General features: G+C 45.1%; 57 protein-coding genes, 1 pseudogene and 1 riboswitch (1 of these 59 running past the window's edge). Of the genes and pseudogenes, 22 read left to right on the plus strand and 36 right to left on the minus strand.

Translation table 11 applies throughout. From position 1 onward, the window contains the following. Positions 1–17 carry the end of a hypothetical protein gene (locus tag OCV11_RS09040; RefSeq protein WP_261892393.1) on the plus strand. 175 nt of this gene lie to the left of the window's left edge, so 17 of the gene's 192 nt are visible here — the last part of the coding sequence; the start codon falls outside the window, past its left edge; its stop codon occupies positions 15–17. Between the two features lie 88 nt (positions 18–105). Here the strand turns inward: OCV11_RS09040 and OCV11_RS09045 are convergent, their stop codons facing one another. The 13 genes from OCV11_RS09045 to OCV11_RS09105 form a co-directional block, all read right to left on the minus strand. Beyond that, complete coding sequence (locus tag OCV11_RS09045) at positions 106–615, minus strand: GNAT family N-acetyltransferase (RefSeq protein WP_261892395.1); 510 nt, start codon at positions 613–615, stop codon at positions 106–108. Positions 616–683: 68 nt separating this feature from the next. Then, positions 684–1,181, minus strand: coding sequence for a GNAT family N-acetyltransferase (locus OCV11_RS09050; RefSeq protein ID WP_261892396.1), 498 nt, complete (start codon positions 1,179–1,181; stop codon positions 684–686). 263 nt (positions 1,182–1,444) lie between these two features. Beyond that, the gene (gene copI, locus OCV11_RS09055) at positions 1,445–1,990 is read right to left on the minus strand and encodes a copper-resistant cuproprotein CopI (RefSeq protein WP_261892397.1); all 546 of its coding nucleotides are present in this window, start codon (positions 1,988–1,990) and stop codon (positions 1,445–1,447) included. A gap of 2 nt (positions 1,991–1,992) precedes the next feature. After that, on the minus strand, positions 1,993–5,226 hold the full coding sequence (locus OCV11_RS09060) for an efflux RND transporter permease subunit (RefSeq protein ID WP_261892399.1): 3,234 nt from the start codon (positions 5,224–5,226) through the stop codon (positions 1,993–1,995). After that, a complete protein-coding gene (locus OCV11_RS09065; RefSeq protein ID WP_261892402.1) occupies positions 5,219–6,928 on the minus strand; it encodes an efflux RND transporter periplasmic adaptor subunit in 1,710 nt (569 codons plus the stop codon). Before OCV11_RS09065 ends, OCV11_RS09060 begins: the two co-directional genes overlap by 8 nt. A 16-nt stretch (positions 6,929–6,944) precedes the next feature. Then, a complete protein-coding gene (locus tag OCV11_RS09070) occupies positions 6,945–8,378 on the minus strand; it encodes a TolC family protein (RefSeq protein WP_261892403.1) in 1,434 nt (477 codons plus the stop codon). 64 nt (positions 8,379–8,442) lie between these two features. After that, positions 8,443–8,916: a hypothetical protein gene (locus tag OCV11_RS09075; RefSeq protein ID WP_261892405.1), complete on the minus strand. Its 474-nt coding sequence runs from the start codon at positions 8,914–8,916 to the stop codon at positions 8,443–8,445. Positions 8,917–9,087: 171 nt separating this feature from the next. Further along, entirely contained in the window at positions 9,088–9,549 is a 462-nt protein-coding gene (gene tnpA, locus OCV11_RS09080) for an IS200/IS605 family transposase (RefSeq protein WP_225252330.1), read from the minus strand. A gap of 204 nt (positions 9,550–9,753) precedes the next feature. Beyond that, entirely contained in the window at positions 9,754–11,223 is a 1,470-nt protein-coding gene (locus OCV11_RS09085; protein WP_261892408.1) for a glycoside hydrolase family 1 protein, read from the minus strand. A 60-nt stretch (positions 11,224–11,283) separates the two neighbouring features. After that, on the minus strand, positions 11,284–13,218 hold the full coding sequence (locus OCV11_RS09090; RefSeq protein ID WP_261892410.1) for a beta-glucoside-specific PTS transporter subunit IIABC: 1,935 nt from the start codon (positions 13,216–13,218) through the stop codon (positions 11,284–11,286). A 192-nt stretch (positions 13,219–13,410) separates the two neighbouring features. Next, positions 13,411–14,283 carry a BglG family transcription antiterminator LicT gene (gene licT, locus OCV11_RS09095; protein WP_261892412.1) on the minus strand — a complete coding sequence of 291 codons (873 nt, stop codon included), beginning with the start codon at positions 14,281–14,283 and terminating at the stop codon, positions 13,411–13,413. Positions 14,284–14,524: 241 nt separating this feature from the next. Beyond that, positions 14,525–14,716, minus strand: coding sequence for a hypothetical protein (locus tag OCV11_RS09100; RefSeq protein WP_261892414.1), 192 nt, complete (start codon positions 14,714–14,716; stop codon positions 14,525–14,527). 217 nt (positions 14,717–14,933) lie between these two features. Beyond that, the gene (locus OCV11_RS09105; RefSeq protein ID WP_261892416.1) at positions 14,934–15,473 is read right to left on the minus strand and encodes a GNAT family N-acetyltransferase; all 540 of its coding nucleotides are present in this window, start codon (positions 15,471–15,473) and stop codon (positions 14,934–14,936) included. Between the two features lie 291 nt (positions 15,474–15,764). Here OCV11_RS09105 and OCV11_RS09110 point away from each other — a divergent pair, with 291 nt between their 5' ends. Beyond that, the gene (locus OCV11_RS09110; protein WP_261892418.1) at positions 15,765–17,900 is read left to right on the plus strand and encodes a hypothetical protein; all 2,136 of its coding nucleotides are present in this window, start codon (positions 15,765–15,767) and stop codon (positions 17,898–17,900) included. A gap of 82 nt (positions 17,901–17,982) precedes the next feature. Here OCV11_RS09110 and OCV11_RS09115 read toward each other — a convergent pair whose 3' ends face one another. The 3 genes from OCV11_RS09115 to OCV11_RS09125 all read right to left on the minus strand — a co-directional run bounded on the left by OCV11_RS09115 (position 17,983) and on the right by OCV11_RS09125 (position 19,849). After that, entirely contained in the window at positions 17,983–18,405 is a 423-nt protein-coding gene (locus tag OCV11_RS09115) for a GNAT family N-acetyltransferase (RefSeq protein ID WP_261892420.1), read from the minus strand. A 158-nt stretch (positions 18,406–18,563) separates the two neighbouring features. Beyond that, complete coding sequence (locus tag OCV11_RS09120; protein ID WP_261892422.1) at positions 18,564–19,115, minus strand: GNAT family N-acetyltransferase; 552 nt, start codon at positions 19,113–19,115, stop codon at positions 18,564–18,566. A 2-nt stretch (positions 19,116–19,117) separates the two neighbouring features. Next, on the minus strand, positions 19,118–19,849 hold the full coding sequence (locus OCV11_RS09125) for a riboflavin synthase (RefSeq protein WP_261892424.1): 732 nt from the start codon (positions 19,847–19,849) through the stop codon (positions 19,118–19,120). Positions 19,850–20,248: 399 nt separating this feature from the next. Continuing rightward, positions 20,249–20,347, plus strand: a riboswitch (purine riboswitch). Positions 20,348–20,372: 25 nt separating this feature from the next. Between OCV11_RS09125 and add the strand changes: the two genes are divergently transcribed. After that, entirely contained in the window at positions 20,373–21,365 is a 993-nt protein-coding gene (add, locus tag OCV11_RS09130) for an adenosine deaminase (RefSeq protein WP_261892426.1), read from the plus strand. A gap of 542 nt (positions 21,366–21,907) precedes the next feature. Then, entirely contained in the window at positions 21,908–23,788 is a 1,881-nt protein-coding gene (locus OCV11_RS09135) for a putative bifunctional diguanylate cyclase/phosphodiesterase (protein WP_261892428.1), read from the plus strand. Positions 23,789–23,838: 50 nt separating this feature from the next. Here the strand turns inward: OCV11_RS09135 and OCV11_RS09140 are convergent, their stop codons facing one another. The 11 genes from OCV11_RS09140 to OCV11_RS09190 all read right to left on the minus strand — a co-directional run bounded on the left by OCV11_RS09140 (position 23,839) and on the right by OCV11_RS09190 (position 32,253). Then, a complete protein-coding gene (locus tag OCV11_RS09140; protein ID WP_261892430.1) occupies positions 23,839–24,153 on the minus strand; it encodes a cupin domain-containing protein in 315 nt (104 codons plus the stop codon). A gap of 270 nt (positions 24,154–24,423) precedes the next feature. Then, positions 24,424–24,849 (minus strand): gamma-glutamylcyclotransferase family protein, encoded by a 426-nt coding sequence (locus tag OCV11_RS09145; protein WP_261892431.1) that lies wholly within the window; start codon positions 24,847–24,849, stop codon positions 24,424–24,426. Positions 24,850–24,908: 59 nt separating this feature from the next. After that, positions 24,909–25,259, minus strand: a complete 351-nt coding sequence (locus OCV11_RS09150) for a GlpM family protein (RefSeq protein WP_261892433.1) — start codon at positions 25,257–25,259, stop codon at positions 24,909–24,911. Between the two features lie 472 nt (positions 25,260–25,731). Beyond that, a complete protein-coding gene (locus tag OCV11_RS09155; protein ID WP_261892435.1) occupies positions 25,732–26,151 on the minus strand; it encodes a hypothetical protein in 420 nt (139 codons plus the stop codon). 164 nt (positions 26,152–26,315) lie between these two features. After that, positions 26,316–26,714, minus strand: coding sequence for an NUDIX domain-containing protein (locus OCV11_RS09160; protein WP_261892436.1), 399 nt, complete (start codon positions 26,712–26,714; stop codon positions 26,316–26,318). A 42-nt stretch (positions 26,715–26,756) separates the two neighbouring features. After that, on the minus strand, positions 26,757–26,915 hold the full coding sequence (locus OCV11_RS09165; RefSeq protein WP_261892437.1) for a hypothetical protein: 159 nt from the start codon (positions 26,913–26,915) through the stop codon (positions 26,757–26,759). A 468-nt stretch (positions 26,916–27,383) separates the two neighbouring features. Next, a complete protein-coding gene (locus tag OCV11_RS09170) occupies positions 27,384–28,820 on the minus strand; it encodes a TrkH family potassium uptake protein (protein ID WP_261892438.1) in 1,437 nt (478 codons plus the stop codon). Positions 28,821–28,879: 59 nt separating this feature from the next. Next, positions 28,880–29,578 carry a response regulator transcription factor gene (locus tag OCV11_RS09175; protein ID WP_261892440.1) on the minus strand — a complete coding sequence of 233 codons (699 nt, stop codon included), beginning with the start codon at positions 29,576–29,578 and terminating at the stop codon, positions 28,880–28,882. After that, positions 29,568–30,629, minus strand: a complete 1,062-nt coding sequence (locus OCV11_RS09180; RefSeq protein ID WP_373332784.1) for a sensor histidine kinase — start codon at positions 30,627–30,629, stop codon at positions 29,568–29,570. Before OCV11_RS09180 ends, OCV11_RS09175 begins: the two co-directional genes overlap by 11 nt. A 114-nt stretch (positions 30,630–30,743) precedes the next feature. Beyond that, positions 30,744–31,286: a sugar O-acetyltransferase gene (locus OCV11_RS09185; RefSeq protein ID WP_261896266.1), complete on the minus strand. Its 543-nt coding sequence runs from the start codon at positions 31,284–31,286 to the stop codon at positions 30,744–30,746. Between the two features lie 148 nt (positions 31,287–31,434). Further along, complete coding sequence (locus tag OCV11_RS09190; RefSeq protein WP_261892442.1) at positions 31,435–32,253, minus strand: LysR family transcriptional regulator; 819 nt, start codon at positions 32,251–32,253, stop codon at positions 31,435–31,437. A 172-nt stretch (positions 32,254–32,425) separates the two neighbouring features. Between OCV11_RS09190 and amaB the strand changes: the two genes are divergently transcribed. Then, entirely contained in the window at positions 32,426–33,970 is a 1,545-nt protein-coding gene (gene amaB, locus OCV11_RS09195) for an L-piperidine-6-carboxylate dehydrogenase (protein ID WP_261892444.1), read from the plus strand. Between the two features lie 138 nt (positions 33,971–34,108). On the opposite strand, the gene OCV11_RS09200 is transcribed toward amaB, so the two are convergent. Then, positions 34,109–34,891: an IclR family transcriptional regulator gene (locus tag OCV11_RS09200; protein ID WP_261892446.1), complete on the minus strand. Its 783-nt coding sequence runs from the start codon at positions 34,889–34,891 to the stop codon at positions 34,109–34,111. A 310-nt stretch (positions 34,892–35,201) separates the two neighbouring features. Between OCV11_RS09200 and OCV11_RS09205 the strand changes: the two genes are divergently transcribed. From OCV11_RS09205 to OCV11_RS09240, 8 genes are all read left to right on the plus strand, one after another. Next, positions 35,202–36,290 carry an ABC transporter ATP-binding protein gene (locus tag OCV11_RS09205; protein WP_261892448.1) on the plus strand — a complete coding sequence of 363 codons (1,089 nt, stop codon included), beginning with the start codon at positions 35,202–35,204 and terminating at the stop codon, positions 36,288–36,290. Then, the gene (locus tag OCV11_RS09210) at positions 36,287–37,192 is read left to right on the plus strand and encodes an ABC transporter permease (RefSeq protein WP_261892450.1); all 906 of its coding nucleotides are present in this window, start codon (positions 36,287–36,289) and stop codon (positions 37,190–37,192) included. Before OCV11_RS09205 ends, OCV11_RS09210 begins: the two co-directional genes overlap by 4 nt. 2 nt (positions 37,193–37,194) lie before the next feature. Continuing rightward, positions 37,195–37,989 (plus strand): ABC transporter permease, encoded by a 795-nt coding sequence (locus tag OCV11_RS09215; RefSeq protein WP_261892452.1) that lies wholly within the window; start codon positions 37,195–37,197, stop codon positions 37,987–37,989. A 9-nt stretch (positions 37,990–37,998) separates the two neighbouring features. Then, positions 37,999–38,340, plus strand: a complete 342-nt coding sequence (locus OCV11_RS09220; RefSeq protein ID WP_261892454.1) for a (2Fe-2S)-binding protein — start codon at positions 37,999–38,001, stop codon at positions 38,338–38,340. Beyond that, a complete protein-coding gene (locus OCV11_RS09225) occupies positions 38,330–39,718 on the plus strand; it encodes an FAD/NAD(P)-dependent oxidoreductase (protein WP_261892456.1) in 1,389 nt (462 codons plus the stop codon). Before OCV11_RS09220 ends, OCV11_RS09225 begins: the two co-directional genes overlap by 11 nt. Beyond that, on the plus strand, positions 39,705–40,805 hold the full coding sequence (locus OCV11_RS09230; RefSeq protein ID WP_261892458.1) for an NAD(P)/FAD-dependent oxidoreductase: 1,101 nt from the start codon (positions 39,705–39,707) through the stop codon (positions 40,803–40,805). The genes OCV11_RS09225 and OCV11_RS09230 overlap by 14 nt, the downstream gene beginning before the upstream one ends. Before the next feature lie 39 nt (positions 40,806–40,844). After that, positions 40,845–41,918: an extracellular solute-binding protein gene (locus OCV11_RS09235; RefSeq protein ID WP_261892460.1), complete on the plus strand. Its 1,074-nt coding sequence runs from the start codon at positions 40,845–40,847 to the stop codon at positions 41,916–41,918. Between the two features lie 149 nt (positions 41,919–42,067). Further along, complete coding sequence (locus OCV11_RS09240; RefSeq protein ID WP_261892462.1) at positions 42,068–42,685, plus strand: 3'-5' exonuclease; 618 nt, start codon at positions 42,068–42,070, stop codon at positions 42,683–42,685. A gap of 157 nt (positions 42,686–42,842) precedes the next feature. Here the strand turns inward: OCV11_RS09240 and OCV11_RS09245 are convergent, their stop codons facing one another. Beyond that, positions 42,843–43,487 carry a TetR/AcrR family transcriptional regulator gene (locus OCV11_RS09245; protein WP_261892464.1) on the minus strand — a complete coding sequence of 215 codons (645 nt, stop codon included), beginning with the start codon at positions 43,485–43,487 and terminating at the stop codon, positions 42,843–42,845. A 176-nt stretch (positions 43,488–43,663) separates the two neighbouring features. On the opposite strand from OCV11_RS09245, the gene OCV11_RS09250 reads away from it, so the two are divergent. After that, positions 43,664–44,323 (plus strand): O-methyltransferase, encoded by a 660-nt coding sequence (locus OCV11_RS09250; protein WP_261892466.1) that lies wholly within the window; start codon positions 43,664–43,666, stop codon positions 44,321–44,323. Between the two features lie 4 nt (positions 44,324–44,327). On the opposite strand, the gene OCV11_RS09255 is transcribed toward OCV11_RS09250, so the two are convergent. Further along, positions 44,328–44,957: a LysE family translocator gene (locus OCV11_RS09255; protein ID WP_261892468.1), complete on the minus strand. Its 630-nt coding sequence runs from the start codon at positions 44,955–44,957 to the stop codon at positions 44,328–44,330. 84 nt (positions 44,958–45,041) lie between these two features. After that, positions 45,042–46,010, minus strand: a complete 969-nt coding sequence (locus tag OCV11_RS09260; RefSeq protein ID WP_261892470.1) for an AraC family transcriptional regulator — start codon at positions 46,008–46,010, stop codon at positions 45,042–45,044. Positions 46,011–46,486: 476 nt separating this feature from the next. Between OCV11_RS09260 and OCV11_RS09265 the strand changes: the two genes are divergently transcribed. From OCV11_RS09265 to OCV11_RS09275, 3 genes are all read left to right on the plus strand, one after another. Continuing rightward, a complete protein-coding gene (locus OCV11_RS09265; protein WP_261892472.1) occupies positions 46,487–47,410 on the plus strand; it encodes a DMT family transporter in 924 nt (307 codons plus the stop codon). A gap of 81 nt (positions 47,411–47,491) precedes the next feature. Then, positions 47,492–48,154, plus strand: a complete 663-nt coding sequence (locus tag OCV11_RS09270) for a cyclase family protein (protein WP_261892475.1) — start codon at positions 47,492–47,494, stop codon at positions 48,152–48,154. 333 nt (positions 48,155–48,487) lie between these two features. After that, entirely contained in the window at positions 48,488–49,417 is a 930-nt protein-coding gene (locus OCV11_RS09275; RefSeq protein ID WP_261892477.1) for a helix-turn-helix domain-containing protein, read from the plus strand. Positions 49,418–49,490: 73 nt separating this feature from the next. Here the strand turns inward: OCV11_RS09275 and OCV11_RS09280 are convergent, their stop codons facing one another. Together OCV11_RS09280 and OCV11_RS09285 are read right to left on the minus strand one after the other, a co-directional pair. After that, positions 49,491–49,679 carry a DUF1289 domain-containing protein gene (locus tag OCV11_RS09280; protein WP_261892479.1) on the minus strand — a complete coding sequence of 63 codons (189 nt, stop codon included), beginning with the start codon at positions 49,677–49,679 and terminating at the stop codon, positions 49,491–49,493. 36 nt (positions 49,680–49,715) lie between these two features. Continuing rightward, complete coding sequence (locus tag OCV11_RS09285; RefSeq protein ID WP_261892480.1) at positions 49,716–50,153, minus strand: hypothetical protein; 438 nt, start codon at positions 50,151–50,153, stop codon at positions 49,716–49,718. Positions 50,154–50,575: 422 nt separating this feature from the next. Here OCV11_RS09285 and OCV11_RS09290 point away from each other — a divergent pair, with 422 nt between their 5' ends. Next, complete coding sequence (locus tag OCV11_RS09290; protein ID WP_261892484.1) at positions 50,576–51,019, plus strand: TM2 domain-containing protein; 444 nt, start codon at positions 50,576–50,578, stop codon at positions 51,017–51,019. A 345-nt stretch (positions 51,020–51,364) separates the two neighbouring features. Further along, positions 51,365–51,997: an HAD hydrolase-like protein gene (locus tag OCV11_RS09295; RefSeq protein WP_261892486.1), complete on the plus strand. Its 633-nt coding sequence runs from the start codon at positions 51,365–51,367 to the stop codon at positions 51,995–51,997. 147 nt (positions 51,998–52,144) lie between these two features. On the opposite strand, the gene OCV11_RS09300 is transcribed toward OCV11_RS09295, so the two are convergent. From OCV11_RS09300 to OCV11_RS09310, 3 genes are all read right to left on the minus strand, one after another. After that, positions 52,145–52,777: a flavin reductase family protein gene (locus OCV11_RS09300; RefSeq protein WP_261892488.1), complete on the minus strand. Its 633-nt coding sequence runs from the start codon at positions 52,775–52,777 to the stop codon at positions 52,145–52,147. A 256-nt stretch (positions 52,778–53,033) separates the two neighbouring features. Beyond that, complete coding sequence (locus OCV11_RS09305) at positions 53,034–53,918, minus strand: arginase family protein (protein ID WP_261892490.1); 885 nt, start codon at positions 53,916–53,918, stop codon at positions 53,034–53,036. A 145-nt stretch (positions 53,919–54,063) separates the two neighbouring features. Then, the gene (locus OCV11_RS09310; protein ID WP_261892492.1) at positions 54,064–54,993 is read right to left on the minus strand and encodes a helix-turn-helix domain-containing protein; all 930 of its coding nucleotides are present in this window, start codon (positions 54,991–54,993) and stop codon (positions 54,064–54,066) included. A 229-nt stretch (positions 54,994–55,222) separates the two neighbouring features. Between OCV11_RS09310 and zigA the strand changes: the two genes are divergently transcribed. From zigA to OCV11_RS09325, 3 genes and pseudogenes are all read left to right on the plus strand, one after another. Further along, positions 55,223–56,428, plus strand: a complete 1,206-nt coding sequence (gene zigA, locus OCV11_RS09315) for a zinc metallochaperone GTPase ZigA (protein WP_261892495.1) — start codon at positions 55,223–55,225, stop codon at positions 56,426–56,428. 2 nt (positions 56,429–56,430) lie between these two features. Further along, positions 56,431–57,057 (plus strand): annotated as a pseudogene (locus OCV11_RS09320) (DUF1826 domain-containing protein). Positions 57,058–57,117: 60 nt separating this feature from the next. Then, positions 57,118–57,600 (plus strand): Fur family transcriptional regulator, encoded by a 483-nt coding sequence (locus OCV11_RS09325; protein WP_261892497.1) that lies wholly within the window; start codon positions 57,118–57,120, stop codon positions 57,598–57,600. Positions 57,601–57,671: the final 71 nt, after the last annotated feature.

A 57,671-nucleotide genomic window follows, 5' to 3' on the forward strand; every position in this document is an offset into this window, starting at 1 on the left:
ACGACTCTATCGCATAACGGGTTTAACATAGACCTAGCTAGGCTTAGCCGCATTTAAACTGGCCAGCGGTGTACGACACAAACCGCTAATAAAACCAGTTAGTTATCAAACTAACTGTTTATAGAAATAGACCGTCGCGGTCAGCTCTCCTTGCGAACTCATCGCATAGTTTGGGATCTGACCTGCCTCGATATAGCCAACTTTACGATACAAAAGAGACGCTACGTCACCAACCCGGGTATCAAGCACTAACAAGCTCTGCTCACGACGTATGGCTTCTTGTTCCAACGCATTCAGTAACTGGGTGGCGATACCTTTTCCTCTTGCATTGCGATGCACCATCAGTTTTTCGACTTCGCCACGATGTCGACCGTTGGCTTTGGCGCACAGGGCAAGTTGCACGCTGCCTAATACTTCGTCCTCATCTAATGCAACAAACATGACTCGCTCTTGATCCGCTATTGCCTGCGCCACATTTTGCCAATAGCTGTTCACTTCGTTATCGCTCACAGGGTCAATAAATCCGACCGATGCGCCACTTGCTACACAATCTTTTAATAACTCAGCAAGTGAATCATTGATATCTGACAGGTCGTGAATCATGGTTATTTGCATGTGTTTTCCTTGCAGTAAATCGCCTTTTCAATAAGGCTTTAAAAGTGATTGGTGATGACTGTCTCACGCTAAGCGCTTGGCAGCACCAGTTGATAATTGGCAACCGACAGCCAGCGCCCATGTTTGAAACCAACTTGGTCAAAGATGCCCACTTGACGAAAACCCAGTGCTTCGTGAAGTCTACAACTTGCCTCATTGGGATAGGTAATCACGCCAATCACGTTACGCATCCCCATCTGTTGTAATAACTTAAGCAGCGCGGAATAGACCTGCTTACCGTAGCCCAACCCCGTATGCGTGGGTGCAAAATAGATCGATGGTTCGACTGAAAAGCGATAGGCAGAACGTTCGCGCCATAAGTGTGCGTAGGCGTACCCAACCACCTGCTGATCCTCTTCTACCACAAGCCACGGGAACTTGGCTGACACCACGGCGTCAATACGACCTTGCATCACCTGTTGTGAAATGCACTCTTCTTCGAAGGTGATTTCTGTGTTTGCTATGTAGTGATTATAAATTTGCGTAATGGCTGCAGCATCGTCACTGCGTACTGGCCGAATAACCATGTCAACTCCCTCGTGTATTACCTTCGCGTCCTGCGAACCAAACTGTCTGCATCGATTAAAAATAGCTGTGCGTGTGTTGCTACCTTGGCCGATGTAAAAGTGTTCGTCAATAACTAACAGCCACTGTTTTTCAGTTACTTAGAGCTTTCCACTGCCGAAGATATGACAACCGGTTTTGACTATAACTGAAAAAGATAGGCCACAATCACTGTGGCCTAGGGGTTGAGCTTAAGCATATTGTCCGAGAGTATCGGGGGAATTGACTACTCGAGGTTAAGCAGTTTATGCATTCCGGCCTCATAATGTCCGGGAATATTGCACGCTAACTCCACCGTATGTGAACCATGAAAATGCCACAATAGTTGTTTGGCTTTGCCTGGTGCCACCGTGACTGCATTACCGGAATCGTGGTGATGGGATTTCATGGTTTTCATCATCTCGCGATGCTTTTGCTGCTCTTCGGGAGAACCAATTGAAAACTCATGATCCATTTTCCCTTTGTTAACAATAACAAACTGCACCACATCGTTAGGCGCAATCTTAACCTCTTTTTTAAAGCGAATCGTCATATCATCATCCAAGATAACATGCACGACCTTATCGGGTTTTGCCCCTGGAGCAGGCATACCGACCGCCGACATCATAGGCATTGCAGAGTGATCCATTGATTGATGATCCATTGTTTGATCAACCATTGTTTGATGATTCATCTTGCTATGATCCATCGTCCCCATAGCGGAAGGGTTTGGGGTATCAGCCATGGTTTGACCTGCGACCAAAAGTAATAATCCAATCATAAGTTTTTTCATCTTTATTTCCCTACGTTTGTGTTGTGCTGCGCTTGATTGTCGAGTGGTTGAGTTATTGAGTGTGCATTTGCTTGGTCAGCTTTTTCTTGCTCAGCATAGATTAGCTGCTCGTTAAAACGACGCAGTTCCGCTGCTTTCCACAGTTTATAAATAGCAGGTAATACCAGTAGTGTAAGTAACACTGCGGAAACCATGCCTCCTATCATGGGGGCTGCAATACGTTGCATCACTTCTGCACCAGTACCGCTGCCGTACATAATCGGCACTAAGCCAATAATAACGGTGAGTACGGTCATCATGACCGGACGCACGCGCAGCCCCGCTCCATCGCGAATCGCTTGTTCTAAATCCTCTATGTGCATTGGCTTATGTGCTTGATGGTGATGATCTTTCATCGCTTGCCACGCTTGATTGAGGTACACCAACATGATGACGCCAATTTCAACCGCAACCCCAGCCAGTGCGATAAACCCGACCCCAACGGCAACCGAAAAGTTGTAGTTCAAACCAAACATCAACCACACCCCACCGACTAACGCCAAAGGCAATGTCGCCATGATCACCAACACTTCCCCCCACCGTTTAAAGCTAAAGTAAAGCAGCAACATAATGATGGTGATGGTGACAGGCACGACAATCGACAAACGCGCTTTCGCTCGTTCGAGATACTCATATTGTCCTGTCCAGTTCAGTGCATACCCCGTTGGTAGATGCAGCTCTGCCGCCACTTTCTGCTTCGCTTCATTGACATAGGAACCAAGGTCGCGTCCATCAATGTCGACATACACCCATCCGTTAGGACGTGCATTTTCTGTTTTGATCATTGGCGGACCATCTTGATAACGAATCTCGGCCACTTCTGCCAGCGGGATACGGGCACCATTAGGCGTAACAAGCGGCAAATCTTTAAGCTTTTCTACCGAATCACGATAGGACTGCGGATAACGCACGTTAATGGGATAGCGCTCCAATCCTTCTACCGACTCAGCAACGTTCATTCCGCCGATCGCCGTCGAGATAACCGCTTGTACGTCCGAGATATTTAAGCCATAACGTGCCGCCATTTGGCGTTTGATATCAATGGTGACATAACGACCACCAGCGACTCTTTCTGCATAGACAGATGCTGTACCCGGGATCTGATTCAGCAAAGGCTCTAGCTCAGCACCGATTTTTTGAATCACCTTAAGATCAGGACCAGAAATTTTGATCCCAATTGGCGTCTTAATCCCTGTCGCCAACATATCAATGCGCGTTTTTATCGGCATAACCCAAGCGTTGGTCACGCCCGGAAATTGCACTAAACGGTCAAACTCTTTACGCAAAGATTCAGAGGTCACACCGGCGCGCCACTCCGATTTAGGCTTCAACTGAATCGTAGTTTCAATCATGGTCAGCGGCGCGGGGTCAGTTGCTGATTCAGCACGGCCGACTTTGCCCCAAACCGTTTTCACCTCAGGTACGGATTTAATCAGCTTGTTGGTTTGCTGTAACAGCTCACGCGCCTTACCAATTGAAATACCCGGATAGGTGGTTGGCATGTACATCAAATCCCCTTCATCTAAAGGAGGAATGAATTCGCTACCAATTCGAGTGGCTGGATACCAAGCGCTGACCATCAACACTAACGCCACCACCACCATGATTTTGGGATGACGCAAACTCACGCCCAATAGTGGACGATAGGTTGCGATCAGCCCTTTGTTGACGGGGTTTTCATGCTCGTGACGAATATGACCACGGACAAAATAGCCCATCAATACCGGCACCAACGTGATAGCTAACCCAGCCGCTACCGCCATCGAGTAGGTTTTGGTGAAGGCCAAAGGAGAGAACATCTTGCCCTCTTGACCTTCAAGAGAAAACACCGGCACGAAGCTTAAGGTAATGATCAACAATGAGAAAAAGAGCGGAGACCCGACCTCTTTCGCCGCCGTTGCGATGATTTCCCAGCGGTTTTCATCGGTCACGGGAGTGCGTTCAATGTGCTTATGCACATTTTCAATCATCACGATCGCCCCATCGACCATAGCACCAATCGCAATAGCGATACCCCCAAGCGACATGATATTGGCATTAATGCCTTGCGAATGCATGATGATAAACGCCCCTAATACGCCCACAGGTAAGCTAATGGCGATGACCAAGGAAGAGCGAATGTGGAATAGGAACAGTGCACACACAATCGCGACCACCACAAACTCTTCCGCCAGTTTGTGCCATAAATTATCGACGGCTTGATTGATCAAGGTAGAGCGATCGTAAGTCGTCACAATTTCAACCCCTTTGGGCAATCCTTGCTGTAATACACTCAGTTTTTGTTTAACCCGTTCAATCACTGAACTGGCATTCTCACCAAAGCGCATCACCACAATGCCACCCACCGCTTCGCCCTCGCCATTGAGCTCAGAAATACCGCGACGCATTTGTGGCCCAATTTGAATGTCGGCGACATCCCCAAGCAGCAACGGAGTTCCCGTTGGGGTCATCTTTAGTGGAATCGCTTTTAAATCAGCCACACTCGAAATATAGCCAGTCGTCTGCACCATGTGCTCAGCTTCAGCAACTTCCACCACCGAAGCCCCCGTCTCTTGGTTACCTTGGCGAATGGCTTGATTCACCTGCTGCAAGGTCAAGTTATAGGCACGTAATTTGGCCGGATCGATTTGCACTTGATACTGCTTAACCATGCCACCAACGGTCGCAATTTCAGACACGCCATCGACTGTTTGCAGCTCGTATTTCAAAAACCAATCTTGCAAACTCCTCAGCTCAGCCAAATCGTGCTTGCCAGTTTTATCTTGCAAAACATAAGAAAAGACCCAACCCACCCCAGTCGCATCCGGTCCTAGGGTTGGTTTTGCATTACTTGGTAACTTGGGTGCTACTTGGCTTAAATACTCCAACACCCGCGAACGTGCCCAGTAAAGATCGGTTTTATCATTGAAAATGATATAAACGTAGGAATCGCCAAAGAACGAATATCCCCGCACGGTTTCAGCTCCCGGCACAGCAAGCATCGCCGTGGTGAGTGGATAGGTGACTTGGTCTTCAACCACTTGTGGAGCCTGTCCGGGATAGCTGGTTTTAATGATCACCTGCACGTCGGAAAGATCCGGAAGCGCATCCACCGGGGTCTGTTTAACACTAAATAGCCCCGCCACAATCAATGCTAACGTGGCCAATAGCACCAAAAATCGATTATGAATCGACCAATCGATAATGCGCTCAATCATGACGTTGGCCCTCACGACGAATATCGACTAACGAGACGTCACCGCCTTGCGAAACCAACTCGACGTCAATGGTGTCTCCCTCCGACAAACCGCTTAAATCCAGCGCCGGATCCGTCATAAAATTCATTTCACCAGCCGGCCACTGCCACTGTTCAACGGCAACGTGCTCAATGGTAAGCATGTTCATCTCTGCCATCACATCGGTCACTTTGGCTTTCACCCATAATGTCTCTTTCGCCGCTGGCTTAGAGAGCTGATAAGAGCGAATTAGATAGCGGCCTTGCGGCGTCTTCTCTAATGTAAAATCAATGCCTTGCCCAACCGTTACCTCCTGCCATGGCACATCATCGGCCAAGGTGAAATCCATGGTCATACTCGGCCAGCCCCAGCTCGCAACCGGATCATGGCGAATAGTGAGCATGCGATGCCCTGCCATCACTTGGGTCACAATCCCGGTCGCCTGAGCGGTATCAGCTTGAACTGGCGCTTTAGCTTGAACCTCTTCCATGCCATTAATTCGATCCAATTCGGCAGTGAGGCTAGATTCAGAATCAATCAAAAACTGCGCTGATGTCACGATAGAATCGCCTTGTTTTAAACCAGCTTTTACTTGCGTCATGCCCGCCGCTTCCGCGCCGATTTCAATTCGTGCCGAGCGAAACTTACCTTGCCCTTCATTGAGTACCACACGCGTCATAGCTCCGGTGCGAATGATCGACTGAGTGGGAATCAAGAGCGCTTGCTCAGTCGCTTCTGGCTGCAACACAATATTGGTGAACATATTGGGTTTGAGTTCGCCATCGTTATTGGCAAACACTAAGCGCACCTTTAACGTGCGAGTTTTGCTATCGATGATGGGATAGACATAATCGACGCTACCTTGCCATGATTTATCAGGCACTGCGGGTACGGTTAAGGTGGCTTTGGTGCCCTGTTTAATCCAGCGCGCTTGACGTTCGAACACCTCAGTGTCCACCCAGACATTTTGAATCGGCCCGACACTGAGAGCCGTGTTTGCCGGCGTTAAGTAGCTGCCATCACGCACGTTAAGAGCGGCCACAATGCCACTTATTTGCGCTTTAATATCAATCGATTGCTGAACCTTACCCGAGCGCAATAGTTGATTAATCTGCGCGTTATCCATGCCTAAAGCGAATAGGCGATCTTTCGCCCCTTTGATCAGAGCATCGCGACCTAATCGATGTGCATTAAGCAGTTCATCTTGCGCATTGACTAACTCTGGCGAATAGAGCGAAAACAGAGTTTGACCCGCGGTCACTGATTCACCTATCGCGTGGATATTGACCTTTTCCACCCAGCCGCTGACACGTAAGTTCAGTTGCCATAATCGGCTTTCATCAAAGCCAACGTAACCCACCGTATCAATGCGGGGGGTAAGATGACCAAGGGTCACTGAAGTGGTTTTCACTCCCAAGTTTTGTACCACTGCAGGATCAATAGTGACAGTACCGGGCACGTTCTGTGTGGTGGTATTTTCCTCGGCATAGACCGGTATAAGGTCCATCCCCATCGGTGATTTACCCGGTTTATCACGCTTATAACTTGGGTCCATCGGCGCTACCCAATAGAGCGGTTTGGCGGCATTAGCTTCACTACTCTGATCTGGCGTCCATGAGTGAGAGACATAACCAAGGGAAGCACCCACCAGCAGTGCCACAAGAGAAATTGTTATTGTTTTCATAATCTAGCCTTACTGATCAAAAAGAAGAACGTTGGTGAGTTAACTCAATCACATCAACCGGAAACGCATTAAGCCAATAAGCCAGATCGGCTTTAGTTTGGTTAGTTTGCGTAACCAGTTGTTGATAATCCAACTGCAACGCAAGGCTATTCACATTGGCCGCGACCCATTCAGCGAAACTAGCGGTGTTGCTGTCATAAGCGCGTTTGACTGCGGCCAAATGGGCTTGCGATTGAGGCAATAAATGGTCGCAATAGCGCAAAGTTCGCTGTTGTAAACCATTCAGATCGGACAGCAGTCCATTCACTTGGGCATTCATTTTTTGAATCAGTAAGTCTCTGTCTAAACGAGCGGAACCCAGTTCGTACTTGGCCGCATTGACCGAGCGATCTTGCTTATTAGACGTAAATAGCGGGATATCGAGGGTAATAAAGGCACTGGCAACATCTGGTGCTTTACCCGTGGTCATACTGCTGGCACGCCGGTCGCCATACGCGACTTCAATTCCCCATTGCGGTTTGTAATTTTGCTCCTGCAGTGCGATATCGGTCTGTTTAATCGCGATGCGCTTGTCAGCTTGGTGCAATAGCGGATGCTGTTTAAATTGTGGGTAGTGATCTCCCACGGTCATTTGGCTCAGTAATCCATCTAGGCTTTGCCACTGCACCTGATTGCTCGCTGCATTGGCGGAATTACTGGTTAACCAATCAGCGCCAAGCCACTCAGACAACTGAGCTTGAATTTGCTGTTGCTGCTGCCAATTGAGATCGAGCTTTTCCTCAAGTGTGGAGACGGCAAGTTCGACACTCAGTACATCCTGCACCGATTTTTTGCCAAGGGCATAGTTGGTTTCGAGTTGACGCACGAGCTGACGTTGCAACTCTATGCGCGTACTCAAATTACTGTGCGCCTCTTTAAGGTAACCCAGTTGTAACCACAGGCGACTCACACTTTGCGCAACCGCTAAACCACGCAGTTGAACGTTGTCTTCCGTTACATCGGCTTGTTGAAAGGCTTTCTCTTTTTGCAGTTGCAAGGTATCGCCGCGTGGAAACTGCTGCGACACGCCTAAAGTGAGGTTAGTCATCGAATCGTCGGTCAATGACCACGAATCGACCGGCACGTTCGCTGCGCCAAAGCGCAATTTGGGATCCATGTAAGTGGCACTTGCAATGCCCATTTCACGCTGCGCATCTGCCTGATGATAAAGGCTAATACGTTGATAATCCTCACCAATCGCGCGGCGAATGAGGTTGCTCAGCTGGGTGGAATTTTCCGTTAACGCCTTTTCTGTTAACGAGTTAGACGTGACTGAGCCTTTAGCGGTTGAACCTACTGTGGCTACCGACGTTCTATTTTCTTGAGTGGAAAGAGGGTTTGCTCCGCTGACAGCAGGCATGCCCAATACGATGCCCATGATCATAGGCACCATTAATACGGTTTTTTTCATTATAAAAATCCATGAGTTATCTGACCGAAATCGGCCTAATTAAAAACGATAAACAGCAATGGATTTACGCTATCGGAGGGCGATAGAGTGAACGAGGATAACCCGTTAATTGGTGAGAATGGAGTGGATAGAACACGTCAAGATAAGTGGACGTACCAAACATCACGAGTGTTGAAGAGAGTAATACCCCAACGACACTACCACACATATTGTCGTTACAATGACCCGACTGACAATGATTGCCTACTGCCGTATTCATCAAAGTATGGGGGGTATTTTTACAATGTTCACTGAGCGATGCACCATCATCAGCCATTTGAGCATGGTTCATATGCTGATGTTGTTGGGTGCTTTGCTGTGGATTGGCACAATCCATCGACATTGAATGCGCCGAAGCTGGCATAACATGAACAGAGCGGTTCATTGACATGAAATCAGAGGAGATCGGCGTCAACGCATACGCATTCGCACCCGACGTCGAAAAGACGAGTGCAATAAGCAGCATGAGTAGATAAGGACGACGATGGTATGATCGCATTGTTTTTCTTAGTAATTAAACTTCCTTGACTCTAGCCTATCACTGCAACACCGTCAATATCGGTTGTAAAAATATCCTCCGGCATAGCCGGAGGTTTTTCATATGCGCCTATAAGGCTCTCCTACCAGCAGCGCCCTAGCAGGCGCATCGTGATCTGACATTTGCATATGACTATTTCTTGCGACCCGTAAACGGGTTACCTGAATATGGGATCGACAGTTGCTCTCCCATTTTGTCTTGATCTAATTGATGCTTGATGTAATTTTGGATCTGGCTTGTATTTTTACCGACTGTATCAACGTAATAACCCCGGCACCAAAATTCTCGATTTCGGTATTTGAACTTCAAATCCCCAAATCGCTCATAGAGCATCAAACTACTTTTACCTTTTAAATATCCCATAAAACCTGAAACACTCAACTTCGGTGGGATTTCTAAAAGCATATGAACATGATCTTTACAGCATTCAGCCTCGAGTATATTCACGTCTTTCCATTCACATAGCTTTCGCAAGATTTCTCCAACTGCTCGACGTTTTTCACCGTAGAACACCTGCCTTCTATATTTGGGTGCGAATACTATATGATATTTACAGTTCCATCTTGTGTGAGCTAAGCTCTTCTCGTCCCCCATATTGGGACCCCCTTTCAATTTCTGATTAACTCTTGTAGTTGCCAGACCACAAGGTATTTCTAACAAATTGAAAGGGGTTTTATAACTGACTTATAGCTATAAGCTTAACGGAACCCCCAGCCAAGCTGGGGGTTTTCTCTGTACAAAAAAGAAGCTCGCCATCTGCATAGCGAGCTTCCCTTCAATACAAAGTCCAATCGGGTATTACGCTAAATCACTGCCATTGGAAGCGATGACTTTTTTATACCAGAAGAAGCTCTTCTTACGGCTACGATTACGAGTACCTCGACCACAGTCGTCTTGGTCTACATAGACGAAACCATAACGCTTGGTAATTTGGTTAGTACTAGCACTGATGATATCGATAGGTCCCCACCAAGTGTAACCAAACAGGTCTACCCCATCAGCAATCGCTTCTTTCATCTGTTCGATGTGTTGGCGTAAATAGTCGATACGGTAATCATCATCGATAGAGCCATCTGGGTTCACTTTATCGCCAGTACCTAAGCCGTTTTCAGCAATAAACAGCGGTTTGTGGTAACGCTCATAGAGCTGGTTTAACGCTAAGCGCAAACCTTTCGGGTCAATCTGCCAACCCCAATCGCTGCTTGGCAGATAAGGGTTTTTAATTCCGCCAGTAATGAGGTTACCTTGTGCTCCTTCCAGATTTTCTGGATGAGCACTCACTGTGCTCGACATATAGTAGCTAAATGAGACGAAATCGACTGGATATTGCGCCAGAATTTCATCGTCTCCCACCTCTTTTTTCAATACCACCTCTTTCTCTTTAAAAAGACGGTCTGCATAAGCTGGATAACGCCCAGTCGCTTGCACGTCAGAGAAGAACAACGAAACACGCTGTTGTTCTACACAGGCTTGTACATCATCTGGATGGCAAGAATAGGGATAGAGCATTTGGTAGCTGATCATACAGCCCACTTGTGAGCCTGGGATGATCTCATGACACGCTTTAGTCGCTAATGCACTGGCCACAAACTGATGGTGCGCACCTTGATATTTGCCCTGCTCTAGATGTTCGTAACCTTCTTCAATAATGCCAACACTCACGTAAGGGTGGTGTTTAACACAGTTGATTTCATTGAAGGTCATCCAATATTTAACCTTTTTGCGATAACGTTTGAACACCGTTGTCGCAAAGCGTAAATAGAAATCAACCACTCGGCGGTCGGTCCAGCCTTCGTACTCTGTGATTAAATGCAATGGCATTTCGTAATGTGATAGTGACACAATCGGAGTGATGTTGTGTTTGATCAAACAGTCAAAGACACGGTCGTAAAATGCTAAACCTTCTTCATTTGGTTCAAGTTCGTCACCATTAGGGAAAATACGGGTCCACGCTAGAGACATACGGAAACACTTAAAGCCCATTTCAGCAAACAGTGCGATGTCTTCTTCATAGCGATGGTAGAAATCAATACCAAAGCGCTTAGGGTAAAAGCGTTTTGATTGTGGGTCTTGCGCTTCTTTCACTTGCGCATGAGTCATCATAAACCATTGATCAGACCAATGTTCTTTCGGAGTATTGGGATCAAATAAATACACATCGGAAGCCGAAAGGCCTTTACCGCCCTCGTCACTACCGCCTTCAATTTGGTTCGCTGCGGTCGCGCCACCCCACATGAAATGCTCAGGAAATGCATTGAATTCTTTCATGATGTTATCCTTTAAAAATGAAACGCCTATTCGTAAGTTGTCTTTGAACAGGGAAGAAAACTAAGCCAACTGGGCGTTGAGCTTAATCACATTAAATTTGGGCTCTGCATGCCCTTCGTCACAAACATCGACCTGCTTAAAGTCGTCGCTGTTGGTGATCACCATAATCACGCTGTTATCTATGCCCTCTTTTTCAATGGCTTGATAATCAAACTCAATCAGTGGCTGTCCGACTTGAACGTGTTCACCTTCAGCTAAATCACATGCGAAGTACTTACCGTTCAATTTGACGGTATCGATACCGACATGGATGAGAATTTCAGCTCCCGCATCGCTGGTGATCGCAATGGCGTGTTTGGTTGGAAAAATGGAGTTAATAACACCGTTGACGGGTGATACCACAGTGCTCGATTCAGGCTTAATTGCAATCCCTTTGCCAAAGGTTTCGGAGGCAAACACAGGATCACTCACTTCTGACAGTTTCACTAACAAGCCTTGAACCGGCGCGTGAATTTCTTCGTTTACCGCAGGTAGAGAGTTCGCAATGGTATGAGCAGTTGCTTGCTTATTGGATGCGGCTGACTCATTGGTAGAGGCCTTATTGCTTGTTGACTGCGCGTTCGGTTCTTCAAAGCCAAGGACCACGGTCACTACTGCCGCGACAACAAAGCTCACCAACAAACTGGCCATCGCATAAAGGAAGGTAGGGCCAGCCAGAGCAGGAATACCAGGCAAACCACTCATGGTGAATGCGTACGCTTTAACACCAAAACTGACCGCTAATGCACCACCTAAACCACCACCAATCAATGCAGCAAGAAACGGCTTTTTAAGGCGCATGTTCACACCATACATCGCCGGTTCTGTAATCCCCATGGCAGCAGAAAAACTGGTCGATAATGCTAATGATTTCAGTTTTTTATCACGACTACGTAAGAAGACACCAAATGCAGCACCGGCTTGGCCAAGGTTAGCAACAAAGAATAGGATCTTAATTGGATCGTAACCCATAGTACTGACGTTATTGACCATCACCGGCACCAAGGTGTAATGCATACCGGTAATGATAATCAGCGACATGGTTCCGCCGATGAGAAGGCCTGCTACACCACCAAGGTGACTTAATAGCCAAGTTACCCCACCCGTTAAACCGTTACCAAGGAACAACCCGATAGGACCTAAAGCACTGAGCGTAATTGGCGTTACAATCAGCAAGGTAAACAGCGGCACAAACATGGTCTTTAATGGCCCCGGCATAAAACGATCAATAAATCGTTCCACAAAGGACATTAACCAGATAGCCAAAATAATCGGTACGACTGAAGAGGCATAGGATGCCGGAGTAATCGGTAAACCAAAGAAAGTCAGCGCATCGCCAGATTTCAAACTCTGTTGAAATAACCCCGTGATGGATGGGTGGAATAACACCGCAGCCATCGCCACAGCGACATATGGGTTACACTTGAAGCGCGTTGCACAGCTATACGCTAACACCAAAGGCAAGAGATAGAAGACACCATCGCTGATGGCATACAAGATTTGATAATTAGCACTGGCTTTATCCATCACCTCAAAAGTGAGTAGCAGCGCCAAAATCCCTTTAAGAATACCTGCGCCAGCAATGGCCGGAATAATTGGTGAAAAGATACCGCTAATGGTTTCCATTAAGCGAGCCAAGAGGTTCTTTTCGCTTTTCGCTGGTTCTGCTTTTGGGGAACCTATTTTTGCATCATAGGCTTCTTTTAAACGGGGAATGGAGCTAAGAATCGCCTCGCAGACTTCATCAACTTGGTTACCGATGATAACCTGAAATTGATCGCCTGAAACGTTGACACCAAAGACTCCGTCAAGCTGACGAATGGCTTCTTGGTCGACTGCGGAAAGATCGTTTAGATTAAAACGTAAACGAGTGATGCAGTGAAAAAGGAATGTAATATTGTCTGCGCCGCCAACGTGTTCTACGATTTGACGCGCTAAGGTTGATGTATTCATCATCTTCTCCAGAAAGAAATTAGTCCTGGCGATTAATCGCCGTTGGATCCCTCTGGTGTTTGCCTGATTTAACAGTAACAAGCCGATTGGATTACAAAATCATCTTAAAAATTATAAGGTTAATTTTCTCCTTTTTTACCTTTATTCGGTTAAAAAACTAATGGTGAACACTTGAGCTTACCGCATGAGTGCTACCTAAAGGCCGCGAGCGAATTCATTTTCACCAACGACATTACCGATATGAATCACAAGGTAGAGTTTTTCTGAATCACTCATCTTGTGCCCATAATGCTTTTCCATAAACTCAGCGATCACTCCCACACAAGCAAAGGTCTTGGTGTGTTTTTTATGAATAATGTCCACAAATTCGCTGTCGTGATTATTAATCACTTCCTTATTGTGAACTCGCTGAGCAAAAAATTTTAAGTGGGTAATAAACCTTTGGTAATTTGTGGTTTCTTCATCCACTTTGATTTTAAAGTAGTACTTCACGATATTTTGAATTTGAAAAACAATTTTGGTGACTTCTTTAACGTCACTAAGATGTTGTCTATCTAATGCATTAATAATGTGAAGCGCAACGTTGCATGCTTCATTTTTGGGTAACAACGTATTATAGCGAACTAAGATATGTTCTATCATTTCACAAGCAAACTGATACTCGCGTTTATAATAGTTTTTTACCTCCCAATCTAATGGGTTTTTAATCTCAATCCCCTGTTCTGCTCGTTTAACCGCGCAATCGAGATGATCGGCTAACGCAATGAAAAGACTATCATTAAAATCGGTAGAAAGTGTTTCCTTAGCTCGTTCGATGATATCACTCGTCATTTGAACAATGTTGAGTGGCAAGCTTTCAATTAACGTTTTCAATCGTTCAGAAACCGCATCGCCCGCTTGCAAGCAGAACACCTTTTCGACCTTATTCAGATCCACTTCACTGCCAGCACGAACAGCAAACCCTAACCCTTTTCCGGTTAAAATCACTTCCATCCCGTCACTAGCGACAGCGCTAACAACGTTATTGTTTAATATCTGGACGACTTTTGGGTCTTTTAACGTCACCATCTTTATCTTTTCTTTCTCTATTTACGATTTTATTACGCCAAAAACGCAAAAAGGCGATTCTGTAGTACACAATTCCGCCAATTTAGCGGTTTGTCGTATACACAGTCTCGCCCACTTAAGGTAACAATCTGTTCTGTAATTAGATTATACTTCAAATCTAAAACATCTAGTCACTTTACTAAAAAGTGTGAAGATTCTCTTAAAAGTGCATCAAGAAAGAAAAAAGAAATCTACTGATGTCTCAATCTGTGCCCATGGCTGCAGCGAGTTTATCGGTAGGAATATGCCCAGCATCGAGCACCATGTCGATAGGCAAAGGCGCTACATAAGCAGTTGATTCGTTTTGATTAAATAACTTAAAGCCGTAAACAAATGACATGACAACTACGGCGATAATTGCGACATAAATTGGACCACGTTGTTTATTATTCATTTTTCTATCACTTTATGGATAATTAAGTTAGTTAATAATTGGGAGAAATGGACAACGAAAACATCATCCCACAAATACCAAAACTTTGCTGTATTAAAAATGAGACTATATTAATCAAACACATGAATTAATGTTAGGATAGTTAACAACTATATTTCCTTACATTTATTAATGTTAGGCTTGTTAACAATAATATTCCCTCACTTTTATTAATGAATTAATCTATTTTTGCCAATCGATAAATATGATCATCATATAAACGACCACTAATACAATAGTTTTGCGGTATTACTTCCGCTAACTGAAAACCACATTTGCGTAACACACGTTCAGAGGCAATATTGCCTTCCGTTACTACTGCTTGAAATTCATCGATTCCCAGTTCACTACTCCCCCAATCGAGCAGGGCAGCTAAACTTTCTGAGCAATAACCGTATCCAAAATACTGCGGCAAGAAAAGATAACCGACCTCAGCTACCCCCTTATCGAAGCAAAACCCAGTCAAACCCAGCGCTTGACCAGTGTCGCGATTCGTCACAACTAAAGTTAACCAATCGCTATCTTCAAATGACCATGGCTTGCAACGCTGCTCAAACCGTTTTTCAATCTCTTCTGGCAAAATGGGATCGAAACATTTGGCAATCACAATCGAATTCACATGCAATTCATAGAAAATCGCCCAATCTTGGGCCGCTATTTGCCTCATTGCCAAACGAGGACTCTCAAACTCAATCATAACATCCTCTTTTAAAAGCATTTGTAATCTCTTTCAGAGCAAAGCATTATCCAATAACTCACTCTACATGCCTAAAAAGAGCAATGTTGTCCTGCCTATCGATAAAAATAAGCGTTATCAACTTTCATCATCAATGACTTAACCTACCAATAACATCTATTTGATGCCAGCTTTACACTGCCTTATTCACGATTATTTGCAGAACATTTCTGAAAATCTGGCTCAAGATCAAACTTTATTCTCCTTAGGTATGATTGTGGTTTATCAGCACGTCGGTATAGTCCGAGACAACGTCATGCTAGGTAAAAAATAATGAAAATCACCTATTCCCCACTGCTGATCTTGGGATTGTTCAGCAGTGCAACCTTTTGTGTGGAAGTTCACTCTCCACCCTCCCAAGCGTTTATCAGCCAACTGTCTGATATCGATATCAATTCGGCGCAATCTGGCAGCGAATCCAATCACGCGTTTGATAAATTCACTGTGGTCACAACGTCACAGTGTAACAATCAGGTGTTAGCGATGAGTAGCCAGTCTCTTGACCAAGATCCGCTTGCCTACCACCGCTATGTAGAACAGCTATGGCAACATGCACTTGGCAATGAATATTTCTACATTGAGACTCAAGATTGCAAATCGGATGCTCAAGAGTGGATCACACAAATTCACCCTTGTACGACTGAGTTATGTGGTGAGCAATATGTAGCTGATAAGCAAACCATTTGGCTCAATACACATTTGGAAGTTACCCATGTAAGACAAGCTGCCATTGGCGTACGCACGCCACTCCCTTTTGACAAGCAACACCAACGTTGGCTAGTAACTGGCTATTTTGTTGAAAAAGGCAGATTAAGCGACCAAATTGCACTGAAAGGATTCACTACCGACCAAGCCTTATCTAAAAGCACATTTGTGGATGAGCTTACGCTCTATTTCCCTGATGGCACATTACGGCAAATCACGCACTTTAATGATTCAGGCGTTAAAAATGGTACCGAACATCATTACTACCCAACGGGGCAAATTCACCAAACCGCGCGCTATTTAGATGGTCAATTAAACGGTACGGTCGTGAATTATCATGCCAATGGCAATATTGAAAGTAATGAGCGCTTTATCCATGACCGACATGCCGATGGCGATTGCGAGCATTATGATGCGCAAGGAAATCTGTCTCGCAGCCATATCTTTAAAAATGGCGAATATGACGGTCAATATGTCGATTATTTCAGTAATGGTGTCGTGAAGACGTCGGTGCAATACCATCTTGGTATCATGGTGCGTAGTGAAACGTTCCATGCTAACGGCAACCCCGAGAGTTTGTATCAAGTTCAGGGAAAACAAACGGTTTCTGAACGTTATAATGAGCAAGGTCAACGCATTAGCCGTGATGTATTTACAAAACAGGTTGCTGGAACTTACCCATTTAGTCACGAAACTTGGTTCGCCAATGGCAAGCAAGCAATACAAGAACCCTATGATGAACGGGGGCTTCGTCACGGCATGGTACAGAGCTGGTATGAAAATGGTCAGCCTAAAGAACAAGCACGATATGAGCATGGAAAAGTCACCCACAGAGACTTTTTCTCTCCTCAAGGCATCACGATTGAAGCCATTTCCTATGCTCAAAACAAAAAAGACGGTACTCATCATAAGTGGTCAGCAGAAACGGGCAAACTGATCTACGAGCTGAGCTATGCCGCTGGCATTCCCGTTTCAGCAGAAAAGCACTTTGACCCACGCAATGGTGACTTAGTTGAGCAGATCTACCTCGACAAATCGGGTCAACCACTGGACCATTTAGTTGAGGGGCAAGCCCCTATTCAACATTTTCATCAAGGCCAACTGGCGATGATGAGTTGTGGGGTGAACAACCAAATAACACAAGCAAGTCAATATATTGAGCGAGCCAAGAACAATGATGGTCATGCTCAACAAGTACTCGGCCAGTTTTATTATCAGTGTCATGCTAAAGAGCTCGCGTTACAGTGGCTTTCGCAAGCAGCGCAGCAGAATAATATCGATGCTATTCGTCTTCTCATCACGCTTTATCGAACGCAAGACGGCGAATATGCGCCTATCGCTGATGAGCACATAGCGTGGCGTTATCTGCAGCAAGCAGCACAATTACAAGAACCTAACGCCTTGTTTGAAGTAGGCTTTCACTTTTTACCGAGTGATTTTGCGAAACATGTGTTCCAAGATTGGCAGCAATATCCGTTTGTGACACCTGATGAAGCGCAATCCTTTCGCTACATCAAGCTGGCCGCTGATTTGGGAAATCCTAAGGCAATTTACGCCGCTGGATTAATGTTTCAATACGGCATTGGCATCGATGCATCACAAGAGATGGCACTAAGCTATTACCAAAAACTGCAAGGGGTGTTACCTGATTTAGCACAAAACCTGATCGCTGCGATATCGCAACCTCTTGAACCGATGCAATAACAACGCTGGGCAGTCTATTCTTCAAGAAAACTGCCCAATGTTCTTTAACCCTAACCAAGCATCCCTCGACATTAGGTTCACACTAAGAGGTTAGCGATTTTGTCAAATAGACACGTTCACTATTGGCTACAGGGAAATGACGTAATCGTCCCGTTTCAGCAAAACCTAATTTCTGATAAAAGCCCACCGCTTGCCCGGCAAAGGTATCAACAAAAAGATGAGTAACACCGCGCTCTTTGGCCGCTTGTTCTAATTGTTCAAGTAACGCCATACCTTGCCCTACACCACGCAATTCAGGTTTTACCCATAGATATTGGATGTATAAGCTGGTCGCTAGCTGTGAACCACACACGCCGCCGACCACTTGCGCCGTTTTATCACGTAAAAAGCAAGCAATGCTCTGCTCTTTAAGATTGGGAAATTGCTGTTCATGTAAGGCCATTAGCCCTTGATAGATCGTACCAATATCCTTAGTGGATGGTTGGAAGGTCACCTTAATCTGCATAGAAATCTCTCAGTTATACCAATAACAACAGTGCAAACTAAGTGAACAATAGAGCGAGAGAGTTCCCCTAGGTGGGGAAGAGAGGTAATTAGCTTAGATCACATGATTTTGATCGCTAAATGAATTGGTTCGCTACATGATTGGCGAACACGCGATTCTCAAGCAACATGGCAACTCATGACAAATTCCCCTATGGATTCGTTATCCACTTGATACTTATTGGGAATATAGCTTGCTTCGAAAAATCCTAGCTTACGATAAAGCTGGATTGCTGGTAGGTTGGTATCTAGAACTTTGAGGTCAATCCAATCTATGCGGCGATCTTGTTTGGCAACTTGCACCACCATCGATAGCATTTGTTCGCCCAGCCCTTGCCCTCGATAGGCAAGCCCAACCCCAATTCCTAGCCAAACACGGTCACGGCAACCATCGAATTCATCACGACGCAGGCTAACATCTGCAGCAATCGTTCCCTGTGGATCGCGGGCAAGCCAAAGCCGACGCCACGTGTGTTCACTCTGTTTTGCTTTTAAACCTATTTGGTAGGAATGTTTGAGCGATTCTCCCCACACAGACGTACCACGCGCATCGGGCATAAATAGTGGCGTACCATTTATCCCGTTGGTATCAAATTGCTGTTGGGCATAGACAAAAAACGCGTCCAGATCGAGTAACGTGGCAGCCGTAATGGTGAAAGAGGTTATAGTCATGCTTACTTTGTTTTAACCACGCTTTCATCCAGCGCTTTTGCTTTAGCTCGCGCGCCAAGAAAGTCAAAATCAATACCTTGCAGTGCCAACAAGCGATCAAGCGTCGGATAAAGCTCACCTAATGTATCGCTGAGTGTGCTACGCAGTGTTTCGATCACTTTCTGCGTGCCACGTTCAATCTCGATGTTAAGCCAATCGCCAGCAAATTTTTGCTCGAAAATACTCATACGACAGACTTCGTCACTGAGAACGACGGTAAACAAACTTTGGTTGGTATCAACACTAACAATAGAGACACTTGCGCCATTTAGAGCAACTCGGCTACCCACCACCAAATAGCGTTGCCATTCAGTTGGGAAAGAGAGTTGATAAGTTCGCTGGCCCCCTGACACATCAATAGTGCAAATCTCTGCCTGAAAATCAATGTTACCCGTCAAGCGATGACCATCACAATCTACAGGCTCATTGATACTACAAGTCAGGTTCACAAACGAACCGGATTGCGCCGCAGCTAAGGCGGTATTTGCACATTGCGCGAGTTCAGATTGCAAGCCTAAAAGATCGTTCCCTTTACGTTCAGTCACCGCAAAACGCACACCATCCACACACACCCATTGACCTTCGTGGATGGGTAGATAGAAATCGTGATGACAGCGTAATGTCACTTCCATATGCGACGTCTGTCGAACACAAGTTACGATCTTACCTAACGATTGCACCACACCTGAGAACATATTTTGTAGCCTTTATGATTATCACTTGAAGGAATCGGTATCCGTTACGTAATGACCAATCCCAGCATTCACCTGACAAATGAATGAGTTGTTTTAATTTAGAGTAGATATCCTAATCAAATAAAAAGGAAAAATCTAATACCTCATCGACAAAGATTTATTGTTTTAAATCAAAATCATTACTGCACGATGACTCGCGAGTAGACACAATTTTTCTCTTTAAAAAAAGTGAAATTCTTTTCACAACGGGTTAAATTGCGCCGCTGTCGCTGCCTTGAGACAAATATCAATGGTTATTTACATCCTTATCAGCGAGATGAGAAAGAAGAAATCCCAATTCGTAAGCCACCTTGCACCACTAGAACTGGGCGATCAGTTGTAACTCATTCGCCATAATGATAAGCTCGCGCAAATTTACTTCGTATAATCCCAATAATAAGGTTTGGGAGTTTCTACCAAGAGCCTCAACTCTTGATTATGAAGTCTGTAACTTTATGTCCCCATTTTATAAAGGTAGAGACTGATGAACTATCATAACCTTCCCAAGATCGATCTCCACTGTCATCTCGACGGTAGCGTACGTCCAGAAACCATCATTGAATTGGCTCGCGAACAAAATATCACGCTACCAAGTGACGATATTGAGACCATCCGTTCATTGATGATTGCGCCGGAAACCTGTCAAAACCTGGGTGAATACCTGCTGCGTTTCGAATTGCCACTGTCTGTCATGCAAACTGAAGAAGCTATTGAACGAATCTCTTTTGAAGTATTTGAAGACGCAGCCAAAGAAAATGTCAAATACCTTGAAATGCGTTACGGCCCGATGCTGCACCTCAATAAGGGGCTAACTCTCGATCAAGTGATCCGTAGCGCCGTTAAAGGGATGAAACGTGCGGAAGCGATGTATGACATTAAAGGCAATTACATTCTCTCTATTTTGCGCCACATGCCTAAAGAGACCATCAAATCGGTTCTTGACGCAGGTGCTGCCTATCTGAATAACGGTGTGGTCGCTTTCGACCTCGCAGGTGGGGAAGCGGATGGCTTTTGTCATGAGTTCATCCCCTATGCTCAATATGCCATCGAAAAAGGCTATCGAGTCACCATTCATGCTGGTGAGCAAGGCTGCGGGCAAAATGTCTACGATGCAGTGAGCCTACTTGGTGCAGAGCGCATCGGCCATGGCATCCACATTAAAGGTCATGCGGACGCGTATCAGCTTGTGAAGCAAGACTCTGTCACATTGGAAACCTGTCCAAGCAGTAATGTGCAAACAAAAGCGGTTGATCATCTTAAGAATCACCCGATTAAAGCGTTTTATAAAGACAACGTGCTTATTACCATCAATACCGACAATCGTACGGTTTCTAACACGACAATGACGGATGAAGTTCGTAAAGTTTGTGAGCAATTTTCATTAACCGCTGAAGATTACGCGGCGATTTATAAAACCAGCGTCGATAATTCATTTGCAACCGATGCAGTAAAACAGCATTTATTGAGTTTTATTTGATACATCAAAATAGTAAGGGAAGCTAAGCTTCCCTTTTTTTTTGGGGTTCGATCCCAAAAATCGTTTCTTCTATTGGCCGACATTGTTACACTTTTATTAAATGTATTTGGCTGCAATGCGACCAACTTCATCTTTCATTTACTACCTATATAGTGGTAAAGTTCGCATCAGCTTTTGCTTAAATGCGCATTTTTAGCCCAATTATCGGTGAACACTGCGAAGTGCTTCACTTTTTGACGTTTTCAGTAGCCTAAGCACAGCATTAATTGCGTTTTAGATCATTGAGTTATTTATAACCATTATTTTTATCGCATTGTTTAATTTACTTTTTATTTATTAAAAAGCAATTTTGTTATTCATTTAAAACATTTATTGCAACATAACTGATTTACATTGGTCTAATCGTCCGAAAGTTCATGATTCAGCCTACTTTCATTCAAGTTATGGAATGGGGTTCAGAAAGCTTAAGGCTATTTGCTGATATGTTGTTGTTTTTATTTACTCTATTTTAAATAAGTAATATTGGTTCTGTAGGTTGTTTAATGTACAAGACTGAACGTCTGAAAGTGTTTTCAGCAAACTTGCCGTTTTTGGTTTCCGTAAACATTGGTATCTCTACCATTTTGGTGTTTAGTGGTATCTATGATGGCCTCAGTACAGACAAACTCATCTGGATGTTTTGCATCTATGGTGTGTCTGCGTTACGACTTTTTTTCCACTACGGAATCTCACCAAACAACCCACATAAACTCGACTTTCACTTTGCAGGTGTGATATTCGCTGGCATTGTTTGGGCGAGCTATCCCTATTTATTCCACCAAGACTTTACCATCAAACAAGAGATGGTCGCGCTGATCATCTTCTGTGGTATGTCCGGTGGCAGTGCCAGCCTACTCTCGGCTGATTTACGCTCATCAATTGCTTTCACCACTATCACCGTCATTCCGTTTTGTTTGGTGTTAATGAGCATGGGCAAAGATGAGAAGGCAATTGGTCTGATGGGGATTGGTTACGCTATTGCCCTGTGTTTAAGTGCCGTTCGTAGCTCGACTTTCATTATCAAGTCGATTCGCAGCCAACTGCATGTAGAAAACCTCGTTGCCAATCTAGAAAGCGAAGTGCAAACGCGTACTGCCACCATTTTGACGCTAGAACAACGAGATATGCTCACGGGTCTTTATAACCGTAATAGTTTCACCACTAAGGTGGAATTGGTTCAAGATCAAATCGATACCACCCCAACTATCGATACCTTTATTCATATTAATCTCGAAGCGTTTCATATTATCAATGATAATTATGGGCACGAATTTGGCGACCTAGTACTGACAAAAGTGGGACAACGCCTAACCAATATCGATAAATACTACGGGTCGGTGTCTGCGCGTTGGGGCAACGACGAATTTATTATTTATCTTTCGACTCAATCGGGCTATGCGGTTAACGAATATATTGATTTAGTAAAAGAAAAACTGGCTGAGCCAATTCAACATCATAATATTCGTGTCACACTCTCTTTCCATATTGGGTATTACGAATGCCATCAACCGATGCATGTGTTAAAAGCGATTAAAAATGCCCAACTAGCAATGAATGATGGCAAAAGAAATCACATTCGTATTCGTGCTTTTGACCAAGACATTCAAGATAAATACGAACGTAAAGAATATCTTCGTGTCGAAATGCTTAAGGCACTGGATAATCAAGATTTCTTTATGAACTATCAGCCAATCGTCGATATTCGTTCGCAACGTATTCATGCATTTGAAGCATTAGTTCGCTGGAAAGTGGCTGGAGAACCGATTGCTCCTGATGAATTTATTTCGATTGCCGAAGAGAACGGTTTAATTACCGATTTAGGCAAATTAATTATGAAGATGTCGCTTGTCGCACTCAACCGAGTCAATCAGCGTTATCCTGAGATTGCTATTTCGATTAACGTATCAGCCATCGAGTTTGAGAACGATGAATTTATTGATTATCTCGATTTCTTGATTCATCAATACGCGATTATTACGCGCAACGTCCACTTGGAAATTACCGAGACGGCAATGATTTCCAACTTGGGTAAACTCAGCGACGTAATTAAGCGCGTGAAAGAGATGGGGATTATGATTTCCGTCGACGACTTTGGTACTGGATTCTCATCCATTTCAGTATTGAAGAACTTAAGTGTCGATTTCATTAAAATCGATAAATCGTATGTCGACGACATCTGTACTGATGAAAAAGATCAAAGCATTGTCTCTGCAGTGACGAAAATGGCGCATACCATTCACAGTAAAGTCATCGCCGAAGGCGTGGAATACGCAGATCAATTAGCACTGCTACGTGCAAGTGATGTGGACTTTATTCAAGGCTATCTGTTTAGTAAACCCGTCACCTTTGAAACCATGCTCACTCAGCTGGCCTACGAAAGATGATGACGACATTGGCGCGTGTTAGCATGCGCCAGTGTCTCTGACCGCTGAAATTATCGGTAGAACACCGCCAACCAGACGGTGACCTGCTCAGTGTCACTTTCTACTACTCGGTGCTTTTCATGGGCACGAATCTGCAAGTAATCGCCCGCTTTCAATGTCACTTGGCGGCCATCTTCAAACTCTATGACACCATACCCCTCTAATACCAAAACCCATTCATGTTCATTTTGGTCATACCATCCCTCTTCTGGTGACATTTGGCCACGAGAGAGAATTCGTTCAATGCGCACATGTTTGGTACTGATCAAATCTTGAAACACTTCGTTAGGCAACGAATGGGGAATTTGCGTAAATAAGTTACCCACTTAAGGACTCCTATCTCTTGTTCGGGAAACATTGAATTGAGTACAGCGTCGTTCGATTAACAGCATCGCTACAATACTGATAATCACAAAGCAAAACTCACCTGTAGAGAAGCACCATACCCCTAGTTGTGTATTGATTCCACAAGCATTTGCTTAAATAGGTTACCTGCTTGAAAATAATCCACCACCAACTCGAAAAGGCCAGAGAAAGCAAAACGCACCCGGACATACAATGACCGAGTGCGTAAAATGTAAGTGCGAATAAAAACGTTAAGCCACCGCTTGGCGAGAGCGGTACAAAGCAGAATGTGCCAAAGTATAATCGCCGGGGACTTCCTGCTGAATGCGAGCACCATAAAGCTGATCGAGCGGTTTTCCATAGGCAAAAACGTCAATTTCTTCACCCGTGGCTTTATCAACAACGGTCAGCTCGACACGGCGATAGCCATCAGCTGCATGGATACGCTCTAGCATATCCATCTGACGCAACACATCATCATTAACCAAGAACACTTGCCCTTGAACTTGATGACCATAACCACGATTGAGAATCAACCAAGGGGAGTAGCGATCGCCCACTAAATACAATGGATAACGATTTTTGGTTTGAAAATCTCCAGGATAACGAACACCTTTATTGGTGGCGAAGTTAGGGAAACCTTCTTTTAATGTCCCAAAGACAAACACCTTATGCATTGAAATATCCTTATTTCTATCGGCAGAAAGATGCACCGCATTCGGTACACGAAAAAATGTTATAGGGCCACCGCGTGCCATTTAGTCCAACCAACCAAAAGTAGCGCCGCAAAGGCAACCCACACTAACGTTGCTAAGGTCAACGTCCACATTAAGTTGTAGCGATAGCTAAAATAATAAACCGCGACTAAATACGCCGCGTAAGGAAGCAGAGAATAGAGTCCAAATAAGACGGTTGCCCTTAACTCGTCCATCGTCCGCTCAGAACCCACAATGTAGTGAGCAATCAATGCGAAGGTAGAAAACAGCGGCACCAAACCTGAAATATAGAAACTCTTACTCTTGGACAACAACGCAATCAGCAATACAGCCAACGCTCCTAAACTGCACTTGGCAAATAAAGCGACCACTCATCCTTCCCTATATGAAACACATCTCTCAACTATTGTGTATGCGCATTATGCCCATAATTATGCGTTAATGACTAGCGTTCATTATCGGCATTTTCTTTTTAGTTGAGAATTATCACCAGATGAGTGAATTAATCAATGTGAATATTCCCAATGATGAGACGCCTAAAACGTCACCTATAGTCCTATTTTTCTCGCATATAGTAGATACATAGCGATATTGCCACTACAAAATCGAATAAAACTCACCCATCACAATCTGATTTCAAATTCTGTGCAAAATCGTCATTTATCATCTAATGAGAAAATACCCACAAGGCCACACATGTACATAATTCCTACTGCTAATACAAATTTGACCGAATAATGCACTGCAATAGTTTGCTTATAGATAAGGTAAAAAGAGAATGATCTGGGCTAGGCTTCTTGTTGCCAAAAAGCCTAACTAAAAGAAAGGAAAGAATGGGGAATATTAACGGGCAGCAAAGAGGCTGTTTTGTTGTTCAAATAGCATGGCCAATTGTTGTGAATTTGCCACAGGTTCTACTTGGTAATCTTGGACGTTCTTTGCTTGTGGTACGTAGGCAGAAGCAACATGACTTAACTCAGATAAATCCACTTGCCCATTAGCCGCGATGGTTTTCATTTGATCGGAGCTTAGATGCGCACTATGCCCACCGGGTAAATAAATCGTGCCGTTAGAAAAATCTACCGCAAAAGCGACAACGCCGGGGATAAAGAAAAACAGCAACCCAATCGCATCGAGTGCCGCGATTCCCACATCAATTCGGCCATCAACCTGCCCTTTTCGTTCTGGGTGCATAATGGTGCCGCAAGCGGTGAGATTCATACACAGCATGAGTGCAACAGAGCTGGCAATTATTTTTTGCATGCTTGTATCCTTAATCGTCATTGAAAAAGTGATCTTAATGCAAAGTATAGTGGCCTAATTAAAAGGAGCTGTCTGATTTACTTAAAGAGTTTGTCAACTCTCGCCCAAATGGGTTGAGCGAGAATCGTCGACAAAATGACAATGGCGTGATGAGTATGATCGTTTCAGTGAGTTAACGTACTTAGCAACTCAACGAAATGGTTTATGGCAGGATAGGTCACGCTGGTACAGTTACTGGGTAATGCTTTGGCTGGATACCATCGGATTTCTCTACACAAGTGCGGCTCGGCATTACGCAATTGACCTTGCCATTCATGGCAATAGAACACGTAATGACATATGCCTTCATTTTCATCAAAAATATCGCAAATCAACGATAACGAGGTCACTTTCACACCGACCTCCTCTTGTGCTTCGCGAATCGCTGCTTGGGTGGGAGATTCATCGGCTTCAACCCTGCCAGAGGGAAGCCCCCACAGATTACTAAGACGACGGGTGTTCTCTCGATAACCCAGTAACACTTGGTTATCTTGCGCAAATATCATATGCACCACATCCACCATAAGATCTCCTTAATCTTTTGAGATTGAAACATCTTAATCAGCTTAGCGTATTTTCATCGCTTTTATTTGATCGATACCGATACCAATCAAAGTACCAAAGATAAGGCCTAAGGCCATATTGCCCATTCCCCATCCCACTAAAGTGCCCAATCCTAATCCCCAAGCGTAAAACTTGCCGTCGCCCGTTCTCATGCGCATCATTTCTTCCTTGTTTTTGTGTTATGTAAATCTGTGCTATTACTCTGCTCTTTCACTGGCAGATTGGCTTCAGATTACCGCGTTGAGCTCAAGTTTCAATCGTCAATTCGCTAAAAGTAGACCTAACTTTCGCTTCATCGTTGGCAGCAAAATTGGCGGTTATGATAGAGACTATCCCATATTCACTAAGGCAATGGTTATGCCATATTTCAGACAAAAAAACGGAGCTAAGACTCCTCTTAGCTCCGCTTTACTTAACTCAGTGGCTTAGCACTCTTTGTTGCCCATATTGATTATTTTGCTCACTGATAAATAGCCAACCCTTTGCGGGTCTACCTTCTAACTTACTGACGTCGTTAGTAAAGGATTCGTCGTTTGATGAGCATCATAGCGACGTGGCCGTTATCGTGAGAATCGTAAACTTACAAACTCTTGGTTTACAAACTACTGGTATAGCAAACCGACACTGAGTTAATAGCGCCAAAATGCCTTAGAAAAGATGATAAGGACTGGGAAAATTTCCAACCGACCAAAGATCATGGCTAAGCACATTAACCACTTAGCGGGATCTTTTAACGGAGCAAACCCTGACGCCGTTTCACCCCACCCTAATCCCATGTTGTTAATACATGCCGCTACCGTGCCGTAAGCTGTTTTAAAATCGTGACCAATGGCGACCAATCCCCAAATAAAGAAACAGGTGAAAAAGATCCACAAAAAGAACAGTCCCCACACTGAACGCATCACTCGATCATTGACTTTCTCTCCGGCGATTTTCGTGGTTAACAGTGCATTAGGGCGAACCAGTTGGTTGATTTCCGTTCGACCTTGACGAAACAGCAGCAAAAAGCGCATTGCTTTGATCCCACCACAGGTTGACCCAAAACAGCCACCAAAAAAGCTGGCTCCCATGAGCAGCAATACCACCGCATCGGGCCACTGAGGAAATCCCGCTGCACCTAACCCGTTATCGGTCATCACGGAAACCGCTTGGAAAAAGCCATGAACAAAGGCATCCGATAAACCAAAGGTGTGTGTGCGAACCAGCTCTAACCACGTAATCAACACCACGATACTCATAATCAGCATCATGAATTTGAACTCGGAATTGCTCCAAATCGGTTTAAAACTGCGCTTGATGATCGCCACATAGTAAAGCGAGAAATTGACTGCCGCGAAGATAGAAAAGACCCCACCGACCAACTCTATCGCTGAACTGTGGTAATACCCCAAACTATCGCCATGCGTAGAAAAGCCGCCAAGCGAAACCGTTGATAGGCTATGACAAATCGCATCAAACCAGTTCATACCCGCCCAGTAGTAAGCCAAGGTCGTAACTACCGCAAGCAAACTGTACAAGCCCCACATGCTGCGTGCCGTATCGGCCAAACGCGGTGTGAGTTTCTCCTCTTTCATCGGCCCCGGCATTTCAGATTGATAAAGCCTTGCACCACCAATCCCTAGAAAAGGCATGATGGCAACGGCTAAGACGATAATCCCAAGACCACCAAGGAAATTGAGCTGAGCACGAAAAAACAGTATCGACTGAGGCAAACTATCAATATTCGATAACACCGACGCCCCTGTCGTAGTGATACCAGAGACACCTTCAAACAACGCATCGGTAAAAGAGAGGTCGAGACGGCGGTCGAGATAAAATGGCATCGCACTCATGATGGAGAAAATCAGCCAGAAGAGACAGGCCACCATAAAGCCATCACGTTTTTGCAAATACTTATCTTCGCTTTTATTGGTGAGTTTCCAGCCAGCTAAACCAATCAGCAGCGAGACCGCAAACGTGAGGAAGAAAGGCGTGATATAACCATCGCGATACAGCCAAGCAACGCCCATTGGCACTAACATGGTTAAGCTGTAAATGATGATCAGAAAGCTACAAAGATGCAGCACGGTTCCCACCCTAGAGTGAGAGCGTAAGTATGAGTGAATGTTCATGATTTGCTGAAAGATTACTGTTCAGTTAACGCTTGGGTAAGCAGCCGATAGCCTAAGCCTGGTTCTGTTTTGAGCAGTCGCTGTTCATCGACACTGTCGTGTAACTTGCGCCGCAATTGGCTAACCAACACTCGTAAGTAGTGAGTATCTTCGGTATGAGTCGCACCCCAAATGGTTTGCAACAGTTCAGTTTGTTTGATCAGTTTGTTGGGATGCTTCGCTAACATACATAAAAAGGCGAATTCCTTCTTGGTTAATGCCAGCTCCTGATCGTCAAGCCATAGCTGATGACTGCTTTGCAGCAAACGAATTCGCCCGCAGGACAATTCATCAGACACACTCGTCTCATCCACCAAATCACGCAACAAGACCTTAATTCGAACCATTAACTCTCTGATACCAAAAGGCTTACTCAAATAGTCGTTTGCCCCTGCTTCCAGCAAACGTATTTTTTCATCCTCTTCATCACGAGCAGTTAGGATCAAAACCGGAGTCCGGCTCTGGCTTCTTAGGTACTCTAACAAGCGAATACCATCACCATCTGGCAGACCTAAATCGAGCACCACCGCATCGATACCGCCTTGTTTAAGCACGTCCAGCGCTTCGGCGATGGAATGAGCGCCACAATATTCCAGTCCCTCTGCCACCAGCGAGATACGAATAAAGGTATGTATTTGCAGCTCATCATCTACGACTAAAATTTTATGCGCCACAATGGGGTTCTCCCGATGTCATCGGTAAGGTAATACGAAATACACTGCCCTCGGGTTGAGCAATCGCCTCAATGGTGCCTTGATGTGCGGCAATCAAGCCGCGCGCAACAGCCAGCCCTAACCCAGTGCCACTGTCGTTATGCTTGAGTCCTTTTTGCGAATAAAACAGCTCAAACATCTGCTCAGCTTGCTCTACAGAGAAGCCAATTCCTTGGTCTTGTACATCAAGAACCACGGAATTCTGTTGCGAATAGAGATGCAACGTCACTTGCGTGTCTAGGGGCGAATAACGTAGCGCATTATCCACCACATTAAATAGCGCCTGAGCAATCAAACTTGAGCTAAGCGACAAGGTCGGTAGCGGCTGCTTTGCCTCAATCACCACGCGCGAAGCTCGCTCACCTAAGCGTGATAACACGAGGGAGACAACCTGCAGCAGCGACTCTTCTTCTTTATTCACTTTCAAAGCACCATGCTGCAGCTTGGTCGCTTGCAACAGGTTTTCAATGTACTGATGAAGACGATGACTCTCTTGCGTGGCACTGTCGAGCAACTCATCGGTTTCCACTTTCGAGAGCAACGCTTGATACTCTTTTAAAGTACTTAACGTGCCAATAATGGTAGCCAAAGGAGTGCGCAAATCGTGAGAGACAGATAATAATATCTGATTGCGTAACTGCGCTTGTTTCAACGCGTCTTGCTGGCGTTTGTACCGCTCAGCTAAACGACTAGTCAATAAGGCCACCACAATGAACATCAGGAGATTAATAATGTCATCTTGTCGCCACATGACCAAAGAATAACGCGGTATCGTAAACAAGAAGTTGAAACAGACAGCCCCGATAATAGCCGCTATATAAGCGTATTTACCTTCACAGTAAAAAGCGACCAGCACCACCGCAAGTTCTAATAGCAATAACACCGCCACCGCAGACTCTAAAGCAAGATCGAGCCAATAACTGCAAACCAATGCAGTAAGCACGACAACTGCCGTAAAGAGCATACGTTGACCCATCGTTCTTGGTGTCATGGTGATCGTCATCATTTTCATCAGTGGCGCTACTCTATCAAACCGGTATTTTATTGGCGCGTAAAAAAAGCGTAAAAAAGCACGTCATTTACGTGGTTAAGTTTACGCTTTTTTATCTAAACGTTGGCCTTTGAATTACGCTTCAACCGCTAAATGGCGCAATATTTTCGCTGGGTTACCGCCAATAACCACATTATCGCCAAAGCTTTTGGTGACCACACTACCCGAAGCGACCACCACATTGTTACCCAATGTGACCCCAGGGTTAATCGTTGCGTGACCGCCAATCCAGCACTCGTCGCCTATGGTAATCGGTTTGGCAAACTCAACCGATTTACGCAGCGTTAAATCCAGCGGATGCCCAGCGGTATAAATGCCAACTTGTGGACCAATCAAACAGTTGTCCCCAATAGTCACAGGCGCACAATCCAAAATCACCCCATCCGTATTCATGTAGAAGTTTTCCCCTACCCGAATATTGTGCCCATAGTCACACGCAAAGCGGCCACTGATATGAAAACGTTCGCCCACTTGTCCAAACAATTCACGAATGATTGCATTACGTGCCTCGCCTTCTCGACGGCGTAACTGGTGAAAATCGTCTAATAAATCACGAGCACGGGCGCGCAGCGCTACTAAAGTTTCCTCTTCTGAATAGTAGTTTTCGCCATTACACATCGCCACCCACTGACGGTCATCGCCACTTTGCAAAATATCGGAAAAAGATGGATACGCCACAATCTAAGCCTCTCATGATTTAAATAATGCTTGAGTCTACCGTATTCATCGTGTTTCTCAATCATTGCCGCTGTTTATTCCTAACTGCCTAGCAGAATTGGAAAAAAGCATGAATATCAGCAGGTAAGCCATGGTCGCGTTCTACCGCTAGACCAATGACGCGCGTCAATTGAATATCTGCTAGCGGTTTCACAATCACATCCGTCCTTCGTTCTACTGTGTAAGAGGGCACGACCGATACCCCTAAACCTGCACTGACCAGATCTAAGGCGTACTCTTCGGTTCTCACCGTAGCTCGAATATTCAGCGCCATGCCTCGATCTTGGATTGCGTAACGCCACGCATCGTCGATATCGCAAGGCTGACGGCTAATAAACGGAATATTGTTTAGCGCGATCAGCGGAATATCCATTCGATGGCTTAGCGGATGATCTTTTGGCATCGCTAATACGTAACTGTCTGACCAAAGTGGATGAAATATCTCATTGTCATGACACTGATTTTTGGTGATCAAGCGCGCATCCGCTGCATCATTAACGTCCACCAACGTCAATTCCAGATTCGGGATTTTATCCAGTAGCCCCTTAACGATATTACTGACGCGCTCACTGCCTAAAAACGGACTTAACGCTAGCTTAAGCTCTCGCTGTTGATAAGATTCAATCAGTAATGACTTAAGCTCCCCAACTCCCAAAAGCAACTCTTTGGCCTTAGGATAAAGCCTTCCACCTTCAGGCGTTGGACTCACACCTTTGGGGTGACGCACAAACAACTGACATGCCAATTCACTTTCTAGCTGCGCAATCGCTGCTGATATGGATGGCTGAGAAATAAAGCAACGCTTAGACGCCCCGCTAAAACTCAATTCTTCAAATACGGCGACAAAATATTTTAACGACCGAAACATCCGTGTTTCCTCTTAAGCCAAACATCAAATTCACCTATTACCCACCATACCCTGTGATGGTGCATTCACATAGGAAAAAACTATACCCCTTGCAGATATTCCGTATTTTACCTATGGCTAGGTAACTTTTAGGATGAGGTTAATACGTTGAACTAGAAACAAGGATTTGGCAATGAACATGGAATTTCTCGATGAACTAGGCCTCAATACTTTTCGTCATAACGAGCTGTTTGCCTCGGTGGTCAGTGGCACTCAGAGCCAACAGGGACAAGGTAACACTCACTGCGGTTATAGCCCGATAGACGGCATGCAAACCGCCCAGTTTAACCTAGCAACACCTGAGCAACTCGATGCACAAACTGAGCGTTCAATCGCTGCATTTAACCAGTGGCGCACGACTCCAGCCCCTATTCGAGGTCAGTTTGTCCGACGTATTGGTGAGCTGGCACGCCAATATAAACATCAGCTTGCACAAGTCATCACCTTAGAAGCTGGGAAAATACTTCCAGAAGCCCTAGGTGAAGTACAAGAATGGATTGATGTGTGCGATTTTGCAGTCGGCCTTTCACGCCAGTTACACGGTTTGACCATTGCCAGTGAACGTCCTGGTCATCGCATGATGGAACAGTGGCATCCTCTCGGTCCTGTTGCAGTGATTTCAGCTTACAACTTTCCCATGGCGGTTTGGTCTTGGAACGCTATGCTGGGTTTGGTGTGTGGCGATGCGATTGTATGGAAGCCATCTGAAAAAACACCGCTGTGTGCACTCGCCATTCAAACCATTGTCAATCGTGCTTTAGACGAGATGCCTCATGTTCCCAAAGACATTGTTAGTGTCATCATTGGCGATGCAGCAATTGGTATGGCGATGAGTCAGGATAAACGCTATCCGCTAGTGTCAGCGACCGGTTCAACGCGAATGGGCAAAAGTGTTGGTGAGATGGTTGGCGCTCGTTTAGGACGTTCTCTTCTCGAACTTGGCGGTAACAATGCCATGATTGTGTCACAACATGCGGATCTCGATTTGGCATTAAGAGCCATTGTTTTTGCCGCAGTGGGAACGGCCGGACAGCGTTGTACATCGCTGCGCCGTGTCATTGCCCACCATTCAGTCAAAGAGGCGTTAGCACAGAAACTTATCCACGCTTACCAATCCTTGCGTATTGGTGATCCCCGTAAAGAGCATGTTCTCGTTGGCCCTCTAGTTGATGAGCTCAGTTATGCGACGATGCAAAATGCCTTACATTCAGCTGAGCAGCAAGGTGGAAAGCGGCTTATTGGCGGTGAGCGGATAACGAATAATGTGCCGCAAGGCGGTTTCTATGTCGCGCCTTGCATCGTGGATATCGAAGCAGATGCTGAGATTGTCCAACAAGAGACGTTTGCGCCTATCCTCTATCTAATGAGTTACGACACCATTGAGCAGGCAATTGAGATTCAAAATAATGTTCCGCAAGGTCTCTCTTCGGCCATTTTCACCGAGAGCCTAAAAGAAGCCGAACTCTTCCTCTCTCCAGAAGGTTCAGATTGTGGTTTAGCCAACGTCAACATCGGCACGTCTGGGGCAGAAATTGGTGGTGCATTTGGCGGTGAAAAAGAGACCGGCGGCGGCAGAGAGTCTGGTTCAGATGCATGGAAAAATTACATGCGCCGTTCTACCAATACCATTAACTACGGCGGTGACCTGCCATTAGCGCAAGGGATTGTGTTCGAATAACACCCTGATTTTTTTTTAAAAATTTCACTTAAACGAATCATTTCACTTAAACGAATCGACAACTGGCCGATTCGTTTTTATATAAGACATAAGCCAAAGAGTCTAACTCAATGATTCATTTGATAGCAGTGAGACATTCTATAAACGTGGCCGACTTAAACTCGGATCAAATGGATTTATCTGTTCACTGAGCTTTTGCGCTTCTTGCTTCATCAATTCCACAATAATCGGTAGCCGCTCTGGCGTTAACCGAACAGCCAACGTACCAATACTCAAAGCAGCCACAATCTTACCGTTACAATCAAATACAGGTACGGCTAACCCAGCCATGCCTTCAATTAAGCCACTGTTTTTCGCGCAATACCCCTGCTCTTTTACCTTGGAGATTTCAGAGCGGATTTCGACTTCGTCGTACATTTTGTACTCTTTTAAACGCCCCAAATTGTGCTGCAGTATCTCTTCTTGCTCTGCTCGTTGCATAAAAGCCAAGATAGCCATCGAGCCTTGACCAACGCCTAGTGCGACGCGACCACCTACATCACCGGTGAAGGTTTGAATGGGAAATGGACCTTCAAACCTATCCAAACAAATAGCGTCATAGCCATTACGCACTAACAGAAATACCGTATCGTTTAAGCGCGCACCCAAACGCAGTAACACCGGTTTAGCGAGCTCCCTTAAGCCCGATGAATGCCCTGCCTGCGCCGCCAAAGAGAATAATTCCAACCCGAGTGAGTAGCGTTTATCGTTTTCTTGTACCACGACTTTCTCATCGACTAATGATTTTAATATGCGATGAACCGAGGCTGGCGTCATTTCTGTCTCCGCCACAATGTCGGTAATCCGCATACCGGTTTGATGATGTTGAGCTAACAAACGAATAACCTTAAAGAGACGAGCGGTACTGCTGAGTGATTCCAAGTGAACTCCTTTTCTGCACGGTAGCGAAATCATCCTTTGCACAAGAAATGTTCAGAAGTGGTGCATGCCATTTCATAATTGTGCAGCTGCTTTTATTCTAGTCCATCCCCATTAGAGAGCAAAACCACCTAACGGATTTACCTATTCTTATTTGCAACTTTTATTCCGCTTATCGGAATTATTTGTATAAAAATTTCGTTCAGTGGAAAAAGTAGCCACCCATGGCATAGATAGTGCAATTTTCTTATCACAAGGAAAAGTAGAAGAACATGCTCAACACCGAAACATGTTCCTGAACGGAGGCACTGTTATGGCATTTTTGTCACTCTCGAATCTGTGTAAGAACTACAGTGGTCGGCAAGTAATAAAAAATATCAATCTGTCGATCGAACAAGGGGAATTCATCTCTCTGCTTGGCCCATCGGGTTGCGGTAAAACCACTACGCTACAAATGATTGCGGGGTTCGTGGACGTCACCCATGGCGCTATCATGCTAAAGGATCGCAACATTACCCAAACGCCCCCCAACGAAAGAGGCTTAGGTATTGTATTTCAATCCTATGCGCTCTTTCCTCATATGACGGTGGCAGAGAATGTGATGTTTGGTCTGCAGATGCGTAAAGTGTCGAGTACCGAGCAGCGCGAACGTACTGAAAAAATCCTCAAGCATGTTCACTTAGAACAGTACAAAGATCGCTATCCGCGGCATCTTTCTGGTGGGCAACGGCAACGTGTCGCTCTCGCGCGTGCGTTAGTGATTAACCCCGACATATTGCTGCTCGATGAACCTTTATCGAATCTCGATGCAAAACTTCGTGAAGAGATGCAATACGAACTGCGCCGCATCCAATCCTCCTTTGGCACCACAACATTAATGGTGACCCACGATCAAAATGAAGCGATGTCGATAAGCGATCGCGTTGTGGTGATGCAAGATGGCGTGATCGTCCAAACCGATACCCCGCAAAAACTGTATCAGTTCCCTAAAAACACCTTTGTTTCATCGTTTGTCGGTCATTCAAACCTGATTAAAAGCACCATAACCCAGGTAACCAATTCAGCCACAACATTGTCCATCACGAACCAAATCAAACTTGAATTAAATCGAAAATTTCATTTTGTGGCCAATTCAAAAGTGATTTTAAGCTTACGACCAGAGTCGTTACACATCGTCCCCTTGGGTCAAGGACGCCTTGAGGGAACACTGGCAGAACAGTTTTTCATGGGCAGCCACTGGATGTACTTAATCGATACACCAGTCGGTCGTCTAGAAGTAATGTCGTCACAAAATACGCCCAACGGGCTGATGCTCGGAGCGCCATTATCACTGGACTGGGCCGATAGCGATTGCCGCTTACTACCGACCTCAGAACGCAGCAGCGAAGAGGTTGCAGCATGATGGCAGACAACGCATTAACCACCAGCTCGGCTAAAAACCTTAGCCCCAAGTCGCCGCATATCACGCCTTGGTTTCTGTGCAGTATCGGCACCATGATTTTTCTGATCATGATCATTACACCGTTGGTCATTACTGTATTGCTCTCTTTTAATCGTTATGACCCCAACCTAGGTGCCATCGCTGGTACATTCACTTTCGCCAACTTTAGCGACATTTTTAGTGACTCTTGGTATTGGGAAATCTTCGGTCGCACGGTATGGGTGAGCTTTTTAGTCACACTCCTGTGCGCCATTATCGCGATTCCAGAAGCCATGATTCTTAACCGTATGGATCGGGTATGGCGCTCCATCATGCTGGTCGTGATTCTTTCGCCGCTGCTGATTTCCGTCGTTATTCGTTCATTTGGTTGGAGCTTATTGCTGGCCGACAACGGCTTAGTCAACCGCTGCCTTGAATTTTTCGGCATTCCAACTGTGACGATGCTTTATCAACAGACAGCCGTCATTATTGCTCTGGTTCATGTCATGATGCCGTTCATGTTGATCCCACTTTGGACCACCATCCAAAAAATGGATCCCGAAGTGGAAAACGCAGCACTGTCGTTAAATGCCAGTCGCTTCAAAACCTTCTATCGCGTGCTATTACCTCAAATGACGCCGGGGATTCTCTCTGGGTGTCTGATCGTCTTCGCGTTAAGTGCCAGCTCATTCGTGATTCCGGGCATTCTGGGTGGACGTCGTTTCAAAGTCGTTGCCACCCTCATTTACGACCAGTATTTGAGTGAGCTGAACTGGCCTTCAGGAGCCGCATTAGCTTTGATTCTCTTACTCGCAAACGTCCTGATCATCGTCAATTTCAACCGTCTGCTGCAACGCACTTATAAAGCTAAGTTGGAGGATTAACCATGCGAAAAAATGGTCCTTTTTCACTCCTTTTCCACTATTTGGTGGTGGCGTTTATGTTGGCACCTTTAGTGATCGTCTGCTTGGTTGCATTTACCCCAGAGCCGACACTGACCTTACCCACTACGCACTGGTCATTACGCTGGTTTAAAACGCTACTTGAGCACGATGAGTTCATTAGCTCCTTTTGGTTAAGCCTCGGTCTAGCTGCAGGTTCGGCCACCTTATCGTGTCTTATCGCAATACCAGCAGGATTGGCGCTGATTCGTTATGAATTTCCGGGCAAAAACTCCATCAGTGCCTTGCTGTTTTCGCCTTTGCTGATTCCTCATTTGGTGTTAGGTGTGGCGTTGATGCGCATGTTTACCCTATTAGGGGTGAATGGATCCCTATTCTGGCTACTTCTTGCACATATCGTCGTTGTAACGCCTTATGTTCTGCGCCTAATTTTCACTGCGTTAATGGGCTTTGACCGAGCAACCGAACAAGCAGCTCAATCATTAGGTGCCAATAAACTTACCGTCTTTTTTAAAGTGACCCTACCTATCATTTTACCCGGCATTGCTGGCGGTTGGGCACTGGCTTTTATCAATAGCTTTGATGAAGTCACCATGTCGGTATTCGTTACGTCGCCATCCACTATCACACTGCCGGTGCGCATGTATATGTACACCACTGAATCAATCGACCCAATGATTGCTGCGGTCTCGACTGTCATGATTCTGATCACGGCAATTCTTATGTTTGTCATAGACCGCTTCTACGGATTGGATCGTCTGTTAATTGGTAAAAATTAAGAGGTATTTATGGACAATACGGATTGGCATGAGGGCAACACGATCATCATGCATCGCGTTCAGGAGCTGGATCGATCCCCTATCGCATTCTTGTTTGATGGGCACGAGGTGACCGGATTTGAAGGTGACTCCATTTTGGTCGCCATTTTAGCCCGATTCCCTTTTCTTAGAAAAAATGAGTTTAGCCATCAGCCACGCAGCGGTTTTTGTTTGATGGGCGCATGTCAAGAGTGCTGGGTCTGGAACAAACAGGGCGAGCGGATTCGTTCCTGTTCAACGCCTCTACAAGCTGGCATGGAGCTTTTTTCGACTTCGCCAGTTATCCAAGGAGAACTTGCTCATGAGTCATAACGTCGTGATTATTGGTTCTGGCCCAGCCGGAATGGCAGCGGCGAAAACGTTGGTAGCCAAAGGCATTCACCCCATCGTCATCGATGAAAATGACCGTTCGGGCGGCCAGATCTATCGCCAACAGCCCAGCAACTTTACTCGCACCAAAAAACAGCTTTACGGTTTTGATGCTAAAGAAGCCGAGCAGACCTTAACTGAATGGCAAACAATATCAGGTCAATTGACCTATTTGCCTAATCATCTGGTGTGGAATGCCGTAGGTAAAACGCTCTATCTCTTTAACCAAAATAAACCCGGTTACCAAGAGATTGAGTGGGATTCACTGATCGTTGCCAATGGCGCAACAGACCGAATTTTGCCGTTTAAGGGTTGGACGCTCCCCGGTATTTACACATTAGGCGCGGCCCAAATCGCGCTTAAAAATCAGGGCTGCCTTATAGGCCAAAGTGTTGTCTTGGCAGGAAATGGTCCATTGCTCTATTTGCTCGCGTGGCAATACCTAAAAGCAGGAGCCAATATCAAGGCCATCCTCGATTACTCTGGTTTTATGGATCAATGTAAAGCGACCACTAAACTGCTGCATGCACCTAAAGTGGTTTATAAAGGCATCTATTTTCTTGCCGAGCTCAAACGAGCCGGCGTCAAAATTATCTACAACGCTCGGCTTGATTCGGCTGCGGGTGATGAAAAAGTCACGGGCATTTTCTGGCACAAACAGGGGCAAACTCACGCAAGTGAGTATCTCGAATGCGATTCTGTCGCCTTTGGCTATGGATTACGCTCTGAAACGCAAATCCCTGATTTGCTTGGTTGCCAATTTCACTATCACGCAGAGTATCGTGATTGGTTACCCGTGCTTGATGACCAACAAACGTCTGTACCTGATCTCTATTTGGCCGGTGATGGTTGTGGCATAGCAGGGGTTTATGCGGCGAAACTCAGTGGAGAAAAAGCGGCCAATCAGATTTTGCAAAAGCTCAACTTGCCGGTTTCAACCCATGACATCAGCAACATTGATAAGCAACTCAACCACTTTACGACCTTCTCTTATGGGCTCACTCAGGCCTTTCCATTTCCGACCACATGGGCACAAGAAGTCCCTGATGAGACCGTGATTTGCCGCTGCGAGAATGTCACCGCAGGTGATATTCGAACTATGGTTCGTGACAGAAATTGCCAAGAGATGAATCAGCTTAAAGCTCATTGCCGCAGTGGTATGGGGCGCTGTCAGGGCCGTGTCTGTGGCACCGCCATTCGCGAACTACTCGCTTATGAGACTCGCCAAAGCAGTGATGCGGTCGGGCGTATTCGTGCGCAAAGTCCACTTAAACCTATCCCGATTATTGTTGAAGAGGAGTTCGCTGATGAACACCACTAAATCAGATGTCATCGTTATTGGTGGTGGCATTGTTGGCTCGTCCGCGGCGCTGTTTATGAGTCAGAAAGGGCTGAAAGTGACTCTTATCGAAAGAGACGCCTGTGGTAGTCGCTCCAGTGGCGTCAATTTCGGAGGAGTACGTTGTCAGGGGCGTCCTGTTACTCATCTTCCTTTAGCGATAAGAGCGCGCGATATTTGGCGCGATGCAGAAAATATCATCGGTGGCCGCTTTGAATACACAGTAACCGGTCATCTTAAATTGGCGCGCACTGACGAAGAACTCACGATCCTCAACGACTATTACCACGAGTCGCTTGATATGGGGCTTGATCTTGAAATGCTCTCCGGCGATGAAATTCGCCGCCGTTACCCATGGTTTAGCGGTCGAGTCCTCGGTGGTTCGCTGTCTCCCCATGATGGGCAGGCTAACCCAAGAATCGTCAGCCCTGCCTTTGCCGCTGCAGCGCGTCGTGCTGGTGCTACCGTATGTGAACGTGAACCGGTTCAGCAGGTAGAAAAACTGTCTTCTGGCTATCGCGTCACGACGGAAAAAGGCATTTACGAAGCTGAGCAGCTTATCATTTCAGCGGGTGCATGGAGCAACAAGATTGCAACGCAGCTGGGAGAATCCTTTCCATTAACCCACGGTTTCCCAGCGATGGCGGTGACCGAACCTGTCCCCTATTTCATCCATCCTTGCCTAGGCGTGCAAGGTGGCGATATCTATTGCCGTCAAGTCACGCGCGGGAATGTGGTTTTCGGTGGCGGACATGGCGTCGGTGTAGGAGAAGCCTCTTCAAGAGCGACCAGTGATAGTTTGATGACGTTAATGAAAAGGTTATTAGAGCTCATTCCTGCCATGAAAAACACGCAAATTCTGCGCACCTGGTCTGGCATGGAAGGTTTCTTACCCGATAACACCCCGGTTATCGACAAAAGCCAAAAAAACGCTGGCCTTTATTATGGATTTGGCTTTTCCGGTGGCGGTTTCGAAATCGGCCCCGGAGCGGGCGCTGCACTCGCCGATCTCGTCGCGCATGGCAGTACGTCAACGGATCTTACCCCATTTAGAGTGTCTCGCTTCTAAGCAAAGAATGCAGACAAAATGACCATCAAGGAGAACCTCATGAAAAAATGGACTTATTCAACGCTCTTTTGTCGCAACGCTATCGCGACCACCTTGCTCGCCGGAACCTTAATGGCGGTCGGCAGTGCATCCGCTTATGCGGAAACAACGCTATACGTTGGGATGAACGGGGGCACCATGCAAAAAATGTATGAAGACTATGTGTTCCCTCCTTTCGAAAAAGCCAATAACGTCAAGATCATGGTGATTCCTGGCACCTCATCTGACGTGCTCGCCAAGGTTAGCGCTAGCCGTGAAAACCCACAAATGAACCTCATGTTTCTTGATGATGGCCTGATGTATCGCGCCATCAACATGGGACTATGTACAAAAACCGAGCTTCAACCTGAAATTAAAGAGCAACTTTACCCATCGGCACATATTAACGATGACATGGCCACCGCGGTGAGCATTGGCCTCACTGGCCTTGGCTACAACACCAAAATGTTTAAAGAGAACGGCTGGGATGCACCGACGTCTTGGAACGATCTTGCCGACCCTAAATACAAAGGCAAGCTGATATTCCAATCGCTCCCATCCTCTACCTTTGGTTTACATGCTTTCCTCATGTTTAACCGTCTGCACAATGGTACTGAAGATAACGTCAACCCAGGCTTTAAAGCATGGCCAGATTCCGTTGGTAAAGATGTCAAAGTCTATATCGCAGGCTCATCCAAATTATCAGAGATGGTTCAGACCGACGAAGCCGGCATCTTCCCGATAACCCCAACACTGGTTGCGGCATGGAAAGCCAAAGGCATTGATGTGGCTTACGCCAACCCTAAAGAGGGCTCCGTTACCTTGTTCTACACCCAGTGTGTCGTAAACAAGAGCCAAAATCAGGAGCTAACGCAGAAATTGGCCAACTGGGTGCTATCAGAACAGGCGCAAACACTGGCTCTTGAGCACGCCTCTTACATTCCTGTGAACTCAAAAGTTGAAGGCGCTGGAGAGACGAAGGAAGAGCTAAAACAAATTGGCGGGTACATGAAAACCGCAGTTACCCTTGATTGGGACAAAATCAACACTAACCGCCCAGCGTGGAACAAACGCTGGAACCGTGAAATCGAGTAAACAAACTCAAAGCTGCTGCACCGTCAGCAGCTTTTCTCTTTTTAGCCACCCAATTGCTATAGAGTTAACCAATCAAACTCATCCCCACTGACCTTACTAGAATATTTCCGTATACTTCGCCAGGTTACTTATTTCATTAGGACCTGACTATGTTTCAACCCGCTAATACCGTTGTCGTACTCGACTTTGAGACCACGGGACTTTCCCCAAATATGGGCGATCGCGCGATTGAAATTGGCGCGGTCAAACTCGTTGATGGGGTTAAGGTTGGCAGCTTTCAGCAGTTGATGAATCCGGGCTTTCGCGTTAGCTCATTCATTTCTTCATTTACTGGCATTACCAATAGCATGCTTTCGCTTGCTCCTGACGCGAAGGAAGTGATGCAAGAGTTTGCCGAATTTATTGGCGATAGCCCGCTTGTGGCGCATAACGCCTCATTTGATAAACGCTTTCTCGATGCTGAATTTGAGCGGATTGACGCTCATTATCCGGGGCCATTTGCCTGTTCAATGCTGATCGCAAGACGCCTTATCCCCAACGCGCCGACTCATAAACTGGGTGATTTAGTGCGTTTTAAGCAGATTGAAAACGACGGCACGTTTCACCGCGCCTTAGCCGATGCAGAGATGACAGCCAAATTATGGCTATTGATGTTAGATGAACTTGCCGAACAAGGGGTGAGCACTCCCAGCATAACGTTAATGCAGAAGATCAGCCGAACCAACAAATCTGCCATTCCCGCACTGCTAGCAAAAGAAAGAGTCTAAAATTCAGATTACTTAGGCATTTATTGGCATTCGAGACGGTTTCGATTATCACAAAAAAGCGGTCACATCACTCCTAAAAGAGCACTTGTAACCGCTTGGCAGTAGGTGTTCGGGATACGTTATGCAACGACTTAGCAGCGGCAGGATCTAACGTGTTTTAGGCAACATTCATACTCGCCAGAATAATCTGCAAACGCTTTTTAATGTGGGCAACACGTAGCTCATGACCCGTTGCCGCATGTTGAATACTGCGTGGTAACAGCGCGCCGAACACCACATCCATCAGTAGCCCTGCGTAGACTTCAACATCGTCAATCTGTATCCGTCCGCGTTGGTTTTCTAACTCAAGCCAATCCATCACCAATTCTCGATGGCAGATAATGCGTTGCTCATAGAGATAATCGGTTAACTCTGGAAACAGCACCGCTTCTCGATGCAGTAAATGCAACATCGCGGCGCGAATTTGTGCCTCGTCACCCACAATATCGAGCTGAAAAATCTTATGCAGTGTCTCTTCAATGCTCAGATTTTCTGACTCTGGGCGTGGCAGATCGACCAACAGGTGACGATGATGCGCGATCACCGCAGCAAAAAGCTCAATTTTGTTGGTAAACAATTCATAGATATTGCGTTTTGAGGTTTTGGCACGCTTAGCCACATCCGCGGTGGTGGTTTTGGCAAAACCAACTTCTTTAAAGGCATCATAAGCACTTGCTAAAATCGCTTGACGGCGTGTTTCTTCGTCTAATGTCTTGGGGCGGCCGCGTTTTCTGGTCACAGGCAGTTGATCTAAGTCACTCATGTTTTTCAACTTTATTATTTTAGGTACTATATAAGTACCATAAGAGTTATCATGTGTCCACGAACAGAAATAGTATTCAAATAGACTCAATAGCTGCAGCTTGAATTATCAACACTATACTCAATAACAACTTCTTGTATTACGGCATCAATACTTGACATAACAAGGACTAGGCTATGGAATCCTCCTCAGCATTGATCGATCCCAAAGTAAGGCAATTGATCGATACGCTTTATCTGACAGAAAGCAGAAAGCGAACCATGGTAGCGTCTAACAAGTGTGTCCATCCCCAAGCTAATAACATAGCGGATTGCTCAGAACAGAGGCAGATCGACCGTAACTTAGGTAACTTGATTTATGCCTTAGTGCGACGGGTAAAACCCAAGACTGTGTTAGAGATGGGCAACACGCTGAGCCTTTCCACTCTCTTTCTTGCTGCAGGCGTTAAAGATAATGGCTTTGGCAAAATTATTCGGTCGCAGCCATCCGCTCAACAACTTAATGAAACCTTAACGCACCTTCACTTGGCGCAATTGACAGAAGTGGTTGAATGGCACAAACCCGATGTGACACAGAGGTCGCAAGCTCATGACCTCAATAACATTGATTTTCTATTGATGAATGGGGAAGAGAATGACTGCAAAGATCTGCTTCAACAAATAGAGCCTGTGATGGCAGCAAAATGTGTGATAGTGACCGACAATACCGACAGCCAAAAAGCTCAGTCATATCTCGATTACATTCGCGACCCGCACAATGGCTATATTTCCTGTGCGTTAAGTGTGATTGGCGAGTCGCCTACCAGTCGGCGGGAGATCACATTGAAAATGGCATAGCCAATTAAGACTGGGTGATTTTATGTAGCAGCAGCTGTAACCCCGCAAAACCGAATGTCGCACAAAACAGCAATTCACTGGCTCTCCGCGTTTTCGCGTAGAGTTGTCTGGTCAACTGACTGGAGAAAAGCACCGCGTAGCCCAAAAACACACTTGCACTCACCGCCCCAACCGACACGATGACAGAGACCAAATCCATCGCACTAACTTGGTTGGGAATTCCCACCGAATAAAGCGCACCAAAAAAGAGAATCGCTTTAGGATTGGTGAGATGCAGCAGCAAGCCTTTGAGATAGTACGCGCGATAGGAACGTTTCGTCGTCTGCAAAATTACGGTGCTTTGCGGCTTCATCACGGAGCGAAAGGATTTGTAGGCAAGAAACAGCAGATAGAGCGCGCCGATATAACGCAGCACTTCAAATAGCCACACATTGGCTTGCAATACGGCGCCTAAACCAAACGCGGCGGTCATTGACCAAAAAAAGGACCCCGTAAGTATGCCCAGCGCCAAGGTAACACTCGCTTTACGCCCTTGACTCATCGACGTGCCAGCAATCGCTAATGTGGCAGGCCCAGGGCTGGCAATCGCGACCAGCGCCGACAGTAGAATTAAAGGATAATGAATCGTATCCATGAAAAATAACGCCCTTCCTTGGCAAAATAGTTACTCATCATGGAGAGAAAATGCCTATAAATCAAACAATTTCATCACCAAGGGTTAATGTTCTAACGCGGTCGAGGTTCGCTCCGCATGCTGACGATATTGTGAAGGTGTCACGTTAAAATGCTTTTTAAACAAGCGACTAAAGTGAGCCACATCATTAAATCCCGTGCTGTAAGCAATATCGGAAATCGTACGATGAAGGTTTTGACTGTCACTCAACATCTCAGCCGCCTTTTGGGTGCGATAGAGCCAAATCATACGGCTTAGCGACATGCCCTCTTCATTAAGCAACTGATTGATATAACGGGTAGAAACACCGATATGCTCTGCCACATCATTGCCGGTTAACTCAGGATTGCTCGCCCACAGTGCAATGCTTTGTTTTACCCGCATGACGATCGACATTTGGCTATGACTCAGACGAGATCCAACGGCAGCCCACTGTTCAGAAAGCAACATCATCACCCACTCCATGGTGGCTTTCGCGACTCTATCGGCCATCAACGAAGAGACAAAAGGTGCATGATTGACCAATTTAGTCAGGTGACCTTGAACGAAACCCGTCACTTCGCTCTGTCGGTTTAACTCTGTCACCGTTAAAGAGTCGAAGTTGGTATGGTAAGTACCCAAACGTGATTTCGGCAACGCCATGCTTACCAACTCAAACTGGTCGGGAAATTCCAAATCGTAATAACGGCTGGCATCACAAATCCACATCGATTGCTGACCAAACTGGGTTTCATTGCCATCCTGTTTTGCTAAGCAGTTACCAGAAATCAACCAATTAAAGATCACATGGTTCTCTTTCGCACTTTGGATGATAGATGTGGTGCGCTTCACTGCATGAGGTGTGGCTTGCAACCTCGCTAATTGAATGCCCCCGACAGATTGAGCACAAATATGACCAGAAAAACGTTTGGCTGTATCACACTGATAATCAAGTGGAATCACTGCTCGCGTTGCTTCATCACGCCAGTGATCAAAACTCAACTCACCATGATCAGCCTGATTAGATGTTGTCATAATGCACTCCTACTTCCTATCGATTGCCCTAACTTAGCGGCGGTTGGTTATCACCATAAGCGACCTACTATACAGCAAGTTACATGCCGTTATGGCGATTTTATTCGCGCTGAGAATAGACTGCTGCTTAGTGCCACCATCACTCAATAACTGGCGTCCACAAAAAACTGATTGGCGTTTTGAGATAAGCAAATCGGTTGAGAACATGTATCAATAAATAGCAGTTAATTTGATATAAATCTCTGAAAGTTCATTTTGGTGCAAGGTATTGCACTACCTGCACCAATATAAAGCAAGAATTTACAGAATAATATATCAAAATGAAACAACTAGCATATTGGTTCTTATTCAGTCAAACATTGACGCTTACGCAATCAAGAAAAATGCATCAGCGCGTGCCAATGTGGCCACAAAAAGGTCGATGTCTTCATCGTCATGCCACTGGAAGTGGTGAAAAAACAAAAAAGGATTTTGCCATGTCGAAAAAACTATCCGGGCTCATTTACGTCGCCCTCTGCTACATTTTGGTCGGTTCAAGTTACCCCATTGCCCAACAAGCCATGGAGCAAGTCCCTACTTGGACATTTACCAGCATTACTTTCGCAATAGGTTTTCTATTTCTGCTGCCAATTACGCTCAAATCAGATCGTACCAATTGGTTTAAGATTGCGCCGCGCGATTGGTTTATTGTCGCGTTATTATCACTACTCGGCGCGGTGTTATACACCGTATTTCTGCTCTACGGATTGCCATCTACCTCAGCAACCACAGCGTCAGTGGTAACCAGTGCTGCGCCTGCATTCGTGGTCGTAATTTCTACGCTCTTTTTTAGAGAAAAGCTCTCCTTTGGTGTCGCAATGTCGGTGGTTTTAGCCATCATCAGCGTGGTGGTTATTTCGCTTCCATCAGGCGGTGAGGGCGGCACCACGACAGCAATGGGCTTGATCTTTCTGCTCTTATCAACACTTTCAAATGCGTTAAATATTGTCTTCGCTGGCAAATTGCAGTGCTCACTCAAACCCATTTCTATGTCAGCAGGCGTTTGCTTAACTGGGCTGATTTTCTCTCTACCGATGACATTTTCTGAGCTGCACAGTTATTCCCTGTCATCACTTAGCGCAAGCAATATTGGTGTGATGGTGTATTACGGCATTTTCGTTTGGGCAGTGCCATACATGCTGTTTTTCAAAGGTGTTTCATGCATCTCTTCTGCCTCTGCGGGTATCTGCGTATCCGTCGTTCCCGTTGCGGCTATGGTGACGGCCGCGCTGTTCTACGGTCAATCCATCACAATGGTAGGCATCATAGCAACCTTGATCATTATCGCTTCAATCGTCTTTTCTGAAGTTGATCTCTCAAAGCTGCTGCGCAAATCAGCCCTTTCTAGAGATCCAGCGTAAGCCAGCATTACCTAACAAATTCGCATCTAGCAGGTCAGCATCTAGACTGACCTGTGTTCCCCATAAGATAAGGACGTCATCATGACACAAACGGTCAAACCCACTCCGGTTAAAGAGTTCATTGAATTAAACCATCAAATTCAACATGGGATGGAAACCTACCCAGGATTAAGTCATGTGGATATCTTTGAACACGCACCACGCTTTGAAAACAGTGCGTTGATTGACGGCATGTCACTATTTGGTATTTCAGGAACTTACATCGATTCACCTTTCCACGAAGACCCTAATGGACACAAAATTTGTGACTATCCATTAGAGAAACTGGTGAATTTGCCAGTGGTTGTGGTGAACAAACCGACAGAACGAATTTTCTACGAAGCCATTGATTTTGCAGGCTTAGAACTGAAAGGTTGCGCCGTTTTACTTAATACGCAACACGATCAACATTTTGGTACGGCTGATTATGGTGAAAACTGCCCTTACCTATCCAATGAAGCGGCTGAATACCTTGTCTCTCAAGGGGTTGCTCTAGTGGGAATCGACTCTCCATTGGTCGACAATATTAAAAACCCTAATGCAGAAATCCCAGTACACAACATTTTGTTGAGTCATGGCGTTGTGATATGTGAAGACATGACAAACATCGCAGCGGTAAATGGGAAAAATGCTTATTTAACCGCAGTACCACCACGAGTTCCGATGGCAAGTTTTCCAGCTCGCGTATTTGCAGCAGTTTACTAATTGATTAACCAGCCACCTCAATAAAAAATCCTCAGTGTTGGGCTGAGGATTTCTCTTTTTTGTCCCATTTTTGATGCTGATTCCCCTGTATTTTTTATAGTCAACTTTAAACTTAGCCTAGTTAAAATTGGGACATTACTGGGCACAATCGCACCAATAAAGCACATCTAAACCAATTCATTTAACAAAAATGCCATTTTATTAAATTTACCATTAAAATAGCAATATTATTCAACAACTTATAACAACTAAAAATACCACAAATAAGGCACTAATCTTGCTTAAACTAATCTTACTTAAGTTGAGTAACATAATCTAAAGGTGAGGTGACTTATGGGCCATCTGTTTTCAACTGCTGGTATTCAAACTAAAGAACGCTTCGATTATTGGAATGATGTCGTATTTCAGCGCTACGCTCCATGTTTAGGGAAGATAGCCAATCAAACCATATTTAACGCATCCACTTCGGTTAATGAATTTGGTTCTACTGAAATCAGTGATGTGGTTTCTGATGCCATCTACTATGACCGACGCAAATGCGACCTTAACTTGATTGAACGAGACGATATTTTTATCTCCGTAATGACCGAAGGCAGTGCGCATTTTGAACAGCATGATCGCAGAGTGACTCAACAAGTCGGTGATGTGCTGATTTACGATTCCGGACGCCCCTACGCTTTTCGCTACCCCACCGCGTACAAAGCAACCTTAATCCGTGTGCCCCGCCCTTTATTAACGACTAAGATTCCCAACATGGATCAACTCGGTGCCAATATTCTCACTGCCGGCACCGTTTACAATCGCTTAGTTCGCTCTCTGGTAGAAGAGACCCATCTGATCGCCACATCTGCTGAACTTATTGATGAACGCCATTTTGTGACACCGTCACTAGAGATATTAACCACGGCGATATCACGCTCAGTAAGCGGTAATGAGCCTTGCCACCCAACCTCAAATCAATTAGCCGCGGTGAAAAACTATATTCGCCAACATCTCAATGACGAAGATCTCTCATTAGAGACCATCGCCAAAGCACAATGTATGTCGGTACGGACTCTCTCTAGGTTATTTGCAGAAATCGGTGAAACCCCACGGCAATGGCTACAAAACCAACGCTTAGCCGGAGCCTATCAAGCGCTCAGTTTAGGAAAAGTGCGCAACGTTACTGAGGCAGCCTTTCAGTTCGGCTTTAAAGATCTTTCCCATTTTAGCCGCCGCTTTAAAGACCAATATGGCATGGCGCCAAAATCATTACTTGAGTAAGAAAAAAACAAATAGCGACCACCAAGGTGATCGCTATAAAAGATGGGATAAGTTTGATGATTGCGAAGGCGCTTTACTTGTTCGATTCTGCTTGAATCTGTGCCATTCTTTTTTGCAGATCTTTTTGCAAAATATTCAGCGCATAAGGTTTCAGCGACTTCCAATTTTTGCACTCTTCACGCGTTCTCGCACAACCTAAACACCAGCCTTTGGCGTGGGAAAAATCGCACATATCGATACAAGGGCTTTTATTTTTCTTCATATGCTTTCTTCTACTTGCTGTCAGATAGGCTCGTTTTCAAAGCGTGCGGAGCAGTTGATCGATGCTCGATTCTAAGCTGCGCAGCCGGTTGAACTCTTCAAATAGTTTCTGTTCAAGGCTCTTAAAGTTAAGCGGCAGCGTTTTCTGACAGATACCATAACTGCTATCCAACATTTTATAGCCTTTCCAACTGGCGATTCGCTGCTGCTCAAGTTCCACTAACTGGCGAATAAAATCGGCCTGAGCAGGGCAATCTTCTTCTGCATGGACACAAACAGGAAATGATTTCTGTTTTATCTGCGGTGCTTCGATAAAGGTCTCAAAATGCACCCCACCCTGATTGTGATTAAACCAACTGTCCTTGTAGAGCTGGAGGTAACTTCCACGATTATAGATTTCCCACCCCTCATCGAACCAACTGGCTTGACGCAGCATTTTCTCAAGGTTACGAAACACACCTTTTACATCTTTCATAAAACAAAACTCATAGCGACGATGATTTACTCATCATTAATAACAAACAACGTTATAACATAACAATCCACAAAGCCAAACCATCAATTGTTAAATATTGTCGTAACTATGCACCAAGATGTTAACCATGCAGGTGAGATAAAGAGCGAAACTAGTCACTGACTATTGCCGCAGTTTGCCATTGGCTCTAACCAAGTTTTGCCAAGCAACTGTTTAGCTTAAAATTCCTGACCACTTTCTTATGTCAGTTCTTGACCTACATATACTAATATTAGATTATGTGCCTAGTTGATTAATTGTGATTATGCATATGTGTACTTTTATGGCGTCTGTATTTTCTGAATTTATTATTAATAACAATGTCTGCTGAAAAGACAATGACAAATGGTTAAAAAACAACCAAAATAATGGAGTGGTAAAATATGAAGGGTAAAATCCTAGATTTTAATCAAGAAAGCCGTTCTGGAGTGATTTCTGGAGATGATGGGAATCGGTATAATTTTGATATGGAGCAATGGAAAGGATCAGTTTTACCTAAAGTGGGCAACAAAGTTGACTTCGCGGCAAAAGGTGAAAATGCAGAAGCCATATATATAGAGACACTTGTTGCGGGTGGAGCATCTAAAAAAATAGCTGCTGCATTGTTTGCTTTTTTCCTTGGTGCCTTTGGTGCTCATAAATTTTACTTAGGTTATACCAAGCAGGGAGTGATAATGCTGCTGGTATTTTTGTTTGGTTTTATATTACTTGGCATTCCTTCGGCGATTATTGGAATAATAGCATTTGTAGAATTCATTCTTTATCTAGTTAAATCAGATGAAGAATTTGAGCAAACCTATGTAATAGGCAAAAAGCCTTGGTTCTAAAGTATCTAAAAAATTAACAAAACAGAAAAGTAACAGTTGACTATCATTTCATGATTATAGCCAATTGTTACTTTTCCTTTTATTAAAGAGTTATAAACTTTAGAGGCAACATGAACTAAAAAATCTGGAATTTTGGGAATTAATATCTGATGCACTTGGTCTAGTGATATATAAAAATGACTTCCAGGTCGTAGCTGTCCCAAATGAGACTAGGGCTTAACGCTATAAAAAAGTTGGGAGTCAATAATTAATTTTGACCTAATTTAGATTGCCAAAATATAGCGCCCTGTATTTGGCAACCGAACTATGCGTTATATGGTAATCAAATCAACACAAGGAGATAAAGTGGCTCAGGATTTTATAGTATTTGACCTCGATGGAACCATTAGTGACCCAAAAGACGGCATTGTTCGTTCGATAAACTACGCACTGGCAGAGCATGGTTTGGCTGTGAGAAGTGAGCAAGAATTACAGCGTTATATTGGTCCACCTTTGGATAGCACTTTTAAGGAGCTATCCAATTCGAGTGATTCTAAGCTAATACTCTCGCTGGTCGCCAAATATCGCGAGCGCTATTCAGAGGTCGGCTTCTCGGAAAATAAGCTCTATGAAGGCGTCGTTTCCAGTTTAGAGTCGTTAAATCAACATATCCCGTTAGCGGTGTGCACTTCAAAAAGAGCGGACTTTGCTGAGCGCATCTTAACTTTATTTGAAATTAGACACCTATTTGAATTTGTTAATGGCGGGGATGTTGGAATCACCAAAGTAGCGCAGTTATCCGATTTACGTTCAGCGGGAACGATCGGCTCGGGTTCCATTATGGTCGGTGACCGCAATGTAGACTTAATTGCAGCTCATCGTAACGGACTCAAATCGGTGGGCGTTCTGTGGGGCTATGGTGACTATGAGGAGCTCTCATCCGAACAGCCATCCATGATTTTGCAAAGCCCTAGTGAGTTAATCAAAATTGCCCCGTAGCAAGTTCGACGAATCAACCTATGTTGCCTAATCGGACAGAAGCGCTGTAGCGCATCAATTCCAAAGCCACACCCATAGAAAAACCCAACCGCAGTGCTTTCTGCGGTTGGGGGGATGCTAGCTTGTCTCTATCTCTCGATGAAATCTCTAAGGACGAGGATATTCTGGCCGAAACAGCTCAAATTGGGTGTCAGCGCTGATGCCAAAATAGGTGGCTGGACCACCCGCGCGCATAACAGGCGCTGCTTTCACCGTTTGAAATACGCCCTCTTCAAGAAAATCCGTATCAATATGAACGCCGACCACTTCACCAAGAACCAACCAAAATGGGATGGCTTGTTGCTGCGCGTTATTTAATTGAATCAGTTGAGTTAATTTGCATTCAAACGACACGGGCGCTTCAGCCACACGCGGGACGTTAACTAAGCGCGATTCCACCGCCGTTAAACCACTAAATGCAAATTCGGATTCACTTGCAGGAATCGGCGCGCAGCTTAGGTTCATTTTTTCCACCAAGCTTTTGCTCGTCATATTCCAACAAAACTCTCCCGTTTCTTGAATATTAGCGACAGAGTCTTTCCAACCGGCGCTGGAAAACCCGATGATCGGTGGCGAGTCGCTAAACGCATTAAAGAAACTATAGGGTGCTAAATTATCAACACCTTGCGCTGAACGGGAAGAGATCCAGCCAATCGGTCTTGGTGCAATAATCGATTTAAACGGATCGTGAGCCAGTTGATGGCCTTTTTGCGGCTCATAAAAATGAACAGTTCGCGACATGGAAGTCTCCTTTTGCGTGATAAGCTTTATACCTTAGCAGTAACCATGACTAACCCATACCCACTTTTCCCCTATTACAAAAATAAAAAAACCGCTGAGTTTAGCTAACTCAGCGGCGAACTAACGAGTTCATTACAGTTCTAGGGACAAACAAACCGTTTTAATACCATCGTTCAACAGAATAATGGGGTGAACAGATCAAATAATGGGGTCATAGCTCACAGTAAAGCGATGGATTACCTAACTTATTATCACGTTACTTATTTCCTAACAGAGGTAGGTTCGCTAACATGTTTTTCATCGCAATCGCATCCCAAGGGAGATGTTCTGCAACACCTAAACCAACCACATCAGCGACTTTTGCTACATCACTCAGCACGTTTACTACTTGTTGCATGGTCAATTGACCGCGCGCGATGCCATCAAACTCATGGGGTTCAGCATCCAGCTTGCAAAATAGCAGGCTGCGGAATGTCGCTGGGTCAAGCACATCCAAATCAAGGTGCACCGCTAAATGTTTGGCACCGGTGGATTTAAACCAGTCAACGACCGCTTGAGTACCTTTCTCAGCCAGTTCGGCGGGAGAGATGTTCTTCAAGCCTAAACGTTCCATTTCGTGGGTTTCCCACTCAGTGGTGTTGTTCACGCCAACATAGCAAACATTGCTTGCTTTAACCGTTTGTTTTACGTGAGCGGTAAATTCGCTATCCCCTTGACCAAGCAAGTTGCCAAGCACATGGGCGTGGGCATGTTCAAACTGCTCAGGTCCCATGATATCTGGGTGCGCATCAACCCATAAAATAGCCAGTTCACCATCGTAACGTTCGTTAAGATAAGCAAATGGCGCCAAATCGACTAGGCAATCACCACCGATGACGACGATGCTGTCTGGTTGGTGTTTGTCGATCTTCGCACGTGCATCGACTAATTGAGCTAACAATGCTTTACGTCCAACAATCCCTTGCTCGTTACGTAACCCTTCTGATGTCGGCTCTGCGACATTCACTTCTTCAACTGGCCCTGTTGGATCAGGTGCTAACCAATTAAGTAATTGCGCACCGAAGTGGTATGGCGGATTATCACCACCCTGCCATTGAGGGAAAAACAGACGTAACGGTTTCTTTTGTGCTGAATCAGCCATAAAACATTCACTCCTCAATATTCAGCTTCGAGCTGAACATCCAAAATTGTGTAGTTGTTTACTCGACACTCATTATGGAAGCGATAGGAATGAATCCGTTAGTCTGAGAAGGACAAATGCTTTGCTTAGTGCGCCATGCTCACGATTAAAGTGAGCTTTTCTTATCAAGGAGCTGTTTTGCCGTAATCCCGTAAGTTTCTTTAAACAGGCGACTAAAATGCGTCATGTTAGAAAAACCAAAAGTAAATGCAGTTTCGGTGATGGTACTGTAGCGACGACTCAGCAAGGCTTTATAACAAGCACTTAAACGCTGTTGCCATAACCAGCGCATCACAGTGGTTTGTTCCGCAGCAAACAGACGATTAAGGGTACGGGCTGACATATTGTTGTCTTTGGCAATCGACTCAATGGTTAATGACGAATCATCAATTCTATCCAACAGATACTTTTGCACTTTATACAGTTTCTCGCTGGCTTTGAGAGACAAAAGCGGGCCATTTTCTGCATCGTAGGCCGAATCGAGCATGGTTAACATTGATGAGATCATCTTGTCTCCCACACCTGAATCTTGTTCTTGAACCTGCCAGATACTTTGCAGTAAAGATACCGAGACGTTGCCTAACAATGAGTGGCTTGGCAATACCTGATTAATCACTTTATCTGGCTGGTTAAAGTGCGATAAAAACAACCCGCGTGGAATCGACATGACCATTTGATCATCGCCATTTGGGAAATGGCAAGAGAATGGCTGAGCACTGTCGTACACCAAAATGTCACCCGGCTTTTGCTCAAAAGTACGACCATTTTGGGTCAAAATTGCCCGTTGGCAGAAGGACAGAGTGACCAAAATATTGTCATTTTGATCGGGGTGATAGTCACAGTACTCGATTGGTGTGGATTTGATCCGTGTGATTAATGAGCCACCAAAACGTTTCACTTCCAGTGAACCATCAAATCCTTCACTGCTCAAACGACGGTTATAGGTGGGTGTGTAATAGGTTGATTCAATTAGCCCTTGCCAATAATCAAAGCGCTCAGAATCAGCAATGTCATGGGTTGAAAAGCGTTTCACCATACATTTTTATCCTTTCAAAACGTCACACTTTATGTGCCTGGGTTAATGTTCATCGTCTCTATAGTACAAGCTTAGTTGGCGCGACAAAAGTCGCTTAACCCAAATAGCCCTTCAGTCTCAGTTGATGCCTGTCTGCACCTCTACGCTGATACCCCAACTATTTTTGTGATTGAACTCGTCAAATTGTAATGTTATAACATTTCTAAAATGATCACATGGGACGCTATCAATGTTAGATCACACCGCTTCAGCTTTACCCGTCACTGTTCTATCCGGATTTTTAGGTGCGGGGAAAACGACCGTATTAAGTCATATTTTGAACAATCGACAAGGGCGTAAAGTGGCGGTCATCGTCAATGACATGAGTGAAATCAACATCGATAGCGAGATTGTCGAACAAGAAGTCACCTTGAATCACAGTGAAGAAAAACTGGTCTCTTTAAGTAATGGCTGTATCTGCTGCACGTTAAGAGAAGACCTGTTGCAAGAAGTGAGCAAATTGGCCAAAGAAAATCGTTTTGATTATCTGGTGATTGAATCTTCTGGAATATCAGAACCTTTGCCAGTTGCAGAGACATTCACCTTTGCCGATGACGAAGGCGTATCACTCTCAGATGTCGCACAACTCGACACCATGGTTACTGTGGTTGATTCGGTCAATTTCATGCGTGATTATCGCCAAGCTCAATCTCTGCAAGAGGCAGGAGAAAGCCTTGGCGAAGAGGATGAACGCAGCATCACTGACCTGTTGATTGAACAAGTTGAATTTGCCGATGTGATTTTGATAAGCAAAACCGATTTAGTCAGTCCAGATCAAGTCACTGAGCTAGAAGCGATTTTGCGCACGCTCAATCGTCGCGCCAAGATCATTCCCATCGAAAATGGACATATCGATGTAGAACAAGTCCTTGGCACACATCTATTTGATTTTGAACAAGCGGCAGCCGCACCTGGTTGGTTGCAAGAAATGCGCGGTGAACACGCACCAGAAAGTGAAGAATACGGCATTAGTAGTTTCCCCTATGTGGCAAGGAAGCCCTTCCATCCTGAGCGTTTTTATCGCTTTCTAGAAAGCACCAAACAGATCCCCAATTTACTGCGTTCTAAAGGTTACTTTTGGCTGGCAACTCGCACTGGCTATGTCGGGCAATGGAGTCAAGCTGGGGGTGTTTCTCGTCATGGTTTTGCCGGCGTTTTTTGGCGGGCCATGCCGAAAAAATATTGGCCAACGGATGCCGATAGCTTAGAGAAAATCCAAAGTCTGTGGGTTGAACCTTTTGGTGACATGCGCCAAGAGTTGGTGTTCATCGGCCAAAACCTTGACCAAGCAGCCATCACTGCTGCTTTGGATGCTTGTTTGCTTACCGAAGACGAGTTGGACGCAGACCTCGACACTTGGGAATCCTTCCCTGACCCTTTCCCTAAATGGCGCTAACCATGATAGACACGTTAATTGAACACACAGAAACACTAGCACCAGGTCAAGCTGTGTTGGGTGATGACCCATTAATCATGACCCAGATTTTCCGACCAGAAAACAATCTGGTGGTTTGGCAACGATCACTTTCCACACAGTTACTTGATGAGATTAAAGAGGCCATAACGCAAAAGCCAACTTGGCAAATGGTATTACAAACGTCGCAAGATGAAGCGCTTGAAGAGTTAGCGGATGCCCTCAGCGATTGGCGTTGTGCTCAGGAATTGAGTTGCGACATTACTCAATTGATTGAAATGTATAGCGTGCTGTTTGATGCCAAACGCGTTGGCGTGCGCTTAACCGTGCTCGAAAGCACCATGTGCCCTCGTTTTCATGTGGATCGCGTGGGATGCCGTTTAGTCACCACGTATTAGGGTCAAGCAACGCAATGGATCAAAGGTAAAGATGCAGTTCAAGTGACTCAAGATTACCCCAATGCCTTGATTGAACAGATGAATACCGGCGATGTCGCCTTGCTCAAAGGCACATATTGGGAAGGCAATGAGCAACACGGCATCGTACATCGCTCACCACCTGCGACAGAGCAATCACTACGCTTACTTTTAACGATTGATTTTATTGATTAATACCAATTAATACCGATTCATTTAACCACTATTACTCAACACTGAATAAAGGGCAGATCTATGGTTGCGCGAACCCAAAAGATCATTCAACAGGCAGCCATCGTGTGTCACGCACATGGTTGTCAACTTACCCCCAAACGTAAGCTTTTGCTGATGGGATTGATTAAATCCGGTAAAGCGCTTTCGGCCTATGAACTCATCGATTTTTGCAAAACACAATACGATGAAGTCGTCCCCGCTATTTCGGTCTATCGCATTTTGGATCTGTTCCAGCAATTGCATTTAGTCCACAAACTGAACTCAATCAACAAGTTTACGGTTTGTTCGCACATTTTGGATAAAGATGAGATTAACCAACCCACTGTCTTTCTTATCTGCCGTGATTGCCACAAAGTGAAAGAGCTCCACGTGAGCGCCAATCTTATCAACGCGCTAAAACAAGATATCGACGATAAAGGTTTCCAGGTTATCTCTTCGCAACTGGAGCTGGAGTGCCAATGCGATGATTGCGTGTCCAACACAGCAAAACAGGCCCAGCACTAATTTATCGTTGGTGTTTACCCAGCGACATTTTCAATAACTTCTTATTTATTCTAATAAAAATAGTTTTTACG

The sequence above is a fragment of the Vibrio porteresiae DSM 19223 genome (assembly GCF_024347055.1).
GTDB classification, from domain to species: Bacteria; Pseudomonadota; Gammaproteobacteria; order Enterobacterales; family Vibrionaceae; genus Vibrio; species Vibrio porteresiae.

Excerpts from the sequence above, each read along its gene's own strand:
- OCV11_RS09045 (WP_261892395.1), bottom strand. The coding sequence starts at position 615 with ATGCAAATAACCATGATTCACGACCTGTCAGATATCAATGATTCACTT.
- OCV11_RS09050 (WP_261892396.1), bottom strand. The coding sequence starts at position 1,181 with ATGGTTATTCGGCCAGTACGCAGTGACGATGCTGCAGCCATTACGCAA.
- copI (WP_261892397.1), bottom strand. The coding sequence starts at position 1,990 with ATGAAAAAACTTATGATTGGATTATTACTTTTGGTCGCAGGTCAAACC.
- OCV11_RS09060 (WP_261892399.1), bottom strand. The coding sequence starts at position 5,226 with ATGATTGAGCGCATTATCGATTGGTCGATTCATAATCGATTTTTGGTG.
- OCV11_RS09065 (WP_261892402.1), bottom strand. The coding sequence starts at position 6,928 with ATGAAAACAATAACAATTTCTCTTGTGGCACTGCTGGTGGGTGCTTCC.
- OCV11_RS09070 (WP_261892403.1), bottom strand. The coding sequence starts at position 8,378 with ATGAAAAAAACCGTATTAATGGTGCCTATGATCATGGGCATCGTATTG.
- OCV11_RS09075 (WP_261892405.1), bottom strand. The coding sequence starts at position 8,916 with ATGCGATCATACCATCGTCGTCCTTATCTACTCATGCTGCTTATTGCA.
- tnpA (WP_225252330.1), bottom strand. The coding sequence starts at position 9,549 with ATGGGGGACGAGAAGAGCTTAGCTCACACAAGATGGAACTGTAAATAT.
- OCV11_RS09085 (WP_261892408.1), bottom strand. The coding sequence starts at position 11,223 with ATGAAAGAATTCAATGCATTTCCTGAGCATTTCATGTGGGGTGGCGCG.
- OCV11_RS09090 (WP_261892410.1), bottom strand. The coding sequence starts at position 13,218 with ATGATGAATACATCAACCTTAGCGCGTCAAATCGTAGAACACGTTGGC.
- licT (WP_261892412.1), bottom strand. The coding sequence starts at position 14,283 with ATGGTGACGTTAAAAGACCCAAAAGTCGTCCAGATATTAAACAATAAC.
- OCV11_RS09100 (WP_261892414.1), bottom strand. The coding sequence starts at position 14,716 with ATGAATAATAAACAACGTGGTCCAATTTATGTCGCAATTATCGCCGTA.
- OCV11_RS09105 (WP_261892416.1), bottom strand. The coding sequence starts at position 15,473 with ATGCTTTTAAAAGAGGATGTTATGATTGAGTTTGAGAGTCCTCGTTTG.
- OCV11_RS09110 (WP_261892418.1), top strand. The coding sequence starts at position 15,765 with ATGAAAATCACCTATTCCCCACTGCTGATCTTGGGATTGTTCAGCAGT.
- OCV11_RS09115 (WP_261892420.1), bottom strand. The coding sequence starts at position 18,405 with ATGCAGATTAAGGTGACCTTCCAACCATCCACTAAGGATATTGGTACG.
- OCV11_RS09120 (WP_261892422.1), bottom strand. The coding sequence starts at position 19,115 with ATGACTATAACCTCTTTCACCATTACGGCTGCCACGTTACTCGATCTG.
- OCV11_RS09125 (WP_261892424.1), bottom strand. The coding sequence starts at position 19,849 with ATGTTCTCAGGTGTGGTGCAATCGTTAGGTAAGATCGTAACTTGTGTT.
- add (WP_261892426.1), top strand. The coding sequence starts at position 20,373 with ATGAACTATCATAACCTTCCCAAGATCGATCTCCACTGTCATCTCGAC.
- OCV11_RS09135 (WP_261892428.1), top strand. The coding sequence starts at position 21,908 with ATGTACAAGACTGAACGTCTGAAAGTGTTTTCAGCAAACTTGCCGTTT.
- OCV11_RS09145 (WP_261892431.1), bottom strand. The coding sequence starts at position 24,849 with ATGCATAAGGTGTTTGTCTTTGGGACATTAAAAGAAGGTTTCCCTAAC.
- OCV11_RS09155 (WP_261892435.1), bottom strand. The coding sequence starts at position 26,151 with ATGCAAAAAATAATTGCCAGCTCTGTTGCACTCATGCTGTGTATGAAT.
- OCV11_RS09160 (WP_261892436.1), bottom strand. The coding sequence starts at position 26,714 with ATGGTGGATGTGGTGCATATGATATTTGCGCAAGATAACCAAGTGTTA.
- OCV11_RS09165 (WP_261892437.1), bottom strand. The coding sequence starts at position 26,915 with ATGATGCGCATGAGAACGGGCGACGGCAAGTTTTACGCTTGGGGATTA.
- OCV11_RS09180 (WP_373332784.1), bottom strand. The coding sequence starts at position 30,629 with ATGAAAATGATGACGATCACCATGACACCAAGAACGATGGGTCAACGT.
- OCV11_RS09185 (WP_261896266.1), bottom strand. The coding sequence starts at position 31,286 with ATGTGTAATGGCGAAAACTACTATTCAGAAGAGGAAACTTTAGTAGCG.
- OCV11_RS09190 (WP_261892442.1), bottom strand. The coding sequence starts at position 32,253 with ATGTTTCGGTCGTTAAAATATTTTGTCGCCGTATTTGAAGAATTGAGT.
- amaB (WP_261892444.1), top strand. The coding sequence starts at position 32,426 with ATGAACATGGAATTTCTCGATGAACTAGGCCTCAATACTTTTCGTCAT.
- OCV11_RS09205 (WP_261892448.1), top strand. The coding sequence starts at position 35,202 with ATGGCATTTTTGTCACTCTCGAATCTGTGTAAGAACTACAGTGGTCGG.
- OCV11_RS09210 (WP_261892450.1), top strand. The coding sequence starts at position 36,287 with ATGATGGCAGACAACGCATTAACCACCAGCTCGGCTAAAAACCTTAGC.
- OCV11_RS09215 (WP_261892452.1), top strand. The coding sequence starts at position 37,195 with ATGCGAAAAAATGGTCCTTTTTCACTCCTTTTCCACTATTTGGTGGTG.
- OCV11_RS09220 (WP_261892454.1), top strand. The coding sequence starts at position 37,999 with ATGGACAATACGGATTGGCATGAGGGCAACACGATCATCATGCATCGC.
- OCV11_RS09225 (WP_261892456.1), top strand. The coding sequence starts at position 38,330 with ATGAGTCATAACGTCGTGATTATTGGTTCTGGCCCAGCCGGAATGGCA.
- OCV11_RS09230 (WP_261892458.1), top strand. The coding sequence starts at position 39,705 with ATGAACACCACTAAATCAGATGTCATCGTTATTGGTGGTGGCATTGTT.
- OCV11_RS09235 (WP_261892460.1), top strand. The coding sequence starts at position 40,845 with ATGAAAAAATGGACTTATTCAACGCTCTTTTGTCGCAACGCTATCGCG.
- OCV11_RS09240 (WP_261892462.1), top strand. The coding sequence starts at position 42,068 with ATGTTTCAACCCGCTAATACCGTTGTCGTACTCGACTTTGAGACCACG.
- OCV11_RS09245 (WP_261892464.1), bottom strand. The coding sequence starts at position 43,487 with ATGAGTGACTTAGATCAACTGCCTGTGACCAGAAAACGCGGCCGCCCC.
- OCV11_RS09250 (WP_261892466.1), top strand. The coding sequence starts at position 43,664 with ATGGAATCCTCCTCAGCATTGATCGATCCCAAAGTAAGGCAATTGATC.
- OCV11_RS09255 (WP_261892468.1), bottom strand. The coding sequence starts at position 44,957 with ATGGATACGATTCATTATCCTTTAATTCTACTGTCGGCGCTGGTCGCG.
- OCV11_RS09260 (WP_261892470.1), bottom strand. The coding sequence starts at position 46,010 with ATGACAACATCTAATCAGGCTGATCATGGTGAGTTGAGTTTTGATCAC.
- OCV11_RS09265 (WP_261892472.1), top strand. The coding sequence starts at position 46,487 with ATGTCGAAAAAACTATCCGGGCTCATTTACGTCGCCCTCTGCTACATT.
- OCV11_RS09270 (WP_261892475.1), top strand. The coding sequence starts at position 47,492 with ATGACACAAACGGTCAAACCCACTCCGGTTAAAGAGTTCATTGAATTA.
- OCV11_RS09275 (WP_261892477.1), top strand. The coding sequence starts at position 48,488 with ATGGGCCATCTGTTTTCAACTGCTGGTATTCAAACTAAAGAACGCTTC.
- OCV11_RS09280 (WP_261892479.1), bottom strand. The coding sequence starts at position 49,679 with ATGAAGAAAAATAAAAGCCCTTGTATCGATATGTGCGATTTTTCCCAC.
- OCV11_RS09285 (WP_261892480.1), bottom strand. The coding sequence starts at position 50,153 with ATGAAAGATGTAAAAGGTGTGTTTCGTAACCTTGAGAAAATGCTGCGT.
- OCV11_RS09290 (WP_261892484.1), top strand. The coding sequence starts at position 50,576 with ATGAAGGGTAAAATCCTAGATTTTAATCAAGAAAGCCGTTCTGGAGTG.
- OCV11_RS09300 (WP_261892488.1), bottom strand. The coding sequence starts at position 52,777 with ATGTCGCGAACTGTTCATTTTTATGAGCCGCAAAAAGGCCATCAACTG.
- OCV11_RS09305 (WP_261892490.1), bottom strand. The coding sequence starts at position 53,918 with ATGGCTGATTCAGCACAAAAGAAACCGTTACGTCTGTTTTTCCCTCAA.
- OCV11_RS09310 (WP_261892492.1), bottom strand. The coding sequence starts at position 54,993 with ATGGTGAAACGCTTTTCAACCCATGACATTGCTGATTCTGAGCGCTTT.
- zigA (WP_261892495.1), top strand. The coding sequence starts at position 55,223 with ATGTTAGATCACACCGCTTCAGCTTTACCCGTCACTGTTCTATCCGGA.
- OCV11_RS09325 (WP_261892497.1), top strand. The coding sequence starts at position 57,118 with ATGGTTGCGCGAACCCAAAAGATCATTCAACAGGCAGCCATCGTGTGT.